The 57,671-nt window shown below is 48.4% G+C and carries 47 protein-coding genes (2 of these 47 cut by a window edge); 35 read left to right on the forward strand and 12 right to left on the reverse strand.

The features are described from left to right. From dapA to EJL91_RS10100, 12 genes are all read left to right on the forward strand, one after another. Positions 1 to 363: the 3' end of a 4-hydroxy-tetrahydrodipicolinate synthase gene (gene dapA / locus EJL91_RS10045; RefSeq protein ID WP_125141794.1), read on the forward strand. The gene continues 540 nt to the left of window position 1, outside the view; the window shows 363 of its 903 coding nt (coding positions 541-903); its start codon lies beyond the left edge, outside the window; it ends in the stop codon at positions 361 to 363. A 40-nt stretch (positions 364 to 403) separates the two neighbouring features. Continuing rightward, positions 404 to 1,453 (forward strand): 4-hydroxythreonine-4-phosphate dehydrogenase PdxA, encoded by a 1,050-nt coding sequence (gene pdxA, locus EJL91_RS10050; protein ID WP_125141795.1) that lies wholly within the window; start codon positions 404 to 406, stop codon positions 1,451 to 1,453. A gap of 13 nt (positions 1,454 to 1,466) precedes the next feature. Next, a complete protein-coding gene (locus EJL91_RS10055) occupies positions 1,467 to 2,603 on the forward strand; it encodes a TAXI family TRAP transporter solute-binding subunit (RefSeq protein WP_125141796.1) in 1,137 nt (378 codons plus the stop codon). Positions 2,604 to 2,712: 109 nt separating this feature from the next. Then, on the forward strand, positions 2,713 to 4,677 hold the full coding sequence (locus EJL91_RS10060; protein ID WP_125141797.1) for a TRAP transporter permease: 1,965 nt from the start codon (positions 2,713 to 2,715) through the stop codon (positions 4,675 to 4,677). Between the two features lie 24 nt (positions 4,678 to 4,701). Next, positions 4,702 to 5,148, forward strand: coding sequence for a NanQ anomerase/TabA/YiaL family protein (locus EJL91_RS10065; RefSeq protein ID WP_125141798.1), 447 nt, complete (start codon positions 4,702 to 4,704; stop codon positions 5,146 to 5,148). 464 nt (positions 5,149 to 5,612) lie between these two features. Continuing rightward, positions 5,613 to 6,830, forward strand: a complete 1,218-nt coding sequence (locus EJL91_RS10070) for a sodium/glutamate symporter (RefSeq protein WP_125141799.1) — start codon at positions 5,613 to 5,615, stop codon at positions 6,828 to 6,830. 594 nt (positions 6,831 to 7,424) lie between these two features. Further along, positions 7,425 to 8,429 carry a LacI family DNA-binding transcriptional regulator gene (locus EJL91_RS10075; RefSeq protein ID WP_125141800.1) on the forward strand — a complete coding sequence of 335 codons (1,005 nt, stop codon included), beginning with the start codon at positions 7,425 to 7,427 and terminating at the stop codon, positions 8,427 to 8,429. 49 nt (positions 8,430 to 8,478) lie between these two features. Continuing rightward, on the forward strand, positions 8,479 to 9,585 hold the full coding sequence (locus EJL91_RS10080; RefSeq protein ID WP_125141801.1) for a substrate-binding domain-containing protein: 1,107 nt from the start codon (positions 8,479 to 8,481) through the stop codon (positions 9,583 to 9,585). A 299-nt stretch (positions 9,586 to 9,884) separates the two neighbouring features. Continuing rightward, on the forward strand, positions 9,885 to 11,387 hold the full coding sequence (locus tag EJL91_RS10085) for a sugar ABC transporter ATP-binding protein (protein ID WP_125141802.1): 1,503 nt from the start codon (positions 9,885 to 9,887) through the stop codon (positions 11,385 to 11,387). Next, on the forward strand, positions 11,384 to 12,361 hold the full coding sequence (locus tag EJL91_RS10090) for an ABC transporter permease (RefSeq protein WP_125141803.1): 978 nt from the start codon (positions 11,384 to 11,386) through the stop codon (positions 12,359 to 12,361). Before EJL91_RS10085 ends, EJL91_RS10090 begins: the two co-directional genes overlap by 4 nt. Positions 12,362 to 12,482: 121 nt before the next feature. Beyond that, positions 12,483 to 13,520: a Gfo/Idh/MocA family protein gene (locus EJL91_RS10095; RefSeq protein WP_125141804.1), complete on the forward strand. Its 1,038-nt coding sequence runs from the start codon at positions 12,483 to 12,485 to the stop codon at positions 13,518 to 13,520. A 33-nt stretch (positions 13,521 to 13,553) separates the two neighbouring features. After that, positions 13,554 to 14,468 (forward strand): sugar phosphate isomerase/epimerase family protein, encoded by a 915-nt coding sequence (locus EJL91_RS10100; RefSeq protein WP_125142131.1) that lies wholly within the window; start codon positions 13,554 to 13,556, stop codon positions 14,466 to 14,468. A gap of 93 nt (positions 14,469 to 14,561) precedes the next feature. Here the strand turns inward: EJL91_RS10100 and EJL91_RS25125 are convergent, their stop codons facing one another. From EJL91_RS25125 to EJL91_RS10110, 3 genes are all read right to left on the reverse strand, one after another. Next, positions 14,562 to 14,684, reverse strand: coding sequence for a hypothetical protein (locus EJL91_RS25125; RefSeq protein ID WP_279230038.1), 123 nt, complete (start codon positions 14,682 to 14,684; stop codon positions 14,562 to 14,564). A gap of 174 nt (positions 14,685 to 14,858) precedes the next feature. Further along, positions 14,859 to 15,509 carry a class I SAM-dependent methyltransferase gene (locus tag EJL91_RS10105; protein ID WP_125141805.1) on the reverse strand — a complete coding sequence of 217 codons (651 nt, stop codon included), beginning with the start codon at positions 15,507 to 15,509 and terminating at the stop codon, positions 14,859 to 14,861. Next, positions 15,487 to 16,047, reverse strand: coding sequence for a PadR family transcriptional regulator (locus tag EJL91_RS10110; RefSeq protein WP_125141806.1), 561 nt, complete (start codon positions 16,045 to 16,047; stop codon positions 15,487 to 15,489). The genes EJL91_RS10105 and EJL91_RS10110 overlap by 23 nt, the downstream gene beginning before the upstream one ends. Before the next feature lie 224 nt (positions 16,048 to 16,271). On the opposite strand from EJL91_RS10110, the gene EJL91_RS10115 reads away from it, so the two are divergent. From EJL91_RS10115 to EJL91_RS10150, 8 genes are all read left to right on the forward strand, one after another. Beyond that, positions 16,272 to 17,213 (forward strand): AEC family transporter, encoded by a 942-nt coding sequence (locus tag EJL91_RS10115; protein WP_125141807.1) that lies wholly within the window; start codon positions 16,272 to 16,274, stop codon positions 17,211 to 17,213. A gap of 36 nt (positions 17,214 to 17,249) precedes the next feature. Continuing rightward, on the forward strand, positions 17,250 to 18,236 hold the full coding sequence (locus EJL91_RS10120; protein WP_125141808.1) for a winged helix-turn-helix domain-containing protein: 987 nt from the start codon (positions 17,250 to 17,252) through the stop codon (positions 18,234 to 18,236). Then, positions 18,237 to 19,217, forward strand: a complete 981-nt coding sequence (locus EJL91_RS10125; protein WP_125141809.1) for a GntR family transcriptional regulator — start codon at positions 18,237 to 18,239, stop codon at positions 19,215 to 19,217. A 155-nt stretch (positions 19,218 to 19,372) separates the two neighbouring features. Then, positions 19,373 to 20,662: an ABC transporter substrate-binding protein gene (locus EJL91_RS10130; RefSeq protein WP_243125299.1), complete on the forward strand. Its 1,290-nt coding sequence runs from the start codon at positions 19,373 to 19,375 to the stop codon at positions 20,660 to 20,662. An 11-nt stretch (positions 20,663 to 20,673) separates the two neighbouring features. Beyond that, positions 20,674 to 23,196 (forward strand): response regulator, encoded by a 2,523-nt coding sequence (locus EJL91_RS10135; protein WP_125141810.1) that lies wholly within the window; start codon positions 20,674 to 20,676, stop codon positions 23,194 to 23,196. 481 nt (positions 23,197 to 23,677) lie between these two features. After that, positions 23,678 to 25,645 carry an oxidoreductase gene (locus tag EJL91_RS10140; RefSeq protein WP_125141811.1) on the forward strand — a complete coding sequence of 656 codons (1,968 nt, stop codon included), beginning with the start codon at positions 23,678 to 23,680 and terminating at the stop codon, positions 25,643 to 25,645. 12 nt (positions 25,646 to 25,657) lie between these two features. Next, positions 25,658 to 26,824, forward strand: a complete 1,167-nt coding sequence (locus EJL91_RS10145) for a M20 metallopeptidase family protein (protein ID WP_125141812.1) — start codon at positions 25,658 to 25,660, stop codon at positions 26,822 to 26,824. Positions 26,825 to 26,840: 16 nt separating this feature from the next. After that, positions 26,841 to 28,367: an AbgT family transporter gene (locus EJL91_RS10150; protein ID WP_125141813.1), complete on the forward strand. Its 1,527-nt coding sequence runs from the start codon at positions 26,841 to 26,843 to the stop codon at positions 28,365 to 28,367. Positions 28,368 to 28,451: 84 nt separating this feature from the next. On the opposite strand, the gene EJL91_RS10155 is transcribed toward EJL91_RS10150, so the two are convergent. Continuing rightward, positions 28,452 to 29,885, reverse strand: a complete 1,434-nt coding sequence (locus tag EJL91_RS10155; protein ID WP_243125300.1) for a YfcC family protein — start codon at positions 29,883 to 29,885, stop codon at positions 28,452 to 28,454. Beyond that, positions 29,878 to 31,065: a M20 family metallopeptidase gene (locus tag EJL91_RS10160; protein WP_164516804.1), complete on the reverse strand. Its 1,188-nt coding sequence runs from the start codon at positions 31,063 to 31,065 to the stop codon at positions 29,878 to 29,880. The genes EJL91_RS10155 and EJL91_RS10160 overlap by 8 nt, the downstream gene beginning before the upstream one ends. Before the next feature lie 202 nt (positions 31,066 to 31,267). Between EJL91_RS10160 and EJL91_RS10165 the strand changes: the two genes are divergently transcribed. Then, positions 31,268 to 32,605, forward strand: coding sequence for a helix-turn-helix domain-containing protein (locus EJL91_RS10165; RefSeq protein WP_125141816.1), 1,338 nt, complete (start codon positions 31,268 to 31,270; stop codon positions 32,603 to 32,605). A gap of 55 nt (positions 32,606 to 32,660) precedes the next feature. Here EJL91_RS10165 and EJL91_RS10170 read toward each other — a convergent pair whose 3' ends face one another. After that, complete coding sequence (locus tag EJL91_RS10170) at positions 32,661 to 33,494, reverse strand: class II fructose-bisphosphate aldolase (RefSeq protein WP_164516805.1); 834 nt, start codon at positions 33,492 to 33,494, stop codon at positions 32,661 to 32,663. A gap of 65 nt (positions 33,495 to 33,559) precedes the next feature. Then, positions 33,560 to 34,453: a carbohydrate kinase family protein gene (locus EJL91_RS10175; RefSeq protein ID WP_125141818.1), complete on the reverse strand. Its 894-nt coding sequence runs from the start codon at positions 34,451 to 34,453 to the stop codon at positions 33,560 to 33,562. A 356-nt stretch (positions 34,454 to 34,809) separates the two neighbouring features. Here EJL91_RS10175 and EJL91_RS10180 point away from each other — a divergent pair, with 356 nt between their 5' ends. The 14 genes from EJL91_RS10180 to EJL91_RS10245 all read left to right on the forward strand — a co-directional run bounded on the left by EJL91_RS10180 (position 34,810) and on the right by EJL91_RS10245 (position 52,030). Next, complete coding sequence (locus EJL91_RS10180; protein ID WP_125141819.1) at positions 34,810 to 35,787, forward strand: LacI family DNA-binding transcriptional regulator; 978 nt, start codon at positions 34,810 to 34,812, stop codon at positions 35,785 to 35,787. A gap of 1 nt (position 35,788) precedes the next feature. Beyond that, positions 35,789 to 36,721, forward strand: a complete 933-nt coding sequence (locus tag EJL91_RS10185) for a PfkB family carbohydrate kinase (RefSeq protein WP_125141820.1) — start codon at positions 35,789 to 35,791, stop codon at positions 36,719 to 36,721. Between the two features lie 13 nt (positions 36,722 to 36,734). Next, the gene (locus EJL91_RS10190; RefSeq protein WP_125141821.1) at positions 36,735 to 38,078 is read left to right on the forward strand and encodes a four-carbon acid sugar kinase family protein; all 1,344 of its coding nucleotides are present in this window, start codon (positions 36,735 to 36,737) and stop codon (positions 38,076 to 38,078) included. A gap of 29 nt (positions 38,079 to 38,107) precedes the next feature. Next, positions 38,108 to 38,485, forward strand: a complete 378-nt coding sequence (locus EJL91_RS10195) for a hypothetical protein (protein ID WP_125141822.1) — start codon at positions 38,108 to 38,110, stop codon at positions 38,483 to 38,485. A gap of 672 nt (positions 38,486 to 39,157) precedes the next feature. Next, the gene (locus tag EJL91_RS10200) at positions 39,158 to 40,213 is read left to right on the forward strand and encodes a tripartite tricarboxylate transporter substrate binding protein (protein ID WP_125141823.1); all 1,056 of its coding nucleotides are present in this window, start codon (positions 39,158 to 39,160) and stop codon (positions 40,211 to 40,213) included. 197 nt (positions 40,214 to 40,410) lie between these two features. Then, positions 40,411 to 40,866 (forward strand): tripartite tricarboxylate transporter TctB family protein, encoded by a 456-nt coding sequence (locus EJL91_RS10205; RefSeq protein ID WP_125141824.1) that lies wholly within the window; start codon positions 40,411 to 40,413, stop codon positions 40,864 to 40,866. Positions 40,867 to 40,881: 15 nt separating this feature from the next. After that, on the forward strand, positions 40,882 to 42,387 hold the full coding sequence (locus EJL91_RS10210; RefSeq protein ID WP_125141825.1) for a tripartite tricarboxylate transporter permease: 1,506 nt from the start codon (positions 40,882 to 40,884) through the stop codon (positions 42,385 to 42,387). Between the two features lie 800 nt (positions 42,388 to 43,187). Further along, positions 43,188 to 44,390, forward strand: a complete 1,203-nt coding sequence (locus tag EJL91_RS10215) for a CaiB/BaiF CoA transferase family protein (protein WP_125141826.1) — start codon at positions 43,188 to 43,190, stop codon at positions 44,388 to 44,390. 147 nt (positions 44,391 to 44,537) lie between these two features. Beyond that, complete coding sequence (locus tag EJL91_RS10220; RefSeq protein ID WP_341466984.1) at positions 44,538 to 45,320, forward strand: enoyl-CoA hydratase-related protein; 783 nt, start codon at positions 44,538 to 44,540, stop codon at positions 45,318 to 45,320. A 160-nt stretch (positions 45,321 to 45,480) separates the two neighbouring features. Beyond that, positions 45,481 to 46,266 (forward strand): acyl-CoA dehydratase activase, encoded by a 786-nt coding sequence (locus tag EJL91_RS10225; RefSeq protein ID WP_125141828.1) that lies wholly within the window; start codon positions 45,481 to 45,483, stop codon positions 46,264 to 46,266. Between the two features lies 1 nt (position 46,267). Next, the gene (locus tag EJL91_RS10230; RefSeq protein ID WP_206429480.1) at positions 46,268 to 47,584 is read left to right on the forward strand and encodes a 2-hydroxyacyl-CoA dehydratase subunit D; all 1,317 of its coding nucleotides are present in this window, start codon (positions 46,268 to 46,270) and stop codon (positions 47,582 to 47,584) included. Further along, positions 47,577 to 48,704: a 2-hydroxyacyl-CoA dehydratase subunit D gene (locus EJL91_RS10235; RefSeq protein ID WP_125141829.1), complete on the forward strand. Its 1,128-nt coding sequence runs from the start codon at positions 47,577 to 47,579 to the stop codon at positions 48,702 to 48,704. Before EJL91_RS10230 ends, EJL91_RS10235 begins: the two co-directional genes overlap by 8 nt. Before the next feature lie 35 nt (positions 48,705 to 48,739). After that, positions 48,740 to 50,422, forward strand: coding sequence for a dihydroxy-acid dehydratase (gene ilvD / locus EJL91_RS10240; RefSeq protein WP_125141830.1), 1,683 nt, complete (start codon positions 48,740 to 48,742; stop codon positions 50,420 to 50,422). 159 nt (positions 50,423 to 50,581) lie between these two features. After that, positions 50,582 to 52,030 carry a sigma-54 interaction domain-containing protein gene (locus EJL91_RS10245; RefSeq protein WP_125141831.1) on the forward strand — a complete coding sequence of 483 codons (1,449 nt, stop codon included), beginning with the start codon at positions 50,582 to 50,584 and terminating at the stop codon, positions 52,028 to 52,030. Between the two features lie 88 nt (positions 52,031 to 52,118). On the opposite strand, the gene EJL91_RS10250 is transcribed toward EJL91_RS10245, so the two are convergent. The 5 genes from EJL91_RS10250 to EJL91_RS10270 all read right to left on the reverse strand — a co-directional run. Next, a complete protein-coding gene (locus EJL91_RS10250) occupies positions 52,119 to 53,327 on the reverse strand; it encodes a CaiB/BaiF CoA transferase family protein (protein WP_125141832.1) in 1,209 nt (402 codons plus the stop codon). 59 nt (positions 53,328 to 53,386) lie between these two features. Further along, positions 53,387 to 54,826, reverse strand: a complete 1,440-nt coding sequence (gene nhaC, locus EJL91_RS10255; protein ID WP_164516806.1) for a Na+/H+ antiporter NhaC — start codon at positions 54,824 to 54,826, stop codon at positions 53,387 to 53,389. 22 nt (positions 54,827 to 54,848) lie between these two features. Next, positions 54,849 to 56,045: a pyridoxal phosphate-dependent aminotransferase gene (locus tag EJL91_RS10260; protein WP_125141834.1), complete on the reverse strand. Its 1,197-nt coding sequence runs from the start codon at positions 56,043 to 56,045 to the stop codon at positions 54,849 to 54,851. A gap of 62 nt (positions 56,046 to 56,107) precedes the next feature. Then, positions 56,108 to 57,103 carry an NAD(P)-dependent oxidoreductase gene (locus EJL91_RS10265; protein WP_125141835.1) on the reverse strand — a complete coding sequence of 332 codons (996 nt, stop codon included), beginning with the start codon at positions 57,101 to 57,103 and terminating at the stop codon, positions 56,108 to 56,110. 87 nt (positions 57,104 to 57,190) lie between these two features. Continuing rightward, a protein-coding gene (locus tag EJL91_RS10270) for a 3-hydroxyacyl-CoA dehydrogenase family protein (RefSeq protein WP_125141836.1) crosses the window boundary here: on the reverse strand, positions 57,191 to 57,671 show its 3' portion. It continues 410 nt past the right edge of the window; only the last 481 of its 891 coding nucleotides appear in the window; its start codon lies beyond the right edge, outside the window; it ends in the stop codon at positions 57,191 to 57,193.

Below are 57,671 nucleotides of genomic sequence, written 5' to 3' on the forward strand. Positions count from 1 at the left end.
ACAAGGGACCGCAGCGGCTTCGCGGTGCTTTCCGGCAATGATTCCCTGATTCTGTGGAACCTCCTGGCCGGAGGAACCGGCGGTATCGCAGGCTGTGCTAACGTATTTCCGGAGGTTATGGCCTCCATCTACAATTACTTTGTGGCAGGCGACCTGGAGAATGCGAGAAAAGCGCAGGACAGCATCCGTTCTTTCCGGGGATGTTTCAAATACGGCAATCCCAACACCATCGTAAAAACGGCCGTAAACCTGCTGGGATATCCGGTAGGAAAGTGCCGCGCCCCGTTTAACCAGGTTCCGGAAGAGGGAATTGAAGCTCTTAAGAAGGTCCTGGCCGAAAACCACGAAAAAGGGATGTGCTGACAGAGTGGAAATAGGGATGACAGACCGGAAAGGGAAAGCAATGGCTGAGAGATTAATTCTTGGAATTACAATGGGAGACCCGGCCAGCATCGGACCGGAGATTACCGTTAAGGCCCTGGCAAAGAAAGAAATCTATGACGAGTGCCGCCCCCTGGTAATCGGTGACGTCTCCGTCATGGAGGAAGCCGTTAAAATTGTGGGGAGAGAAGATATCAAAATCCGCGCGGTGCAGTCGGCCGGAGAGGCACGGTATGAATTCGGAACCATAGACGTTTATGATATGAAGCTGGTGGATATGAATACCCTGGAGCGCGGCAAAGTATCCGCGGAGGCGGGGGACGCAGCGTTCCAATATGTAAAAAAGGTAATAGAGCTGGCTATGGCCGGTGAAATAGACGCAACGGTTACAAACGCATTTAACAAAGAGGCAGTGAACCTGGCGGGCCATCATTATTCCGGCCACACCGAAATCTATGCGGAATTTACCGGAACAAAAAAATATACGATGATGCTGGCCCACGAGAATTTGAGAGTAGTCCACGTATCCACCCATGTTTCACTCAGGGAAGCCTGCGACAGGGTAAAAAAAGACAGGGTGCTGGAAGTGATAAGGATCGCCCACCAGGCATGTAAAGACCTGGGGATTGAGAATCCGAAGGTAGGGGTGGCGGGCCTCAACCCGCACAGCGGCGAGAACGGTATGTTCGGCCGCGAGGAGATTGATGAAATCATACCGGCTATCGAAGAAGCAGCGAAAGAGGGAATCCGGGCAGAAGGCCCTGTGCCTCCGGACACGGTTTTTTCCAAAGCAAGAGGCGGATGGTATGATATTGTAGTGGCTATGTACCACGACCAGGGACATATCCCGTTAAAGGTTGTTGGTTTTGTTTATAACGAAAAAGAAAAAAAATGGGATGCGGTTGCAGGGGTCAACATCACTTTGGGACTTCCGATTGTGAGGTCATCCGTAGACCATGGGACTGCCTTTGACCAGGCAGGCCTCGGCATAGCAAATGAACTCAGCCTTGTAAACGCCATTGATTACGGCGTAAAACTGGCAAAGGGCAGTAAAGAAAAAAAAGGAGAATAGTGGAGGAAAAACTATGAAAAAGAGCATGAAAAAACTGTTATCCGTAGCATTAGCAGCTACAATGGTACTGGGTCTTTCAGGATGTAACGACGGCAGCAGCCAGACGGCTGGAACGACGGCCCCGGCAGCGGAAGCGGCTGGCACGGCAGCTCCGGCGGCAGACGGCGCTGAGACGGAAGCAGCGGGAGCATCGGCAAAAGCAGAACCTGCAAATGCCGGCTTAAACGCAAATATCTTATTCGCAACGCATGAAGTTGGAACCAGCAACTATAACCTGTCCGCAGAGCTTGCCAAGCTGTGGGAGGAGAATGGAATCGGGACGGTAGACGTACAGCCGATTTCTCCTGGAGGAATGGGCGCTCCTTACCTGTTTGAGCAGGGCAAGACGGATGTTTCCTTTATCAACGGCGCTCCTGCAAAGTGGGCATTTGAAGAGGGCACGCTCGGCAAACCCCCTGTAAAGGGATACAAAGCCATGATTGGCGGACTTACAAACGTATCGGCCGTAAACTTCATGACAAAAGCATTTATGGATAAATACAATGTTCAGACCGTGGAAGAAGCCATCAGACAGAAACTTCCAATCCGCATCGGCTGCAGCCCGGTAGGTTCCATGGATAACGAAGTGGTTCAGATTTTACTTCAGTACCTGGGTGTAACGGAAGACGATGTCAAATCCTGGGGCGGCGATGTAGTGCACGGCGGCGGTTCCGACCTTTCCGCAATGGTAAAAGACGGAAAGTTAGACTTTATGTTAGACCATACATCTGTTAACTCTTCCACAATGACGGAAATCGCTATGACATGTGACGTTCACTTCAACCAGTGGGAAGAAGCCACACTTGACTACTTTGTAAACGAAAAAGGATTCCAGAGGATTGAAATTCCGGCAAATTCCTGGAAAGGCCAGACAGAAGTGATTATCAATGCCGGAACACCCGACTGCTTATTTGTGAAAGAAGACCTCGACGAGGATGTTGTTTACTGGATGACAAAGACAATGTGCGAGAACAGGGATTATCTTGTATCCGTGCTGGCATCCATCGAACCATTTGACCCTGCAACATGCTGGGAATCTGAGAAGGTCGGCGGACTTGAGCTTCATCCGGGCGCTGAGAAATACTTCAAAGAAGCAGGATACATTAAGTAAACAGTGAAAAGAACGTTTAGCAGACTTTTCATTGCCAGTCAATAAAAAGCTCGGAGGGGAGCTTGCTAAAGCCGGCTCCCTTCGTTGAAAGATAGTGGAGGAATGAATTATGAGTGAAGCGAATGCCTTGAACCAGGATACAAAGCCAGTTAGCAAATTCGCAAGCCTTCCAAAGTGGAGATATGCATCTTTAGTTGTACTTTCCGTAGTATTGATTGCTTTCCAATTGTATATAGCATTGGTGAGGCCGCTTGATAAATGGATTCAGGTGCCGATTCACCTTTGCCTGGCTCTGGCAATCGCCTTTATTCACAAACCTGTTGCGGATAAGTGCAAAACTTCGGCAACGAAAGCGCTTGGATGGGCCTATGATATTTTCCTGCTTGCGGGAGTTGCGTTCTGTGCCTATTACTTTATTTCAAATTTAAGTTACCTGCAGAACCGTATTTATAACGTGGACAGCATGACTACAGCCGATTTAATCTGTGCATACTGGCTTCTGTTCATCGTCATGGAGGCGGTGAGAAGGTTTATGGGTATGAACCTGTTTATCTTCATCTGTGTATTTATTGCATATGCATTCTTAGGACAGAAAATCAGCGGTATTTTCAAATTCCGCGGTATGTCATGGCAGAGTTTCGGCGAGGTTATGGTGATGGATCCGAACGGTATCCTGGGTTCACCGCTGTCGTCATCTGTTAACACCCTGTTCTACTTCCTGCTCTTCGGCGCCTTCTTCTCGGTGTGCGGCGGCGGCCAGGTACTGATTGATTTGGGTATGAAACTCAGTGACAAGACGGCCGGAGGCCCGGCAAAGGCATCGGTAGTGTCTTCCGGACTGATGGGAATGATTTCCGGTTCGGCTGTTGCAAACGTAACAAGTACCGGTGTTATGACTATCCCGCTGATGAAGAAATCGGGCTATGAGCCTCATCAGGCAGGCGCCATCGAGGCGGTAGCCTCCACCGGCGGCCAGATTATGCCTCCTATCATGGGTGTCGGCGCCTTCATTATGGCCGAGATGATCGGTATCAGCTATACGAGAATTGCCATGGCAGCGATTATTCCCGCTCTGGCCTACTATGGTTCCGTCTTCCTGCTGGTTCATTTCCTGGCAAAGAAGAAAAAGATGAACTCCCATGACGAAGCGGTTGTCTGCAAGACAGCGCCGATTATGCCGAGAATTTATCAGCTGGCTCCGATTATTGTGCTGGTAGTTATGATTTTCATGGGAAGCTCCCTGACAAGGGCAGCCCTGGTAGGTTCGGCCCTGGCTATTATCGTAAGTTTTATTTCCAAAGATACCAGAATGAACGTAAGCCAGTTTATTGATGCCGTACTGGACGGCACCAAACAGGCATACGGAATTGCCATTCCAACCGCTGCCTGCGGTATCATGACAGGTATTGTAGTACAGTCCGGCGTGGCGAACAAGCTGACAAAGATAATTGCGGCAACGGGAAGTTCCAGCCTGGCTCTGGCGCTGATTATCACAATGCTCGGATGTATGCTTCTCGGTATGGCTCTTCCAACCGTAGCGGCTTACCTGATTGCCAACATCCTGTTCTGCTCCACACTGATTTCACTGGGAATCGATCCGCTGCCCGCCAATATGTTTATTTTCTACTTTGGCGTTATCGCACAGATTACACCGCCGGTATGTCTGGCATCCTTTACAGCTGCCGGTATCGCGGGGGCCAGCTCCTGGAAGACGGGCTGGACGGCGTTCGCTTATGCGCTTGTGTCCTTCCTGACACCTTACGTATTTGTGTTCCATCCGGCGCTCCTGCTCCAGGGAACCCTGACGGAAGTTATCGTCAATACGGCGATTATGGCATACGGCATCATCTTCCTGGCAGGCGGTATTGCAGGTTATCTCTTTGTACCGATTAAGAGTCCGGTTGTCCGTATTCTCCTTGCATGTGTTGCTATTTTCATCATCATTCCTGAAAATATCACAACACTGATCGGTATCCCGATGGGAATCGCGGTCCTGGTTTATTTCTTTATCCAGGGCAAGAAGCATAAGGAAGCAAAAGCTTCGGCCGGCGCAATGGCAAAAAGCTGCGTCTGATGGGGTAAAGGAGAAATAAAGAGTATGATTATCGATAAATTTGACAACATCCGATTTTACAGCTGCATGCTTAACAATCTGGAGAACGGACTTCAGGCCGTAGAGGCCCTGCGTAATCCCGAATCCGGTAAATACGAGTTTGACGGTGGATTCTTTATGGTTCAGAAGGGTGATACAAAGCCTATGGCCGAAGGGACGTTCGAGGCCCACAGGAAATACGTGGACGTTCAGATAGTCTTAGAGGGCAGCGAGGAGATTGCCTGGGCGGATCTGGAAGATCTAAGGGAAGAAGGGGAGTATGACAGCGATAAAGACAAAGCTGCCTATACAGGCTCCGAAGAAAATGCGATGAAAATCACCGCAGGAATGTGCTACATCGCTTTCCCGCACGACGGACATAAGGCGGTGCGCCATACGGCAGAGCAGCAGTCCTACACGAAGATTGTTATGAAACTTCCGGTGGTTAAGTAAAACAGAATAGGCGCCAAGCTGGGTGCGGTTAATATGGCCTTGGGTATCAGACAAGTGAAAGTTCTGATATCCAAGGCCATTTTTTAATGTACCGCCCGTATTATCCGCATCAAAGGACAGGTGAAAAACAGGCCGTCAAGTATAAACAGCCTGAACAATTTTCTGTCTTTATCATGGAAAGACTGGGTGGGAAATTCAATGTAAGTAAGAAATAGGTATATGTTTTAGCTACTGTTCATATAGAACAAGCTTTAGTAATTTTAGTATCTTTAGTAATATTTGTAAATACAATTAAAGATAATTCACTGTAAAAGATTTTATTATGTTTAAAATATTTCATTTCCATAACATATATTTAAATATCGTTAAAGAAGACTGAAAATGGTTGCAAAGAGCTTCACTTTTGTATATTAATATTGTAGCAGGCATGCCAAGTGAACTTTATTTAATTGGGAGGTAATATTATGGGATTTGATGCAGCAACTTCAACATTAACCATGGATCTGCTGGCTACAACGGGATTCGGATGCCTTATGGTCTTCTTAGGAAAAGCCATTGTGAGAAGAGTAAAGCCGTTTCAGGATTGGGGGATCCCGGCACCGGTGGTAGGCGGACTTCTGGTGGCCCTCATTCTGAGTTATCTAAAGATATCAGGGTTTTTTACGGTTCAGTGGACGCCGACACTGGGCAGCCATCTGATGAACCTGTTTTTTACCTGTGTGGGGTTTGGGTTTAGTAAGACACTGCTGGAGCGGGGAAAAAAATTCTGTGCCGGAATAGCGCTGTCGGTGCTGCTCCTCGTACTGCTCCAGGGATTTCTGGGGATGTTCCTGGCCCAGATGCTGGGACTTCATCCTCTTTTAGGAATCCAGATTGGCACGGGAGCATTGGCCGGCGGCGTGGGCACGACATCCGCGTTCGGTCCTGTATATGAAAAAATGGGAGCCATGGGAGCAACGGAAATCGGTGTGTCGGCGGCCACGGTCGGCATGATTCTCGGGAGCCTCACCGGAGGTCCCATCGCCGTAATGCTGATTAAGAAGCACAATCTGAAAGCCGATCCCGGGGATAATATGCTGCAGGCGGGAAATGGGGATGAAAAAGCGGTTCTGGATACGGGAAAGCTTTTAAGCACGGTGTGTATGATTACAATCATAGCAGCATGCGGGATTCCGATTTATATGCTGCTCAGCCGGATTCCGTATATTGAGATGCCCTATTTTATCGGCTGCCTTTTTGCAGGAGCCATTGCCCGTAATGTGCTGGAAGGCTGTCATGCGGAAATCCACCTTCCCGAAGTAGAAACAGTGGAGCATATCTCCCTGGACATTTTCCTGGCAATCACGATCATGACCATGGATTTGAGCCGGATCACGAATGCGGTAGGCCCGATGCTTATCATCCTTTTCATAGTTACGGTTGCAACGCTTGTATTCACTTACTTCATTGGTTTTAAAATGTATCACAGCGATTACAACGCCGCCTGTATGTGCGCCGGCCTGATCGGAATGGGAATGGGTTCGGGTTCCAATGCGGTGGCCAATGAGAGGGCTGTCATGGATAAATACGGATATTCTCATATTGCATGGATTTTGTATCCCGCTTTTTCCGTACTGTGCGTTGATATATTTAATCCGCTGTTCATGTCCCTTGTTCCGGGGTTTATGGGATTGGGAGGCTGAATGCCCATATAAGGAAAATATGGTTTGTCTGCGGACTCAGGCGCCCGGAGAAATTTCCGGGCGTCTTGAATGGCCACAACTGGGAAATCCTGTCCGGAAAGAATCTATCCGGACAACTCCTTCGTCCCTGCATCCTGGAATTTGGATACAGTATTCTCTGATTTTCGACAAAGTGCATAAAAACAGAGCTTGATTTTCAGTACTTATGTGCAAAATATCAAAAATGTCTTGACTTTTATCCCCAAACTGTTATACTGAAAATAATCCAAAACGAGAGAGGTTCCGAAATCGGAATTTCTATTTTTAAGCTGAATTGTGTAAACGATTACACACTTACAGAACCATAGGTACGAAGCGTCCGTTAAATCAGGGGGATGGCTGAGAAGCCTATGATACATAAAGATTGTTGTAAACACTGATTTCTGAAAAGTGCTTGCTTGTTTTCTCATTCCAAAGTATAATTTATGTGTAAAATGTAATCGATTACACATAATCGCCGACCAGGGAACAGACAAAAGAGAGTTGCTGTACGCAGCGCGGCTGTTACGGCCAAAGGTGAACGGCAGCGGCAGAAGGGAATGAGGAAATTAAATTATGATTACGATAGCAGATGTAGCAAGAGAAGCGGGAGTATCGGTCGCCACGGTCAGCAGAGTGCTGAATAAGAACGGCCCGGTATCGCCTGCGGCACATGAAAAGGTCAATCTGGCCATTACAAAGCTCAATTATCAGCCAAATGTGTGGGGACGCAGGCTGAGGAGAAAAGAGAGCAGGATGCTTCTGATCCTTGTGCCAACCATCAGCAACCCGTTTTATTCATCGATTGTGGCAGGAATTGAGGATGAAGCAAGGCGCTACCGATTCGGCACCATGCTCTGTATCACCAATGGCGATGAAGGGCGTGAACGGGAATTTATCGAGCTTCTGTTCGACGGCCAGGCCGACGGCGCAGTGATGCTGTGCGTAAATAAAGATGACAAAGATGTAAAGGAGATCGCGGACAAGGTCCCGATCGTCCAGTGCTGCGAATTCTGCAAGGATTCGGATATCGCGCACGTTTCCATAGATAATTTTGCAGCGGCCGCACAGGTGGTGAGATATCTTCACAGCCTGGGCCACGAAAAAATAGGTTTTGTAGGAAGTGTCAACCAGTTTGTCAGCAGTGAAGACCGCCGGAGGGGATATGAGGCGGAGATGGAAAAGCTGGGACTTCCTGTACGAAAAGAATACATGGCGTATGCAGACCGCGATTACAGTTTTCAGAGCGGTATTGCAGCGGCCCGGGAGCTCCTTCAGTGCCCCGACAGGCCGACGGCCATATTCTGCATCTCTGATGTATTGGCAATGGGGGCCATCAGAGCGGCCGGAGAACTGGGACTTACCGTTCCCGGTGAACTCTCAGTGGTGGGGTTTGACGACGTCGAGTATGCGACGATGATGAACCCGATGCTGACAACGGTGTCACAGCCGCTTTACCCACTGGGCAAGACCAGCGCCCGCATGCTCATCGAGCAGATAGAAGCCGGGGAAGGAAAGGGGAAAATCTTCCTGGAGCACAAGCTGGTAATTCGTGATTCTACGGCTCAAACAGGGCCTTAGGATAAAAAATGGAGAAGTATCCAAAAAGCAAAAACAAGGAGGAAGAAACATGAAAAAAGTTTTGGCAGTAGTACTCGCATCAGCAATGGCAATGTCCCTTACGGCGTGTTCCAGCCAGAAACCTGCGGAGACAGCAGCGGCTACAGTAGCGGAAACGCAGGCTGAGACCAAAGAGGCGGCAGAGGAGACAGCGGCTCCGGAGAGCGCAGCAGCAGAAGTAACCGATTTAAAGGGTAAGATGATGGGTGTTGTTACACCGGCAGCCGACCACGGATTTACAGCAGAATCCATCCAGCACTGCGAGGCAGAAGTTAAATTGCTGGCAGAAAAATACGGATTTGACTACAAATTCATGACGGCAGCAGAGTCAGGCGAGCAGAGCAACGCAGTAGAAACAATCTTAGGGCTTAACCCGGACGTTATGGTTCTCTGGCCTGTAACAGGCGACGAGCTCAGAAGTGCGGCACAGCAGGTACAGGACGCAGGCGTTCCGTTAATCATCTATGACCGTCTGATCGAAGGTTTTGAGCCGACAAGCTGGATCATGGGCGACAACGATGCAATCGGCGAAGGCGCAGGCGAATATTTCAGCGAATACTTCAAAGATGAACTGGCAGCAGGCGAAGTAGGAATGCTTGAATTCAAGGGTGACTCTTCTACAGTTCCGATGCAGCGTTCCAACGGTTTCTGGAAGACGGCAGACAAGAACTTCAAAAAGATTCAGGAATTCTCCACAGACTGGAGCCAGCAGAAAGCCATGGAGCAGATGGAAGACTTCTTAAACACAAAGAGTGCGGAAGAAATCGAATCCGTACAGGCTATATTCACACATGACGACGAGATCGTATTTGGTATTGTTGAAGCATTAAAGAACTACAACGGACCGGCTAAACTGAACATCAAACTTATCTCCGGCGTATCCGGTGGAGAAGGCTTCATGAAATTATATGAAGGTTCCGGACTTGAGGGCATCGACTTCATGACCTATACATTCTCCCCATCCATGGTACGTGACGCCGTTGACCTTGGACTTAATGTACTCGAAGGAAAAACTCTGGATGCAAGCTACCTGATCCCGACCGAGATGATTGACAAGAGCAATTACAAAGAATACATGGAATCTGACTTATACAAGATTCGTTACAGCTTACAGTAGTGATGAAAGCGCGCTGTTACTGTTCACAGGAAGTATTCCGCGAGGTGTTTTTTGTGAGTGGAGCGTAGCGAAAGTCACAGAAAACCCGAGGGTTGCGGCGCGAAAAGGCGTTTTTTGCCGTTTCTGTGCATCGCGCAGCGTGTTACTGGGCACGGAGTGAACAGTAACAGCGCGCTTTGCGCAGTTTTACCGTAATTAACGATGAAAAGCACGCTCCGCGGACTTTTCACCGTCATCAAGGAGTGATAAGCCGGTCGGTTACTAACCGGCCGGCTTTTCCTGTAGAGGAGGTTCCACCTATGAAATTGGAAATGCAAAAAATCAGCAAGGAATTTGGTCCCGTCCTGGCGCTTCAGGATGTGGATTTTCAGATAGGAAGCGGAGAAATCCACGGCCTGCTGGGAGAAAACGGGGCAGGCAAAACCACATTAATGAATATTTTATCCGGCAATTTTCCTCCCACCTCCGGGAAAATAATAATTGACGGCAATGAAATTACAAATATGACTCCTCAGAAGTCAATGGAAATGAAAATCCGGTTCATTCACCAGGAACTTAACCTGTGTAATGATTTGAAGGTTTATGAAAATATGTTCCTGGGCGAAGAACTTACGAATAAAGCAGGAATGGTAGAGAAGAAGACGGAGATTAAGAGGGCGCAGGAAGTGCTGGACAGCATGAATGTAAAGATTGACGCCACGGCTCTTGTAGGCGAGCTGGAGACGGCCAAAAAGCAGCTGGTCGAGATAGCCAAAGCCCTTCTGTTCCAGTCCGAGCTTATTATCATGGATGAGCCTACCACGGCCTTGAACAACCAGGAAATCGAAAATCTGTTTACGATCATGAGACGCCTTAAGGGGCAGGGAGTAAGTTTTATTTATATTTCCCACAAGATGCCGGAGATTTTTACAATCTGTGATAAATACACGGTTCTCAGGGACGGCAAGTTTATCGAAACCGGCTTTATAAAGGATATCAATGAACATCAGGCCACCGAGCTTCTGATTGGAAAAACCTTTGTCAACGCGAACCTAAAAGAGCAGCAGGAACCGTGCATGGAGGAAGAGGTCGTACTGTCGGTGAGCGGGCTGACAGGGGAGACCTTCGAGGATATTACCTTTGATCTCCACAAAGGCGAGGTAATTGCAATTACCGGCCTTCAGGGAGCCGGAAGCGGAGAGCTGGCCACGGCCCTGTTCGGAGCCACACCGTCGAAGGGCGGCACGGTTGCGACACGGAACGGCAAACTGAACACCAGGAGCATACTGGATGTAATGCGCCACCGCGTGGCAATGATTCCATGCAACAGGAAGGAGAGGGGAATTCTCCCGGACTTAAGCATCAGGGACAATAACTCAATGGCATATTTCACACTGCTTCATAAAAAGTGTGTCATCAGCAATAAAGAAGAAAACGACCGTTTTGAGAAGAACAGAAGCAAGATGGAGATCAAGGTCGGAAGCGAGAAAGATCCGATTACATCCCTTTCGGGCGGCAACCAGCAGAAGGTAATCGTAGGCAGGTGGCTGGAGACGGACGCCGACGTCATGATTATGGATAATCCGACCCAGGGTATCGACGTGGGCGCAAAATACGCCATCTACAAGCTGATACTGGAACTTGCGTCCCAGGGCAAGGGGATCCTGGTCTTCAGCACGGAATTTCCGGAGATCTATCAGATTGCCGACCGGTGTATCGTAATGTATAAAGGGAAAATAAACGGGATACTCGAGAGAGAAGAACTGAATGAGGCGGGCGTGATGGCGCTTTCGACAGGAACGAAAACGGAGGTACAGGCATGAGTACAGCAAAGACTTCAGACAAAGATTTTAAACAGATTTGGTCCAATATAACGACAAACTACAGCCATTGGCTGAGCTTTATATTACTGCTGATTGTAGCAGTGATTATCAATCCATCCTTCCTCTCAATCACAAACCTGACAAACCAGTTTGTACAGGGCGCGATTGTGGGAATCTGTGCCATGGGCATGAGCCTTGTTATCTCGGCCGGCATGATCGACCTTTCCGTCGGTTCCTCCGTAGCCCTGATATCAGGACTTGGGGTTTCCCTGTTAAACAAGACACACAGTATCACGCTGTGCCTCTTATTCTGCCTTGGATTCGGCCTTTTACTGGGACTGATCAACGGCGTGTTTATCACAAAGGGAAATATTGCCCCGTTCATCGTTACGCTGGCAACCTTTTCGGCCTATCGCTCCATTATCACACAGCTTGGACAGGGCGGACCTTTCACCGTTGACAAGAGCATGTACGATGCATTCCGTTATGTTGCGTCCGGCAAGATTTTCGGAATTCCGCATCTGATGATTATCTTTATCCTGATTACCCTGCTGACTGGCTTCATCATGGCCAAGACGAAATTCGGCCGCTATGTTTACGCGGTTGGTTCCAACCAGCAGGCGGCCAGACTGACCGGTATCAAGGTCGGCAATGTGAAAACAATGATTTACTGCTATGCAGGAATACTTTACGGCCTTGCGGCATTCCTTTTGGCAAGCCGTCTGACTTCCATCCAGGCAGCCAGCGCCGGAGACGGTTATGAGATGGATGCTATTGCCGCGGTTGCCATCGGCGGAACGGCTATGGAAGGCGGACGCGGAAAAATTATCGGAACATTTTTGGGTGTCCTGATGCTGCGGATTATCCAGACGATCCTGATAATGGCAAACGTGCCGCCATTCTTAAACGGCCTTGTAAGAGGTATCGTTATCATCGTGGCCGTGCTTGCACAGTCTAAGAAAAAGAATAAATAACGGTTCGGAAGGTACTGAATAGTTACAAGAATAAATAACGGCGGGCTGCAGTATTTGGCCGGCAGAGACAGTTAAGATACAGATGCGCAGAATACATAACATAATTTAAGGGGGATTTGTAATGTTTAAAATCGGTATTATCGGTTGCGGAAAAATTTCTCAGGTCAGGCACATCCCGGAATATGCAGATAATGCAGATGCTAAGCTGGAAGGATATTATGACTTAAACAGGGAGAGGGCTGAGGAACTGGCCGCACAGTACGGCGGAAAGGTATTTGATTCCTATGAGGAGCTTCTCGCCGATAAAGAAATCGATGCAGTCAGCGTCTGCGTCGCAAACCATGCCCATGCCAGGATCACAATCGAGGCCCTGAGGGCGGGAAAACATGTGCTCTGTGAAAAACCGATGGCAATGAGCCTGAAGGAATGTGAGGATATGGTCCGCGTGGCAAGGGAGACGGGACGTTTCCTGATGGTGGGCCACAACCAGAGACTTGCAAAGGCCCATGCCGAGGCGCGGAAGCTGATTAAAGAGGGGCTGATTGGGGATATTGTGACCTTTAAAACCAATTTTGCCCATGGCGGTCCGGAGACATGGAGTATTGATCCGGGAAGCAGTGTATGGTTCTTTGACAAGGAAAAAGCGGTAATGGGCGCTATGGCCGACCTGGGAATCCACAAGACGGATCTGATACAGTACCTGACTGGTTCCAGAGTGGCCGAGGTGATTGGTTATCTGGGCGCTCTCGACAAGAGGGATTCGTCCGGCAAATTGATTGGAGTGGACGATAATGCCATTTGTATTTACAAGATGGAGAGCGGCTGCATCGGCACGATGACGGCGAGCTGGACCTGCTACGGCGCCGAGGACAACTCCACGATTCTCTACGGAACAAAAGGAGTCATGAAGATATACAGCGATCCGGCCCATTCCATTGTCGTGGAACTCAAGGGCGGAGAAAAAATCTGCTATGATCTGGATAAAATACAGACCAACGACAACCAGACCAAGTCGGGGGTAATCGATCTGTTTATGGAATGCCTGGTGAACAATACGCCTCCTGAGATAAGCGGAGAGGAAGCGCTGGCAGCCATGAAAGCGGTGTTTGCCGCTGTGGAAAGCTCTGAGACGGGCAGAAGCGTGAAAGTAAACCAGTAAAAGACGTGATGATGTGATACGGGAGGTAGAATGATGAAACTGGGACTTGTGAGTGCAATTCTGGACTGGATGTCCTTTGAGGAAATGATCGACACAATAAGCGGGCTGGGATATGAATGTGTGGAAGTGGCCTGCTGGCCCAACGGCAAGGCAGAGCGCCGCTATGCGGGTGTCAGCCACATCGACGTGGATGAACTGGACGATGCGAGAGCGGAATATATCCTGAATTACTGTAAAGAAAAGAATGTGGAGATTTCTTCCCTGGCCTTCTATCCGAACACGATGGACGGAGATCTGGAGAAGAGGGCGGCAAACATAGAGCACCTGAAAAAAGTAATTCTGGCATCCGAGAAACTGGGAATCGGGATGGTTACCTCCTTTATCGGGCGTGATCAGAATAAAAGCGTCGAAGCAAACATGGAGCTGTTCGGTGAAATCTGGCCGGGGCTGATCCGTTTTGCCGAGGAGCACAAGGTGAAAGTGGCAATCGAGAACTGCCCGATGCTGTTCGACGAGACACAGTGGCCGGGAGGACAGAACCTGGCGACAACGCCGAAGATCTGGCGCCGGATGTTTGAGATGATTCCGAGCGATTACTTTGGCCTGAATTACGATCCCAGCCATTTTATATGGCAGATGATGGATTATATTAAACCGATGTATGAATTTAAGGATAAAATCTTCCATGTGCATTACAAAGACATTCAACTGTATAAAGATAAGCTGGATGAAGTCGGCACAATGGCATACCCGCTTCAGTACATGGCGCCGAAGCTTCCTGGACTGGGAGACGTGGACTGGGCAAAATATGTCAGCGCCCTGAACGATATCGGGTATAAGGGGTACACCTGTATTGAAGTGGAGGACAGGAGTTTTGAGGATACGCATGAAGATGTGATTAAGAGCCTGGTACTCAGTGAGAGATATATGAGGCAGTTTGTTATTTAAGGCTGAGCGGCGGATAATCATACAGAAATTGAACCGGCAGGGGGCGGGAAACCATTTTATTGGTTTTCCGCCCCCTGTACGATCCGTCTATTATTAGCGCTGTTCAATGCGGCTTACATTAACGCATTTTTCCAGTATAAAACCGTTAAAATCGGTACTGTTTCCCACCGTGAAGTGATCTTCCAGGCAGAGAATGCCGTTCTGCTTCGTAAACATGAGGACGCTGCAGGTTTTCAGTTGGCAGATATTATTCCTTCCACCGCGGCCATCGTCTGGTTCCCGCGTATGCTGAGGATAAAAGCGAGCGCCGCTATTACGGAAAAAATGCTGCCGAGGACATAGATTCTGCGGCACAGCACCTTCCCCACATATTCTTTTATGCCACTGTCTTTATCTGATGCCGGAAATGCAGATTCCGAAAAAGTCTTTCCGGACTTCTGCCTGGCTGAGTTTGGATCCGGCCAGCAGTCCCTTAAGTTCAGAAACCGTATAGGCGGCATTCAGGGAGGTTACGAGACCGGGCCGCATTTCTTTCGGGCTGGTGCCGAGGTAGATAAATGCTTTTTTCCACAGAGCGGCATCCCGGCGCAGATCGGTGATGCAGTAGCGGCCGCCCGGGCGGAGGACGCGGTGTATTTCATTGAAAATACGCACCGGATCTTCCCACTCGTGCAGGGAGCCGTTGGAAATCACGGCGTCGAAACTTCCGTCGGCAAATGGCATCTCCATCGCATTGGCCCGGACATATTTGGCGTCAATCCGGTACTCGGCGGCATTCTTCTCTGCCAGACGTATCATGGCCGGGCTGATCTCGCAGCCGGTCAGGGAGCGCGGGTTCAGCTTTTTAGCCAATTCCAGCCCTACATATCCCGGGCCGGGGCCGACTTCCAGGATATCGCCTCCCTGAATGCCGGAAGCGATCATGCCGTCGACGCCGTTCCAGCCCTTGTCGCGCATTCCGCGGGCAAATACGTCAAATACTTTTGTTGTCACTTCGTCCTGGATTCCCGAGTTGGTTTCAATGACTCTGGCTTTCGTCATGGGATATTTCCTCCTTTATATTACTGATTGCCTGTTCCGCCCAGCCGATTTCCGCCTGGTAATGCCGGATGTGATGTTCAAAGATAAGGTTGGCGGATATTCGCATATCGTGCGGCAGGAAAGGCAGTGTCTCTTTCTTGTGCTCATCGATCCGGGACAGTGATGCGTTCAGTTTTCCGATATGCTGTTCCAGTGCGGCAAGAAAATCTCCGCGGTCGATGTAGTCTGAGAAGAAGAGAGCGGAATCCACCTCAAAGGACGGACGGTAGCTGATATCCAGCGTGCGGTAGAGAAGCTGCGTAAAATGCTCTTTACCGGTTTCGCTTATGCGGTACACCATCTTTTCGGGCCGCGCCCCGTCTTTGACGCTTACCGAGCAGATATAGCCGGCGGCCTCCATCTTCTCCAGGTGGTAATAGATGGTTGGGAGTTTGATGTCTGTAAAGTCCGCCAACTGTTCACTGATCAGTTTCTTAATCTGATAACCGTGCTGCGGTCCGAAGCGCAGCAGCATTCCAAGGATGTAAAGCGGGATCATAAAATCACCTCCAGATTCATAATGCGTAATAGTCAGTACTGACTATAATTATACTCAGCGCTGACTATTTGTCAATATCAAATCCGGATTAAAATAGAAAAAGAGCTGCCGGACTGACGGTAAAAAAGTTGCGGAGTCTGCTTTTCGTTGTTGCGCCGCTCCTTTGATAACCTTATAATAGTAGAAATAAGAAAATATATTTTACAGACAGGACAGGGGAAAAGATGAGAAGTTTTATGATTGCAGTTAATGCGGTGGTGCCGTTTTTAATCTATATTGTATTTGGATACGGGGTGAGGCGGAGCGGCCTGGTCGACGAGGGCTTTATGAATAAGCTGAACAAGATGATTTTTACGGCGTTTTTTCCGCTTTTGATGTTCAACAATCTTTATAATGTAGATCACGGCCTGGTGCTGAACTGGAAACTGGTTATCACCGCTGTTGTGAGTATCCTGACGCTCCAGGCGATTCTTTTGATGACGGTTCCGCGCATTGTCGGAGAGGATTCCAGGCGGGGCGTTATTATCCAGGCGATTTACAGAAGTAATTTCGTATTGTTTGGAATCCCTCTCACCTCCAATCTCTTTGGAGCCGGAGGAGCCGTTCTGGCATCCATGATGGTAGCCATAGTTATCCCCATCTACAATGTAACGGCAGTTATTATTCTGGAAATGTTCCACGGCGGAAAGGTAAAACCGGCCGTGCTGATAAAAAATGTATGTACCAACCCGCTGATCATGGGCGCAATGACTGGTCTGGTTTTCTACCTTCTGAACATCAAACTTCCGGCCAGCGTGGAGACACCGATCAGCCAGTTCGCTGCGCTGACCACGCCGCTGGCTCTGTTCGTACTGGGAGGAACGCTGCATTTTTCGTCAATCCGGCATAATTTGAAATATGTCGTACCTTCCATGACGCTGAAACTGCTGGTACTGCCCGCGGTTATTACTGTGATTGCAACAGCGCTCGGTTTTAACAATCTGGAGCGGTTTATTCTCTTTGAGATGTATGCGACGCCGGTGGCGACGGCATCCTACTCAATGGCCCAGAACATGGGAGGCGACGGTGAACTGGCGGGCCAGTTTGTGGTGCTCAGCACGGCGGCATCGGTTGTTACTATCTTTTTATGGGTATTCCTGTTCACGGGTATTGGATTTATCGGATAAAAACAGAACAGGGCATGGGGAAGGGGGCCGGCAGCCATGGGTAATGCGGACAAACAGACCGGAATGAAGACTCTGTACGGACAGATTGCGGAGGAACTATACGAAAAAATTGAAAGTGGGGAATTCGGGCCTGGTGACAGGCTGCCGTCGGAAGCAGCCCTGGCGGAAGCGAAAGGCGTTTCCGTAGGCACCGTCAAAAAAGCGTATGATACGCTGAAAAAGCAGGGCTGTATCTATAAAGTCAGGGGCGGAGGAGCCTATGTCCAGGCGGAGGAGAACGGAGAGCTTAAGAGGACGCCGCAGGAACTGGTGGATCGGACGGTAGAAGCAGCGAAAGCTATGGGAATTCCGATGAACCGGATGTTCATTCTCCTGCGCGGTCAGCTGGAACAGGTCTTTGGCGGGGATAAGAAGATTAAGGTGGCCCTTGTAGACTGCAATGCGGAGACGCTCCATCATATCATGCTGGATTTGAAGAAAAAGACAGGGGTGGAAGTAGAACCCTACCTGCTGAACGATCTTTTTTCCGGTGAAAGCGTGATAAGCCCTCAGTGTGTCCTGACACTGGTAGCAGAAAAGCATTACAATGACTTTGTGCGGTATGCCGATTCCATGCATCTCTGGACGGACAAAGTGGCTCTCAGGGAGAGCCGCAAAACCATCTCAAGGCTCACCGTCCTGCCGGATTGGCAGGAGATCTGTATACTGTACCGGTCAAGGGAGTTTCTGGATTCTGTTAAATATACACTCAAGGTCCTTGGGAAAAAGGGCCGTCTGCTCTGTGTGAATGAACAGCAGATCGGAATGAACCAGGAGAGACTTACAAAGGAACCTGTTTCTTTTATTATCCCTCCCGATTATATGGATTACAGCAGCAATCTGGCGCTGCAAATGATAGAGAGGGCTAAGAAAATGGGGTGTGCCGTCGTTCCCTTTGAATTTGAGATCGACAGAGGCTCCCTGTTCCACTTAAAACAGGTCTTCGAGCAGATAGAGGAAAACGGCCATGAGGAGGGGATATAAATGCCGGGGATAGAATTTCGTCCGGGAACTCCGGTATACCGCCAGATCGCCGACTGGATTGCGGGGCAGATCGAAAGTGGGGCTGTCAGGGAAGGGGAACGCCTCCCGACGGAGAGAAGACTCTGCGAGGAGCTGTCGGTATCCAGGGATACGGTGAAAAGGGCGTATGGGGTCCTGGAAGGGCTGGGATTCATAAGAACGGTCCAGGGCAGCGGAAGCTATGCATGCAGATCGGACCTTTCAGAAAAACGCAAAAAGGTGGAAAAAATGCTCAGGGAGTCCGTTTATGAGCTGAACGGTTCCGGACTTACCTGGCATGAGATAGAAAATCTGTTTCTGGAGCGGATTTGGAACCGGCTTCCGGAGCGCGAGAAGGTCAGGGTGGCCTGGGTGGACTGCAGCAAGGAAATTCTTAAGTCCTGTGCTTCGGAGCTGGCCGCAGCCTGTAATGCGAAGGTAACGCCCGTGCTGCTGGATGACGTGAGGGAGGATGCCGACATTTTGATAAGGGGCGGCTTTGACATCGCGGTGACTACAATTAACCATGTCGACGATGTAAAACGCCTTGTGAAAAAGAAGAACAGAGGGAAACTGCCCTTTGAAGTGGAGATGGTGGTTATGTCCCCAAGCCGCATGTCTATCAGCCGGGTTGCCAGAATCGGAAGAGAACAGCGTGCTATCCTGGTATATGAAGACCAGTGGTATCTTTACAGCATGAAGAGGTATCTGAAAGAACTGGGATTAAAAGGCAGAGGAGAATATGTACCGATTGAGGAGGCTCTTGAGTACCTGAAAGATGCCGGTGAAAATACGGTGGTGATCCTGCCCCAGGATCCGGAGTTTAAAGAGGGTCTCCCCGGTAAATTGAGACAGTACTGTGAAGAACATAAACTGGACTGTTTCCAGTTCTGCCAGATGATAGACGAGGGTTCGCTGATGCACCTGAAGAAAAAGATCCAGGAATTCTGGATCAAAAAATAAGCTGCCGGTTTACGTCAACTCTGTTCACTTAGAGCTCTATATTCCTTGTTCTGTTAATAATACCGTGATATAATGAAAGATGGCGGTATCCGGCATTTGTGCCGGTCCGGCAGGAAATTTCAGTGATTGGATTACTGGAAATGAAGGGGAGCAGAATGAAAAAGAGTCTGATATGGAGAAGCGTTCTGGCGGCAGTGATGATAACCGCAATTTTAGCCGGTTGTTCGAATAGACAGGAAAAGAATATTGTTTTTAATTACACGCAGAAGGAAGAACAGCCACAGACGAACCTGACTTTTTTCGGCTATAAATATGAAGCGCTCAATGTCATGGCAATTGAAAACGCACTCCACGGCTTTATGGATGAGTACCCTGATATTTCCATTACTTATGACGGGATTAAAGGGGTGGAGTATTATGATGTGCTGAATAAGAGAATTGCTACCGGCAACGGAGACGATATTATCATGGTTGACCATGAACGAGTCCTGGAATTGGGAAAACAGGGGAAACTGGCGGATCTCTCCGGCATATCTACTCTCGGTAATTTCAGTGACCTGGCTTTGAGCCAGATAGATGCAGGCGGAGAAGTATACTATCTGCCTACTTCCATTTCGGCATTCGGCCTGTACTGCAACCTGGATTTATTGAAAGAACACGGGCAGGAAATCCCGGAAAATATGGCCGAATTTGAGGCGGTATGCGATTATTTTGTATCTAAGGGCATTACACCGATTGTTGCGAACAATGATATATCGCTGAAGACGGCGGCAATTGCAAAAGCGATGTTCCCTTTTTATCAGAAGGGGGATGCTGCAGCGGCTTTGGAACGCTTTAACAGCGGCGAGGCGGATTTGGCCGAGACGTTCCGGCCCGGATTTGAGCTTGTGGAGCGGATGCTGGAACACGGCTGGATTAACCGGGAGGAGGCCCTGATTACGGCAAAGACGAAAGACGATCTTGTCCTGTTTGCAAAGGGTGAGAATCCATTTATGCTTACCGGGGCCTGGGCGGTGACCAGGGTGCGTGATTTGGAACCGGATTTTGATTTTGAAGTGAGACCCTATCCTTTTATGGAGGATGGAAGCACGCTGGTGATTAATATAGATACACGTGTCAGCGTCAATGCCGACAGCCAGCATCAGGAGGAAGCGAAAAAGTTCGTGGAATATCTGACCCGGAGCGATGTTATGTGGGAATTTGTAGACAGCCAGAGCTCCTTCAGTCCCCTGGCTGAGAACAGGCTGGCAGAAGATGAGGCGATACAGTCCATCGGGCCGTATCTCACCAACGGGCGCAGTGTGATAGGAGCCGACGACAACCTGAATTATCCGATTTGGGAGATATCGCGTCAATGTGTAGTGGGGATGCTTGAGGGGGATGATGCGGACGCCGCCGTACTGCGCATGAAGAAGCTGATGGATGAGTGGGTGAACGGCCGGTAGGGGGACGGAACATGAAAATAAAGCAAAAACTGAATCTGATTTTTCTTGTAATCCTGTCGGTGGCAGTTATTCTGGTTGGCGGTGTTTATTATATCAACAGTGTACAGAATGCACTCTGGAATAAATCGGTGACCGATATACTGGAGGTGACCACTCAGGGCGGCCACGCGTTAGATACTTATATTGAGAAAGACAGGGAGATGCTTCATTGGCTGGCTACGGAACTTTCGGTGGAGGATTCCCGCGATGAGGAAACGCTGCAGGGTATTATGGGACTGTCCGGCGCCGACGGCTCGTCCTATTTCTGTGTAAACTTTGATATGGGTACAGTCTATACGGGAACTACAAAAAAAGGAGTAAAGCTGGAACCGGATCAGCTTGAAAAACTGCAGGCCCTGGAGGGAACGGGGCTCAGGGAACCGTTTTTGGAGGGACGCACCGGGATCTGGACTCTGGGATATTATGAGGAGTTCCAATGGGCCGACGGCGCCAGAGGGATGGTCCAAAATACAAAGCCGTTGACGGAGATATCGGAGCGGTTTTCTTTGTCGTTTTACGACGACACAGGATTCTCTTACGTAGTGAACCGCGACGGGGATATCCTGATCCGCTCGCGTCACCGCAACAGTAACAGAACCTTCCAGAATCTATTTGATATTATCGATTTGCAGGGCAACAATGCGCAGGAAGTAGCAGCCTTTGAAGATGCCCTGAAGCAGGGAATGAAGGGCGTTGCCCGGTTTAATTATCAGAAAGAGGATTATGTCTTCTGCTATGTACCACTGGATATAGCCCAGGACTGGTATATTGTATCAATTATACCAAACAGGGTTATTATGGAGCAGGCGGATAAAATTGTGCAGAACTCCCGGCTGTTTCTGGGACTGCTGCTGGCCAGTGCGCTGCTGCTGGGGGCATTTGCCGTTGTCCGCAGGAATTATACCAACAGAGTGCTCCAGGCGGAGGAAGAGGCACGCAAAGCGGCGGAAAGCGCCAATCAGGCGAAAAGCCGTTTCCTTTCTAATATGTCCCATGATATCCGCACGCCGATGAACGCAATTATCGGCATGACCGAAATCGCCGCCGCCCATCTGGACGACAAGGATCGTCTGAAGGACAGCCTGGAGAAAATACGTATATCGGGACGACTTCTGGTCGGGCTGATCAATGATATCCTGGACATGTCGAAAATCGAGAGCGGAAAGATGACGCTGAACAACCGGGTTTTTTCCATGGCAGAGTTTCTGACAAACATTGTTAACATCATATATCCGATGAGTTGTGATAAAGACCAGACCTTACGCTTTCGCGTATATGGGATGCGCCATGAGATGCTCTGTGCCGATTCCCTCAGGCTCAACCAGATGATGATTAATCTTCTGAGCAATGCATTAAAATTCACGCCTGAGGGCGGTGCGATAAACGTCGATGTGACGGAGCTGCCCTCCGCTAAGACAGGTTCTGCGCATTTTAGGTTCTGTGTATCGGATACCGGAATCGGAATGAAAAAAGATTTTATCGACAATCTTTTTACCGCATTCACAAGAGAACGTGATCACCGCGTGGAGAAAATAGAAGGAAGCGGCCTGGGTATGGCAATCACTAAGATGATTGTAGACATGATGGAGGGCGAGATATCGGTAGAAAGCGAATATGGGGTTGGAACAACATTTACGGTTGATTTGGAGCTCGCCCTGGCTGAAGAGAAGACGCCGGATAAAAACCTGCCTCCGGTGCGTGTGCTGATTGCAGGAAGAGACAGAGAAATCTGCAGCTCTGCAGCCGGGTTATTGAAGGATATGGGAGCGGAAACCGATATGGCGGAGAATATAGAGGCGGCGGCCAGCATGATTTACAATGCCCACAAAGAGGGTAAGGCTTATGGAATGGCGATCTTCGATTGGGATACGGAAGGAACCGCCGGAGCGGATACAGTGCGTCTGATAAGGGAGCAAATGAGGGCGGACGCCCCGGCTCTCCTTGCTGCTTCGTACGGCTGGTCCAATATAGAGGCCGGCGCCATGGCGGCAGGGGCAGACGGCTTTATCCAGAAACCGTTCTTCCGGTCAGCGCTTTACGGCAGCATCATGAAGTACGTGTTCGGGGAGCAGCCAGGAGCAGATAAACAGGCGAATTCAATGGATCTTTCGGGGAGGCGGATACTGTTAGTAGAAGATAATGAGATAAACCGGGAAATTGCCGCAGACATTCTGGGCATGTCGGGAGCTGCGGTGGATACCGCATGCAATGGCCGGGAGGGTGTGGAAGCATTCGAGGGTTCGAGCCCGGGATATTATGATTTGATTCTCATGGATATCCAGATGCCGGTGATGAACGGATATGAAGCGGTCCGGTATATCCGGAATATGGAGCGTGCCGATGCGGCAGCCATACCCATCTTTGCAATGACGGCCGATGCATTTGCCGAGGACATTGAGGAGGCGGAGCGTGCCGGTATGAACGGCCATCTGGCTAAACCGCTGGATATATCGGCTATGATGCGTGAGATTGGCCGGTATATCGGTAAAAAGTAGGTTAGAACAGTGGGAAACAGGTCAAGGAAACAGATATGGGAATCAAGAGAAATTAATATGAACTAGAGGTATGATAAGCCTTTTGGGAGGCCATGAGCAGAGATGATTATCATTTCTGGCATGGCCTCCTTTTTTGATGGCAGTAAGCAGCGGCACTGCTTTGCAAAATGAATCGTTTGCCGCTGTCAGTAGGGAAAAGGGCGGATAACTGGTGAAATGGTATGCATTAAAAAGTAAAATTGGACTGTACTAATATTGCTAATTTGGAAAAAGATATACAAAATGCATAAAAATAAAAGAGAAAAAGATAAAATACAATGAAAAATATAGTGCATATTGTAAAAAAACTTACAAAATAGTATAATTAAATTAACTCAATTCCATCAAACAGCGCGCATTTGGGATTAAGAAGTAAATTAATACATACCAATTTAGGCCCGGGCTCAGAATTGCCTGTGGTAATTCTGAAAGGAGAAGAGAAATGAACAAGTATTATCCTAATTTATGGAGTCCTGTTAAAATAGGCGGCCTGACCGTGAAAAACAGGATCGAGGCGGCCCCGGTGGGAATGTCGGATTTAACGCCGGAGGGTTACCTGACGCCGCTGAATATTGCGGCCTATGAGGTAAAAGCCAGAGGCGGAGCCGGAATCGTAACCCTGGGTGAGAGCAGTGTACATACAAAGACGGGAAAGGCCCACGGCAGAATGATTCCGCTCGATGACCAGGAGATTCTTCCCTATTTGATTCAGTGTACGGATGCAATTCACCGTCACGGAGCCTTTGCCAATATAGAACTGCTGCATCCCGGCAGAAGGGCTAATCCCCTGTATTACGATGGAATAACCTGGGGACCGTCGGACGGAGTGGGAGTGGCGGGGCAGCCGGTGAAGGCAATGTCCAGAGAGCTGATAGAAGAAGTCGTATCTGCCTATGGCGATGCGGCCGAAATGGCAAAGCTGGGCGGCTGCGATATGGTTATGGTACATATGGGGCATGGATGGCTGGTACATCAGTTTATGTCTCCGCTCAATAACCAGAGGACAGACGAGTTTGGCGGCAGCCTTGAAAACCGCTGCCGGCTGGCCATGATGATTATCGACGACATCAAGAAGAAATGCGGTGAAAACTTCCCGATTGATTTAAGGATCAGCGGTTCCGAACTGACGGAGGGAGGTTTCGATCTGGAAGATATGAAACAGTTTGTAAGATGGGTGGACGGCAAGGTGGCTCTGATCAATGTGTCGGACGGAACCTTCCACGTACCGTCCACAAACACCACGATGGTGCCGTCCATGTTTCTGCCCCACGGGTGCAACGTCTACCTGGCGGAGGCGATCAAACAGGTTGTGACAAAGACAAAGGTATCGGCACTGGGCGGAATCGGGGATCCCGATATGATGGAGGCAATTATTGCAGACGGAAAAGCCGATATGGTTACGGTAGGACGCGCCCTGATAGCAGATCCAGATCTGCCGGTTAAAGCCAGGGACGGACGAGCCTCCGATATTACCCCGTGCCAGAGATGCATTGTCTGCATGAGCGGTTCCTTCGTCCCCTATGTGAAGTATGCCACCAGAGCGGCGAAGTGCACGGTGAACCCACAGATTGGAAAAGAGCTGGAAGCGTTCAATCCTCCGGTTACGGCCGGAAGGAAAAAAGTCCTGATTGTGGGAGGCGGCCCTGCCGGAATGGAAGCGGCCATCCGGGCCTGCGACAGAGGCCACCAGGTGATTCTCTGTGAGAAGACGGACAGCCTCGGCGGAGCCATCAAGTATGCAAAGCACGTATCCTTTAAACAGGATCTTGACAAATATATGCATGTGATGGAAAAGAGGGTTCTGGACCGGAAAGAGATTACCCTTCTCTTAAATACCGAGATGACGCCTGAGAGAGCGGAGGAGATAGAACCTGACGTGCTGATTATGGCGATCGGAGCCGAGGCGGTAATCCCGCCGATTCCCGGAATCGACGGAAAAAATGTGGTTCCGGCTGTGGGAATGTATGAAAACCATGCGGTAATCGGTAAAAAAGTCGTGGTCATCGGCGGCGGCCTGATTGGCTGCGAGGAGGCATTGGAGCTTTCCAAACACGGCCATGAAGTGACGGTACTGGAAATGCGTGAAAACGTGGCGATTGACTGTGCCTACCTTCATCGGGAAGCGCTTCTTCTGGAACTGGAAAAACAGAAGGAACATGTAAAACTGATCTGTAACATCAGCTGTTCCGAGATTACCGAAGATGGAGTAAAGGCGGTGACGAAAGACGGCGGGCAGCAGTTATTTGAGGCGGATACGGTGCTGGTTGCCGCAGGCATGAGGCCTCTTTCAGCGGAAGTAGAGCGGTTCAGGTTCTGTGCTCCCGATTTTCAGATTATAGGCGACTGTTACAGGCCGAGGAGAGTGCTGGAAGCAGCCAGAATGGGGTACGACGCGGCCATGCATCTGTAGGAGGGTACGGATATGGATTTTGGAGAGGTTTGCAAGAAATATGAGGAATATGTAATTGAGATGCGGCGCGGTTTTCACCGCCATCCGGAGTTGTCCAAAAAGGAGAGCAGAACGTCGGAGACAGTCCGAAAGGAGCTGCAACGCATGGGAATTCCCTATGTGACCGTGGACGGATATAACGTGATTGGAACGGTAGGCAAAGGAACGTCGGGAAAGACGCTGGCTATCAGGGCCGATATGGACGCGCTGATGGTGACGGAAAAAACGGATCTGCCTTTTAAGTCCGAGAACGAGGGCGTGATGCATGCCTGCGGCCATGACGGACACACGGCTATGCTGCTGGGCGCCGCCGCGGTACTTAAGGAGTATGAGGGGGAGATAGACGGTTCCGTAAAACTGTGTTTTCAGACGGCCGAGGAGGAGAACAGCGGAGCACAGCAAATCGTGGCGTATCTGAAAGAGAACGGAGGAGTGGATCAGGCAATCGGCCTCCACATCTGGCCGAACGTACCGGTGGGGCAGATTGTCCTGATGCCGGACCGCTGCATGGCCGGCTGTATCGGGTATCATGTGGATCTGCTCGGCGAGGGCGGCCATGGTTCCAGGCCGGATTTGGTGAAGGATCCGGTGAAGGCGGCCTGTGATCTCGTTCTCAAATTTGCATCGATACCGGGAAATTATTATGACATTACGGATCCGTGTGTCGTATCTACCGGTTACGTGAACGCCGGAACCTACAGCAATGTATTTCCGTCATCGGCCTATATCGAAGGTTCCTGCCGTTACTTTAAGGTCGGCGGGGAAGTGCAGATTATAGAAAAAATGCAGATGATGGTGGACGGTGTGTCAAAAGCATACGGCGTGGAAGGAAACATGAGTATCTGGCCTCCCTACTCACCGGTTGTAAACACACCGGAGCTGGTCGGCAAGGCCGGAAAAACGGTGGATGAGGTGGAAGGGCTTGAGGTGAAAAAGACGGCCGATTTGATTATGGCATCGGAGAACTTCAGCGAATTTCTAAAAGAATTCCCGGGATTTTTTGCGATTCTGGGAGGGGGGAATGAGGCTGCGGGCAAGTGTTATGAGCTGCACAGCGACAAATTCGACTTCGATGAGGCTGCGCTGAGAATGGGGTATGAGTTCATGGCCCGCTACGCTTATGAGTACGTGAAGAGATAAGGATGGAGGTATTAGTATGGAAAATCAGGCGACTGAAAACAACGGCAAACTGAAGGGCGTACTGGCAAAGGTGGAGTATTGGGGAAACAAGATGCCCCATCCCCTTCTCCTGTTCACCTATCTGCTTGGAATCGTATTTGTACTGTCATTCATCATGTCCAAGATGGGTATTACGACGGTGCATCCTTCCACAGGGGAAACCATCAACGTAATCAATATGCTCAGCATCGAAGGGCTGATTGATTTCATGAAAAACTTTGTATCTAATTTCCAGGGATTCGCAGTGCTGGGAATCTGCCTGACTATCGGCGTTGTGACAGGCCTGTGCGACAATACGGGATTTTTTACAAGCGCAATCCAAATGTCGCTCGGCAATGTAAAGGGCAACATCGTAGTCTTTGTAATCGCAATCATCGCATGTATTGCAAACCAGACGAGCGAGGCGGCGTTTGTACTGATTCCGGCCATTGCGGGCGCCATATTCTACGGTATGGGAAGACATCCCCTGGCGGGAGTGTTCCTGGGTTACGCATCGGCCTGCTCCGGATTCTCAACCTCAATCCTCCCGGGTTCCGCCGAGGTGTTCCTCACACCGCTGATTAACGAATCGGCGCACATGATAGACGAGAGCTACAATATGTCCATCCTGGGAAGCTACTTCTTCCTGTTTGTCTCCGCTTTCCTGGTGGCCGGAGTGGCAACCTTCGTGACTGTAAAAATCGTGGAGCCGAGACTTGGAACTTACAGCCAGCCCGGAATGGAAGTGAAAACCTCCGATCTGACGGACGTCCAGAAATCCGCCACAAAAAAAGCGGGAATTGCCGTTCTGGTTTATCTCGTCATCCTGATTGGAATCTGCATTCCGAAGAGCAGCTTTCTGAGAGGGGCGGGCGGTTCCCTGATCGACGGCGCGCCGCTGATGGACTGCCTTGTGTTCTTCCTTCTGCTTCTGTTCTTTATCCCCGGCATTGTCTACGGAAAGGCAACCGGCCAGATTAAGAAGGCGGGCGACGCGGCCAACTTCCTCTATGACGGAGTAAAACCGTTTGCACCGTTTATTGTAAATGCAATGATTATCGCGCAGTTCCTGAAAGTATTCGACAAGAGCAACATTGGAAAAGTAATCGCCATCAACGGAGGCCAGTGGCTGAAGACGCTCCCGCTTCCATCCTGGATGATTGCAATCGCATTCCTTCTTCTGATTGCTCTTATTAACCTGATGATTGCCAGCGTTACGACGAAGTATCTGATTTTCGGGCCGATTTTCATTCCGATGCTGATGCAGATCGGCATGAACCCGGCATTCACGATTGCCGTTTACCGTCTCGGCGACTGTGTAACCAACAACCTGACTCCGATGATGCCCGCCTTTATCATTCTCCTCGGCACCTGCCAGAAGTATGATAAGAAATGCGGCATGGGGACTATATTCTCCAATATGCTGCCCTACACAATCGGACTGTTCCTCATCTTCGTGGTTCAGATCGTGCTTTGGGTCGTATTAAATCTTCCGGTCGGTGTCGGAACCGGTGTCTGGCTGTAAGTAATAATAAATAAATCAGTCCGTGAACGGCAGGGCAAGCTGAGCGTTCACGGACTGATTTTCTGATCTGCGGGCCGATTCCTTTTAGAACGGACCGAAGCCGGTAACGGTGGCGTAGGTCAGGAATACAAAGGCGGCAACCCACCAGAGGGCGAGCAGCGGGAGCATGAATTTTAACCACTTGTTATACGGAACGCCTGCAATTGCAAGGCAGGACATAGTCATGCCGCTGGCCGGGGTGATTGGGTTTGTAAAGGCGTCGCCGAACTGAAATGCCAGGACGGCCGTTTGCCTCGTAACGCCTACCAGATCCGCAAGAGGAGCCATGATTGGCATCGTGATGGCGGCCTGGCCGGAACCGGACGGAACAATGATGTTAAAGATATCCTGTACCACAAACATGCCGAAGGCGGTAAAGGTGGACGGCACCTTATTCAGTACGCTTGCAAGCGCATGGATGATGGTATCCATGATGTTGGCGTCGGTCATGATGATGGTCGTGGCTTTGCAGAGACCCACCATAAGGCAGGGGAGCAGCATATTGGAGCAGCCTTTTACAAAGCTGTCGGCAACCTGGGCCGGTTTCAATCCGCCGATGACGCCTGCGACGATTCCCATAATCAGGAAGAGCGCGGCCAGCTCGTCAATATAAAAGCCGAGTTTCGTGACGCCGATCACTAGACAGACGATGGTGAGCAGGAAGGTGAGGAGCACCAGCTTGTGGCGCCCGGTCAGACTTTCCACCGTATTCACGTCGAGATCCAGGACGCGGTGGCTGTCGTACTCATACATTGGGCTGGACTGAGGATTTTTCTTTACTTTCAGTGCATACCGCATCACATAACAGATATTGATAACCAGAAGAACTGCGAAAATCAGCAGACGGTAGCCGATGCCGGAGAAAATAGGCAGGCCCGCGATCCCCTGGGCTACGCCGACGGTAAATGCGTTGGTACATCCTGCGCCGTAACCCGCGCCGACGGAAGCAAAGATAATCGCTACGGCGGTCATGGAGTCAAATCCCATAGCAAGGCAGATGGTGAGGACCAGGGGAAGGAAAGCCAGATATTCCTCGTTGTTGGCCGCAAAAGCAGCGCCACAGCCGAAGACGATCATACAGACGGGAACCAGAAGAAGTTCCCGGCCCTGCATCTTTCTGACGAGGGCGGCCATGCCCGACTTAATCGCGCCGGTGGCTTCCATAATACCAAAGGCGCCGCCGATGATAAACAGGAAGGAGATAATGCTGCTTCCGCCCTGGATTCCCAATGTAACCGATTTGAACACGTCAAACAGGCCGATGGGACTCTGGGTTATGTAATGGAAGGTGCTTGGATCCACTACCATACGTCCGGTGCCGGGGTCTTCGATCCGGTCAAACATGCCGGCCGGTACGAAATAGCTGGCCAGGGCGCTGACAAGGATAATGCATGCAATAATAATGATTGGATTGGGAGCCTTAAAAGCTTTTTGGCCTCCGTCACTTTTTTTGGCAGTGATAGAAGTGGGTTTACTCATGTTTTTCCTCCTTTGTGAATTCATCTGTTTCCATGATAACGGCGGTAATCAGCGCGGTGCGCTCAAAGAGTGAAGCGACCTCGGCGCATTCTGATTTGGTGTGCGCCCCGGTTCCTTTGACGCCGAAGGAGCAGACCGTCGGAGCGCCCGCCAGCGCCAGATATGCCGCATCGGAATTGCCTCCTAGAAAAGCGCCCTCCATCGGAGTGATTCCAATATCCTCTGCAACCCGGTTGACGAACCCGAGCAGCGCCCGGTTGGCCGGGGTGTCTTCGAAGGCCGGGATGGAGGAGATGAACTCTGCTTCCGTCCGTGTTCCCTCTATATAAGTTTCGCTGCATATGTCGAGTATCTTCCTGCGGACCGGTTCCTGATCACTGATCCGGTTGAACCGGATATCCAATTCGGCTGTGCACCGGTCGGGAATGGCATTTGATACAACGCCGCCGTGGATGACATTGACACTGACCACAACGCCCCTGTCGTACTCGGTAAGAGCCTGAAGCCGCGGAATCTTGAGCGCCATTTCGGCAATGGCGTTGCGTCCTTTCAGGAAGTCGTTTCCGACGTGGCTGGCGACCCCGTGTACCGTGATATGGCAGTCCATGCCCCCTTTGCGTCCAACGGACAGGGTATTGTCGGGACGGCCGATTTCCAGGTTGAGGGCATAGAGGGCGCCCTTTGCTTCGTCCAGGAGAATCTGGCCGGTGACGGCTCCGGCATGGCCGATTTCTTCATCTCCGCAGAGAATGATCTTGACCGGCCGTTTTTGAAACCCCAGATGGCGCAGGGCCTTAATGACATAAAGCATAATGACAACGCCGCCCTTCATGTCGATTACGCCCGGGCCGTAGGCGGTGCCGTCCTCTATGTAGAACGGATTTTCCGGAAAACTGCCCTCCGGAAAGACGGTGTCGACATGACCGCTCATGATAATCGGAGCGCCTGCGCGTTCCGGCCCGTCTTCGGCGACAAGCACATCCGAATTGCCTTTCGTATCAATCAGACGGCACCGGAGCCCCTCGGCCTCAAAACGGTCCCGAAGGAAGTGAATCACCCGGTTTACTTTTTCCGTTTCTTTGGAATATCCCTGCATATTGACAAGTGTTTCCCACAGTTCAATCATTTCCTCCCGGCGTTCTTCTATAAATTGTTCGACGGCAGGCATATAGCTCTTCAATATAAAAACCCCCTTATAATGTCCGAAAATAAGGCCGAAAATTTCTTTTTCCAAAATCTTCTGCATCCCCGCAGTAATCTTGAAAAATCAGCTGTTCCGGATCCGATTTTTGTGATAGGCTTATTATAAAAAAAGACAAATGTCCATAAAACTTCCAAAATTTGTCTTAAATTAGAAAGTGAGCGGTGGGGAGGAAACGGGTATGAAAATTGGTTTTATCGGAACTAGCATCAGAATGGATATCGTAAGAAAAATACTGGCCGAATATTTTCCCGAGGTGGAGGCGGAGATTTACGTGGATGAGGGATATATCTTCTCCTCAAAGACGGCGGATTATCTGGTCAGAATGCGCGAGAATATAGACGGAATGGTGTTTGGCGGTGAACTTCAGTATGAAATTTATCAGGACATTTTTTCAGGGCGCGTGCCGTGCACCCATATCAGGAAAGATTCTTCTTCCCTAATCAATGCGCTGCTGTCACTGGCGCAGAAGAAGGTGGACATCACGAAAATCAGCGTGGATAATTTTTCTTATGCCACGATCAGGCAGATTATGGAGGATGCCGGAGTGGAGAAGAACGATATTATCATTCTGCGCCGCCGGGCGTTCCGCAGCAATGAAGAAAAGTATTATGAGGATTTATTCAGGCAGCATATGGAGCTTTACCGGGCGGGCAAGACAACCGGCTGTGCGACGACCCTGAGCTTTGTCTACGACAGGCTCTGCGCGGAGGGAATTCCGGCCACCTATCTGCGGCCCACGACGGACAATATTGTCAAAACCATCAACCGGATCCATGAGCTTTACCGGGAGAAGCTGCAGAAAAAGGACGGGAGGCTGGCTGTTTTGCTGCTTAGGCTGACGCCCAGGGATGAGGTGGCCTACCAGTTTCAGAGCGAATATATTGAGAGCCATGAAAAGCTGAAGGCGGCGGAGGAGATCCATTATTTTGCCAAGAGCGCAGGCGCAACGGTTATCACACAGTCGGACGATCAGTTCACAATCATCATGAACCGAAGCGCCCTGATGGAATACACCAATGAGCTGCAGGCATTTCCCCTGCTCCATTTTATCAGGGATAACAGCGAGTGCGATTTCAGCCTGGGAATCGGCTTTGGCGACACGCCGGGGGACGCCAGGATGAATGCGGTGATGGCGCTCAAAAAGGCATGTCAGGTTCCGAAGAGCGGAACCTACATTGTCTATAACAATAAATCGGTCACCGGTCCCGTGGAGTTTGTCAGCCAGTCCGGCGGCAGTTCCGTCTGGGAGCGGGAACTCTTTTCCAGCCTGTCAAAATCCACCGGGATTTCCGAGGATAAGATAAGCCGCCTCTATATGATGCTGGAACGCAAGAAAAAACCGTTCTTTACGGTAAATGAGCTGTCCGCCTACCTGAATATCTCGGTGCGGGCCGCCAACCGCATTGCAAATGCACTGGAAGAGAATGGTCTGGTGAAGGTGGTCGGCCAGACGAATAAGGGGAAAGTGGGACGGCCGGGAAATTTGTATGAGTTTTTGTTTGTGGAGAAGGAGTGAGAAGAGGGTTAGACAGGATCAGAGGGACGGAAGTCATTATCCGTCCCTCTGGATTTTATCTTCTGGAGAACAGCCGGATTTTTTCCCGGACCAGCTCTTTGACGCAGCATTTCCCGCTGTTTGTCATGGTATAGTAATCTTCACTGCGGGACTCTGCGTTCAGGCCTTTCACATAGGACAGCCGGACTTCGGTTGCCACATTAATTTTGCGGATGCCTATCTCAATGGCGGTCTTAATCATATCTGCCGGTATGCCGGAACCTCCGTGCAGCACAAGGGGGGCGGGGCATACTTCCGCCACTTCCCGGAGCCTGCCGAAATCGAGGTTTGGCCGTCCTTTATAAAGACCATGGGCATTCCCGATTCCGACCGCGAGAGCGTCTACGTCCACTGCGGAGGTAAAATCAACGACATCCTGCACTTTAACCAGAAACGGTTTTGAATCGTCGTGGGAGATATTATCCTCAGAGCCAAGTATGGCTCCCAGCTCGGCTTCTACCGAAGCGCCTACGGCATGGGCGGCCTGTAACGTCTGTTTCGTTACGGCGATATTATCCGCCAGCGACAGCGTGGAACCGTCGATCATGACGGAGGAATAACCGGCCCGCAGCGCCTTAATGACCTGTTCGAAATTCTGGCCGTGATCCAGATGCAGGACAACGGGCGTTTTCATCTTTCCAGCCAAAAGAGTGACAATAGAAGCCAGCGCTTCCAGCTTTCCGTCCTTAATAGCGGCCTGCCCGACGGCGATGATGGAAGGGGCATTTTCCTCCTCGATTGTTTCCAATACAGCCTGGGCTATTTCAAGAGTATCTACATTAAAAGCCGGTATGGCAATCTTTTTTTCTTCCGCAATCGGAAAAACTTCATTCATTGTAACGAGAGACATATGTACTTCCTTTCTACTTTTTAAATTTCCCGCAAAGAGTGGGGCGGCGTTATGGCCGCTTTGTATTACATAAACTGCATGACTTTTTCCATCGGAGGTATCGCTGCGCGCCCTCCCAGACCTTCGCAGGACAGGCTTGCAAAAATATTGGAAAATTTCATACTGCGTCCGTAGTCCCATCCCTGGTTGATGCAGTAGAGGAAAGCTCCGTGGAAATTATCACCGGCGCCGGTCGTGTCCATAACCCGGACCGGGATGGTTTCTTCCTGGTAGAAGGTCTTCCCGTCACAGGCGCAGGAACCGGATTCGGCCGATGTTACGCAGGCGAACCCGGCGCCCTTTTCCACATAGAAACAGCAGGCCTCTTTTGGAGGCAGGCCGAGAGTGGACATGGCCGTCTTGTTGTCCGGAATATAAAAATCCGCATAGGGGAGCAGTTCCAGAGCGAGATCCTTTGGAATGTTTCCCCCGTCAATGGAGATCAGGGCTTCTGTATGCTTTTTGCAATATGCGCACAGTTCCAGCATGGTTTCCGGGTTCATGACGCCGAGATGGATGATCCTGCTGGATTTTAAAATGTTTTTGTCAATCATGGGAAAAGTCAGCTTTTCAATACAGCCGCCGAAGCAAGTAAGACAGCGCCTGCCATCCTGTTCTACCTGAATCATGCTGGTAGAGGAGTAATGATCTTTTATGGCAAACAGCTTTAAATACTGAAAATTCTGTCTTTGTAAATCACTCCTGATGAAATTGCTGGTGTCATCATCGCCGACGGCGGTGATAATTCCGGTAATTCCTCCAAGACTCTGGTGTGCTGCCGCCGCGGTGCTTGATACACCGCCGCACGCGGTGGTGAAATAGCTGGCGGCAATACGCTGGTCACTTGCCGGAGGCGCATTGACAAGCATTAGGATGTCCTTGGTACTTGAACCAATGAACAGACTGTCAAGCGAATGCATAAATCCTCCTAATATAAAGTTGATTTACAAATGAAAACGAATATCGTAATAGGATGTGATAAGGTATTGATTAACTTGATTGTAAAACCGGGGATGGAAAATGTCAAACACTTTTTGCGATAATTTTAAAATAGAATGTAAACGTATAACTATAAAATGTAAAAACGCATCAATAAAAAATGAAATATGTTGCATCCCGCCATTGACTTTTTGTCCGGCTGTGCCTAAAATAGAAAATAAGTAAACGACACAGATTAAAAAGTAAACAGGCAACAAATAACCAATGCGCAAACCGTGGTTCTGCGGGCCGGGGTATTGCTCTGCGCGCATTGAAGAACAGTGTGAGGAGGAATCCCATGGTAACAATGAAAGATGTTGCAAAAGCTGCAGGCGTCAGCGTTGCAACTGTTTCCAGAGTGATAGCCGGCGCGTCTTCCGTATCTCCGGCTACTCAGAAGAAGGTAATGGACACAATAGAGGAGCTCCAATATTGCTCGAACAGTCTTGCAAGGGGACTCAGGCAGCAGCAGACGAATCTGGTGGCGGTCCTGCTCCGGGATATTTCCCATCCCCTCTACGGGGATATGCTGCGGGGGATTGAGGATGTCCTGAACACGAATGGATATATCCCGCTGTTTTTTAACTCGGACAACGACAGCTCATGCCAGGACGAGGCGTTCCAGTCGGTGCTGTCCATGGGCGTGGCGGGAGCGTTGGTAGCTCCCTGCAGCGATTATGAGGCTATTTACCAGAAGAGTTCGGCCCAGGATTTTCCTACCGTTTTTATTTCGGAGGGAAGGAATAAAGGGAAAAAGGAAAGCGCCTCCGGCAAGGTATACTGCGATACGTATAAAGCAGGCAGTATTGCGGCCGAGGCCTTTGCGGTGTCGGGCGTCAAGCGCTGTATTTACATAAGCGGAAAGAATGCTCCTGCGCTTAAGAAGGATTACCTGTACTCCGGCTTTTCCGAAAAATGCCGTGAAACCGGGATCATCTACAGCGCTACGGATGGGTTTCACAGGGAGGAAACGGCACAGCTTACCAGGCAGAACGGCAATTCCCTCGGGATACTGGCGCGCAGTAATTTCCAGGCTGTGGAAATTATTAATGCCATGAGGGAGGAAGGTTTCGGGATACCGGATGAAATTCGGGTCATAAGCTTTGAGAATACCATTTTGGCAAAAATGACTTCACCTGCCGTTTCCGTTCTCGGCGCGACAGGGTACCAGATTGGAATGTCGTCCGCCCAGCATTTGATTGGAATTATTCAGGGAAACAACAGAAAAGAGCCGGTGGTGCTGGAACCGAAATTAATACGGAGGGGGTCGTTGTAGAATGGCGTTAAAAGACAGGACAGATATCCTGGTAATCGGAAATCTGAACATGGATTTGATTTTTGAACAGCAGAACATACACCAGGATGCCAGAAAGAAAATCGGCGAATCCTTTTGCCTGGCTCCGGGAGGCAATGCCAACAACCAGACGGTGGCCGCATCCAGATGCGGGGTGACCGCGCGGCTGGCCGGGATGACGGGTGACGACTCATTCGGACAGCAGCTTCGGGAGTCCCTTGAAAAGGAGGGAATTTCCACGGAGCTTTTAAGAACCGTGGAAGGCGTAAGCACCGGCGTTTCTCTGATCATAACCTCCAGCAACCGGGAAAACCAGTACTGGGACGTGCTGGGAGCTAATGCGCAGATGGATACGGATTGTATCGAGCAGTTAAGGCCGTATATCAGTGAAGCGGGAATTCTTTTGATAGGTCTGGGAATTCCCGAAAAATCCATGATCCGCGCGATCGAGATAGCAAATGAAGCAGAAACAACGGTAATGTTTGTAGCTTACCAGTCCAAAACCTTTTCTTCTGATATTCTTGGAAGGATTGATGTGATGTTTTTAGACAGCTCGGAAGCCGGGAAACTGTCCGGCTGTGAGGTGACGAACTTAAAGAGCGCCCGGGTCGCGGCCAGCATGCTGCTGAAAGGCGGAGTAAAGCAGGCTGTGTTGATCCATATGAAATCAAAATTTCTGCTTCTTGCGGGTAATGACGGCTTCAGTCTTTTTGATGCTCCGAAGGAACCTATGGTGGATGCGTCCACGATGGACGATACCTTCTCCGGAGTGTTTGCCGCCTGCATTGTAAGAGGGATGGAGCTGGAAAAAGCGGCAGAAATTTCTTATGCGGCAGCAAATCTGTGCGGCAGCCGTTTTGGAGCGCAGACATCGATTCCGACAAAAGAGGAGATGCAAAAGATATTCGGCAGATAAAAGAGGGTATAAGATGGATGATTTTATCTGTAAAATTGTGGTTCTGGATGATGATCCGACGGGAATCCAGACGGTTAACGGGGTTTCTGTATATACAGACTGGTCGGAAAAAAGCATTAGGGAAGGATTTAGAGAAAAGAATAATCTCTTCTTTCTGCTGACCAATTCAAGGGCAATGACGGAAGAAGAGACAATCGCCACGCACCGCCTGATAGGGGAGCGTGTTGTTAAGGCATCGGAGGAATCCGGCATTCCGTTTCTCATTATCAGCAGGGGGGATTCAACCCTGAGAGGGCATTATCCTGCCGAGACAGAGACACTGCGCCGTACCATAGAGCAGGTTTCCGATATCCGCTATGACGGAGAGGTAATCTGTCCGTTTTTCCCGCAGGGAGGAAGATATACGTCCGGCAATATCCACTACGTATCAGACGGCGGCAGGCTTGTTCCGGCCGGTGAAACGGAATTTGCCCGTGATAAGACGTTTGGTTATAAAAATTCTCATCTGGGAAAATGGGTGGAGGAGAAGACAGGGGGAACGTATGCCTGGGAACGGCAATGCTACATTGAGCTTAAAACACTTCGAGACAGAGATTATAGCCGGATAGAGGAGCAGCTTTTTCAGGTGGGGGATTTTACCAAGATAATTGTTAACGCGATGAGCTATGAAGATCTGTATGTATTTAAGACTTCTCTGCTCCGCGCTATGAAGGCCGGGAAACATTTCCTGTTCAGGACTGCCGCCGCCTTTGTGCAAGTGATGGGAGGAATTGAAGAACGCAGCCTCCTGACCGCGGAAGAACTGGTGGAAGAGGGCGACCGCCGCGGAGGACTGGTTGTAATCGGTTCCCATGTAAACAGGACTACCGAACAGCTTACCGAACTGATGACCCTGGAAGAGGTGATCCCTGTGCCGTTTTATTCCGGGCTTGTCGGCCGTGCGGGTGAATTTGAGGCGGAGCAGGCCCGTGTGCAGGAGTGCATAGAGGAAGAACTGGAGGCCGGGCATACGGTTGCCGTATATACGGAGCGCCGCCTGCTTGTTCCGGATTCCGATGACCCGGAAGATGCCCTGAGACTGTCCCTTCTGATATCGGATGCAGTGACCGGATTTGTAAAAAAACTGAAGACGAGACCGCGCTTTATCATAGCCAAAGGGGGAATCACCTCGAGCGAAGTGGGCGTAAAAGGTCTAGGCGTGAAAAAGGCGTATGTGGCGGGGCAGATTCTGCCGGGCATCCCCGTGTGGAAAACCGGGGATGAGAGTAAATTCCCGGGCCTGCCCTATGTAATATTCCCCGGAAATGTGGGAGAAAAAGATTCATTGAAGAAGATAGTGTCGGATCTGATGAAGTGAGAAAGTCCGACGGAAAGTGAGGATATAAGATGGAGATTATAGAGAGAAAAAATATGCCTGTAGATGAACTGCCGGGCCGCGATATCCAGCGTGCAGTGGGGAAAAACAGCGCTTTTGAAAGCCGCGCCATGACGGTCGGATATGCCTCTTACAGCGCGAAGTGCGGCGTGATGGAACCTCACTGCCACGCGGAGGAGACGGTTGTAATTTTTGATGCTGAAAAAGGCCGCGTATGCTGGGGAGATACGAAGGATAATCTGACCCATAGCCGGGAACTGGAGCGCGGAATGATCCTCCATATTCCGGAAAATGAATGGCATGCTTTTTATTACGATGAGGGGGGCTTTGTAGATATTGTGTTTATTTACGGGACTTCCGATAATGTCAGGCCGGAAGACAATAAATAGGGGAATATTATAGAAAGATAAATACAACGATAAATAAAAAGAAAAGTAAAAAGACAGATACAAAGATAAATAAAAAGAAAAGTAAAAAGACAGATACAAAGATAAATAAAAAAATGCCTTGACCTTAAAAGGGATAAAAAGTGCGGGAATTACACCAGTGGGGTGGTTCCCGTACTTTTTTTGCGTGAATCCGGTCTGGTATGGGAATTCGGTCTGGTTTGATAGCTCGGTCCGGTTTGCAAATCCGGGCCAGTTTACGAATTCGCGATAGTTCACGGATAATGGCAGGTGGGAACCTGTTTTGAAATGTAACGGATGCAACAAATGTAATGAAAATATTATCATGAAAAAACAACAAAATGTGTAAGATAGACAAAAAACTATGTAGTATGGGAGGGTTAGTTCCATATTTTGGATAATATAACCTACTTTTTTTACAAAAATACATCTGTAAAAAGGTTTCATAGGTTTCAATATTGACTTTAAAAAGTGCGGGATATAATATAGAACTATAAATGATAAACGTTTACATTGCTCGTGATAAGGTGTTGTAAATGATGCATCAAAGACAGACAAACAGGTAGCGCTGCCGTTCTGTCTGTCCTATGTAACAACTGAAAAGAAGTGATTGTGTAACCATAATAAACAGATTGTTAGTTCAGGAGGAAACCTATGAAAAAATTAATGTCGTTAGCACTGGCAATGGCACTGACCGGAATGGCACTGGCGGGCTGTGGCAGCAAAACAACCGAACCGGCTGTGACGGGCGATGGAGTGGAAACGGAGGCTCCGAAAGCGCAGGCAGAGGAGACAAAGGAAGAAAAAGCGGCTCTGGATTATCCAAAGAATAATGTTAACGTGGTAGTTCAGTATTCAGCCGGGGGCCCTACGGATTTATCGGTGAGGAGCCTGTTGGATACCGGCGCTGAACAGCTTCCGTCGGGAGTTACCTTTGCAGTATCCAATGTGACGGGCGGCTCCGGCCTGATTGGCGTCAACCAGTTTGCCAATTCGAAAAACGACGGCTACACCCTGGGTGTCATCAATATTGACCTGGCTATTAATTATGCGCTGGGAAGAACAGAATTAAATCCGGCAGACTTTGAACCACTTTCCATGGCCCTGGCCGATCCTTATGCCTTATTAGTCGGCGCCGATGTGCCATACGATGATATAAAAGGATTTGTGGAATATGCAAAAGCGAACCCGGGAAAGGTGGTTGTGGGGGACAGCGGACTTGGTTCCGCCCCGTATCTTGCGGCAGTTGCAATCGAGAAAGAATTCGGCCTGGATGTTAAGCACGTATCTTTTGACGGTACGGCTGATATCATTACGGCAGTGGCCAACAAGACGGTGGATGTGATGTTTATCCAACCAGGTTCCGCTCTCAGCCAGATACAGGCGGGCAACATAAAAATGCTTGCAGTGCTGTCTGACGACAGAATGACAACCTACCCGGATGTACCGACGGCTAAAGAAGCTTATCCGGATCTCGATTTCCAGATTATCGGCTGGGTATGCCTTGCGGCACCAAAGGGAACACCGGCGGAAATCGTTGATTATTTAAAGGAAGTTTTAGGCGGAGCATCGGTTTCCGAACAGTATGCTGAGACACTGAACGGATTAAATATGCAGGCCATTTCCACAAAACCGGAAGAGCTTCCGGAATTCATCAAAGCCCAGGTTGCATTTTACCAGGAGATGTGCAAGGACATAGAGGTTGAATAATGATGTAAGAGGACTGTTTCGGCAGTATGGTTAAAAGATTCTTTTTCGTATTGTTTACGTTTACTTGATTTACATATCTGTTATTAATCTGTGATTTGTTTACTTGTTACTGCAGTTCATAGCTGGAACTTGCTGCCGCCGGGATGAAACGCCGGGCGGCAGCATGAATATGCCGATTGTTTTTAAGGAGGTATTTCGTGAAGAAATTCAATCTTGGTACAGCGCTGGTTATGATATTACTTTCAGTCGGCATTTTTTACCAGACAAAGGATATGCCGAAGACATTTAACCAGGCTCCGGGACCGGGATTCTGGCCCCGGCTGCTGGCTATCGCGATTTTTATTCTTTCGGCCGCCCTCGTTGTGCAGACCTATGCAGAAAAAATGGACTGGAAAGAGGCGCTTGTCGATGTAAAAACGCCGGGGGTGCAGAGAGTATTTATGCTGTTTGCCACATTCGCCGTTTTTGCTGTTTCACTTAATTATCTTGGTTTTATTATTACTTCTCTGATTTTTGTACCTGCAGTCATGCGGATACTGGGAGAAACACGGGTTAAATGGCTGTTTTTAACCAGTGTGGGGACGACGGCGTTTGTTTATGTGATTTTCGTAAAATGCCTTCGCCTTGTCCTTCCGGCTCCGTTTTTTATGTAAAGGAGGGAAAAGGGTATGGAAGCGTTAATTGGGGCGTTATCGGTCGCCTGCCAGCCTATGTATCTTCTTTATATCGCCGCGGGCACGCTGTTTGGGATTTTTGTCGGCGTCATGCCGGGGCTGTCTTCTGTTATGGGGCTGTCGATTATGCTGCCGTTTACGCTGACCTTAAAGGGAAGCGGCGGGATTCTGATGATGCTGGGGTTGTTCTGCGGAGCCATCTATGGGGGCTCCATAACGGCGATTCTGATTAATACGCCGGGCACAGCGAATTCAGCGGCGACCTGCCTGGACGGCAATCCGATGGCGATAAAGAAGGGGCAGCCGGGCCGGGCGCTGGGACTGTCTACAATGGCCTCCACCTTTGGCGGCCTGTTCAGCGCCGTGATGCTTTTGTGGACAGCGCCGCTGCTGTCGAAGTTTGCCATGAAGTTTACACCACCGGAGTATTTTGCAATGGCGGTATTTGGGTTGAGTATAGTTACCAGCGTTTCCAACAAAAACCTGCTAAAAGGGCTTTTGTCCGCGGTAATTGGACTGCTGCTCGCAACGATCGGCATTGATTCCATTGCCGGGACAACAAGGTTTACGTTCGGGACTATTTATCTGACAGGGGGAATTTCCTTTATTCCGGTGCTGATTGGGCTCTTTGCTTTTTCGCAGGGGCTGATAACGACGGAAGAGAATTTCGGGAAGCTGGTTAAAAAGGTAACGCCTAAAATCAAAAGGACGATACCGACCATGGAAGATGTAAAAAGGGTATTCCCCACCATGCTCCGCTCCTCTGTAATCGGAACGGTGATTGGTGCAATACCGGGAACGGGCGGCGATATAGCAAGCTGGGTTTCTTATAATGAGGCGAAGCGCTGGTCGAAACATCCGGAAGAATTCGGCAACGGCGCGCCGGAGGGGATAGCGGCGCCGGAAGCCGCCAATAATGCCATATCGGGAGGCGCATTGATTCCCCTGCTGACAATCGGCATCCCCGGTGACTCCGGAACGGCCGTCATGCTTGGCGCATTGATGATGCAGGGCATTATTCCCGGGCCTCTGCTGTTTACCGAACAGACCGACAAGGTGTACTTAATTATAGTGGGGCTGTTTCTGGCAAACATTTTTATGGGTCTTCTTGGGTTCGCGGGAATCAGGCTGTTTTCAAAAATCGTGGCAATACCCGACGTAATTCTGACTCCTATGATTTTTATTTTCTGTTTTGTGGGCACCTTTGCGATGAACCACAATATCAGTGATATTTTTCTGATGATCATTGCGGGTATTCTCGGATACTTTATGCTGAAAATGGATTTCTGTGTTCCGCCGCTGATTCTGGGCCTGATTTTAGGCAGGACTTTAGAAAGCAACCTGAGGAGGAGCCTGGTGCTTTCGGACGGCAGTCCTATTATCTTTTTGCAGAGGCCGATTGCGTTAGTGCTTTTGATAGCGGCGTTTCTATCGCTTATTTATCCGATTGTGCTGCCTTATATGCGGAAAAGGGGAGGGAAAGAGAGGCAGAGCCGCTAATGTTTGAAGCCTCAGAGACAGTTCCCCAAAAGCGGAAGCCCGCCAGAGGGCAGCAGCATGAATTTGAGCCAATTGGGAAGGGACGGATGGGGAATTCATATGAGTTCTTGTCTGTTAAAATGAAGTAAAGAGATTACTATAAGAGTAGAGGGACGGAATTAGTTTTCCGTCTCTTTTTTTATATTATTAGGAAAGTACACCTATGATATAAAAAAGCCCTCCGGGCAGGAACGCACTGCGGCGGAGAGAAATTATGCCGCTAAAGCGACCCGCCGCAGAATCCCGCTTGGGGGATTTTTACTTGCTGTAAATTTCTTGGCTTTGCTGTGTATGAGAACTGAGTATCGATATACAAAAATATGCACAATTTCCTAAAATGAGCCAGAATCAGTGCAACTGTGCAAAAGTGCACAATGCCATGCACATAAGAGAATGTGCAAATATCCGTTTGCACATAAAAGTGGATCCTACGGAACTGTTCACCAGGCGAATGAGAGTACTTTTTAATAAAGTTAACAAAACTGCTTTTGGTGGCATAGAACTTGCTTATATTACATATAGAAGCCTGTATTTTACAAGCATAAAAATGCAGACACATCGGAGAATAGCAGAAATTAGGCATCTCATCTGTTGCAGTGAGTATACGGTTCCGCGATAAAGAACGCCGGCAAGATTTCACGGAAATAAACGGGAGTGTGTTGAATTCAGTGCGAAATTCTCTGGAGAAAATAAAAGTAATTATAAAAAGCCAGAAGCCTGCACACGCAGTGCAGATGGTCTTTGTAAAGGAGCAATTAACTATGAAGCCAATGGAGCGTATCCGGGTAATTGAATTATCCACCATGTTAGCGGGGCCAATGACTGCACGTATTCTGGCGGAGTGGGGGGCAGATGTCATCAAGGTAGAGTCCTTTAATGGAGATGCCTGGCGCAAACAAGCCGGAACTACTATGTCGCCCTGCACAGAAACTGCAAATCCTAATTTTGACATGCAGAACTTAAATAAAAGATTTGTTTCTTTGAATATGAGAACAAAACAAGGACATGACGCTATGATGAAATTGTTGGAGGGAGCGGATGTACTAGTCACAAATTACCGTATTCAGGCCCTTAAGGCAATGGGACTTTCTTATAAACAGTTAAAAACAGAGTTTCCGCGGCTGATCCATGCTTCAGTTCTGGGATATGGAGCAGAGGGGCCGGATAAAGACCGTCCCGGTTATGATTATACGGCATTTTTCTCAAGGACGGGAATCATGGCCGATTTGCCGCCGGCCGGAGCCGGCCCATTGGTTCCTATTGGGGGAGTCGGGGATCATAGTGTGGCGGTTGCCTTGGCGGGAGGAATTGCAGCAGCACTGTACCGTCGTGAAATCACAGAAGAGGGTGATAAAGTAGAGGTGTCACTGGTACAATCGGGAGTTTTTATTGGCAGTACCGGTGTTCTCAATGGATTTAATGGCCGTAAATTGCCTAGGAACAGATATGATTGCGGCCACGCGGGCAGCAATACCTACCAAGGTTCAGATGGGGAATGGTTCTATCTGGCGGTAATTGATTACCGAAGATTTTCAGAATTTTGTGAAGTGATAGGAGTACCGGATATAGCTAAAAATCCCAAGTATGCCACAGTGGAAGAATATTACAAAAACAAGGCTGAATTAACCAAAATTTTTGACGGCGTTTTTGCCAGACATCCAGTATCATACTGGCATGATCTTCTAGAGGCCCATGATCTACCGCATGAAATTTTGCGCCATTTTAAGGATGTTCCGGAGGACCCTCAGGTTCAGGCGAACCACTATGCTTATTATTACGAATATGAAGACGGAACGAAAACAGTATTTGTAAATGGACCGGTTCATTTTGGTTCGGTGGACCCGGCAGCGATTCCCTGCCGGACGTCTGGAGGAATCGGACGCGATACAAAAAATGTGTTAAAGGAAATTGGTTATACAGAAGAGCAGATTGCGAAGATGCTGGAGGCTCAGGAAATTAAATAATAATGCTCGTTGGTACATGAAGAATACCCTGCCCATCAAGTCCTGAGGAGCAGATATACAAATATTCAAAATACTTCGAACCCCGAAAGAGAAATGTCACATCTATTGCTTTAAGTAAAGCAGAGTACATGAGAAAGGAGCATGAATATGAAGTTCGAGAACATTCTCTATGAAGTAAAAGATGGAATATTATATTTAACACTAAACCGGCCTGAGGCGAGAAACGCCTTGACACCGGGAATGTGGCGGGATATCCGGACTGCAGCAGAGACAGCCGCAGCAGATGAATCTGTAAAGGTTGTAATTGTGTCAGGCGCAGGAGATAAAGCTTTAGCAAGTGGTGCAGATATCCGTGAAATCCATGACCGGCCTACATTAAATATGTTGCAGGGGACTTCCACTGTGGCGCTGAAAGCGCTGGAGGAACTGTATAAACCGGTGATATGCGCGATAAATGGTTATGCACTTGGAGGAGGTTGTGAGTTATCCATGGCATGTGACATCAGAATTGCGACAAAGCGATCTAAATTCGGCCAGCCAGAAACAAATTTAAGCATTATTCCAGGCGCCGGCGGCACGCAGCGCCTGGCAAGGCTGATTGGAACGGGACGTGCAAAAGAACTGATTTTTACAGGAAGAATTATTACTGCGGAAGAAGCGATGTTGATGGGGCTGGTCAACCAGGTGACAGAAGACACAAGGAAAGATGTAATGGAGGCCGCCCAAAATATGGCTGTCAAAATTATGAAAAAGGGTCCTGTGTCGATTACTTTGGCAAAGATGGCAATTAATGTGGGGATGGATACGGACATCAATACCGGGCTCCTCTTTGAACGGGTGGCACAGACAGTCGCGTTCGGATGTGAAGACAGGAAAGAAGGAACCGCTGCCTTTCTTGAAAAAAGAGAGGCAAAGTTTACCGGTCGTTGAGCAGTGAACTGCAAATCAACAGTAGGAATTTAAAACAAGAACATATATTTTTGAAAAAAGACAATCAATATGAAACCAATGTATGGTGTAAGCATGTGGTATAGCGATGAAGCCATAAAAAACGTATGCGGCGAAAGAAATCCGCACCGGGAGATGACATATGTATACTTTGGGAATTGATATTGGCTCTACTTCCTCCAAAACTGTAATTATGGCGGAAGACGGTGAGCTTGCGGCACACGTTGTGGTTCCGCTGGGAACCGGGACGGTAGGGCCGCAGATGGCACTGGAAGAGATATTTGCAGAGACAGGACTTAGGCGGGAGGAGATGGCGTATACCGTTGCTACCGGCTACGGGCGCCTGTCCTGTGAACTGGCAGATACCCAAATCAGCGAATTGAGCTGCCATGCTATGGGGATCCATTATCTGCTCCCTGAAGTCAGGACGATAATTGATATTGGGGGGCAGGACGCAAAAGTAATGCGCCTGTCAGCTGATGGAGCTTTGGAGGCCTTTCAGATGAATGACAAATGTGCGGCTGGTACAGGACGCTTTATGGATGTGATGGCAAGGGTTCTCAATGTGGATATCCAGGAACTCGGAGATTATTCAGAAAAGAGTAAACAACCTGCAGGTATCAGCAACACCTGTACCGTATTTGCAGAATCGGAGGTAATCAGCCAGCTGTCCAATGGAGTTGCGCTGGAGGATATTATTGCCGGAATACATAATTCTGTTGCAAAACGTGTTGCGGGAATGGCCCTGAGGCTTGGTAAACCGGGACGAACAGCCATGAGCGGAGGAGTAGCACTTAATTCAGGAGTTGTCCATGCTATGGAGCGGGAACTTGGTGTACCGATATTAGTGGATCCGCTCTGTCAGTCGGCAGGAGCGATCGGGGCGGCTTGTCTGGCATTGGACAAATTAAGAAAGGAGAAAAAATAAAATGAGTGAAATTACATTAAAAACGGACACGGCGGCAGGCGTATTGCAGGCAGAAGCGATACCCGCACAAAAGCCGAAGAGGCCGAAACCTAAAAGCATGATTATGTTAGGCGAACAAACGGATACTCTTTTTAAAAATGCGCGTCTGGCAAAAGAGAGAGAAGAGAAAATAGGCTGGTCGGCCTCTATCTTTCCACAGGAAATTGCAGAAACACTGGGACTTAATATTCTCTATCCGGAAAACCATGCTGCAGGAATTGCCGCAAGGCACCAGGCGGATCCGTTTCTGCAGGAATGCGAAGGCCCTCTGGGATATTCCAACGATCTTTGTGCCTATGCAAAATTGAATCTGGCTTATTCTGCAGTTCTAAACGCTGAGAGCGATATAGAACTGCCGGATGGCGGGAAAATGGTAAAGCCGGACTTTTTGCTGCTCACAAATAATATCTGTAATCAACTTACCAAATGGTATGAAAATCTGGCGAGGCAGATGAATATTCCGGTTTTTTTTATTGATACCTGCTATAACGCCTATGATTATGTTACTGAAACCCGCGTCCGTTACGTGAGGGCTCAAATTGATCAGTTAATTAAAGAATTATGTGCTTTTACCGGAAAAACCTGGGATGAGGAACGATTCAAAAAAATTATGGAGATCAGCCAGAGGAACAGTTATCTCTGGGAGCGGGCTAACAATCTTCTGGACAGAAAACCGTCGCCTCTTAGTGGGTTTGAACTTTTTAATTATATGTCGGCTATGGTTTGCAACCGGGGAAAAGAATCTTCCACGGCTATCTTACAACAGCTGAATGACGAGATTGAACAGCATATTAAAGAGGGAACATCCACATTTCCGGTGGAGGAGCAGTTTCGTATCTCCTGGGATGGAATAGCATGCTGGCCATATTTAAGCCACAATCTGCGAACGCTTAAAAAGTATGGAATTAACATGGTGGCTTCCAGCTACGGAAAGGCATGGGCAATTGAATACAGTGATTTGGACGGTATGGCTCGGGCATACTGTTTTGCATCCACTAATGGCGATAATGCGACAACGATGCTGGATCGAAGGCTGGAGGCACTTAAGCGTTTCAAGTGTGATGGTACTATATACCATGTAAACCGTAGCTGCAAAGTTATGGACTGCCAGATGATGGAAATACAGAGGCAGCTGTCTGAGCAGGCTGGTGTCCCCTTTACTTCGTTTGATGGGGATCAGGCAGATTACCGAAATTACAGTGAAGCACAGTTTGAGACCCGGGTTCAGGGTCTTGTTGAAGTAATGAAACGAAGAAAGGAGGCCAGGGAAAATGGTTGATTTAATGGAAAATCTTGCACTGCTGGAGGCGGCATGTAAAAATCCCCGCGCTCAAATGGAACATTATTTGGCACAGGGTAAAAGGGTGGTTGGATGTTTTGCTCCCTATGCTCCGGAGGAACTGGTACATGCTGCTGGAATGATTCCCATGGGACTCTGGGGTGGGCAGACGGAGCTCAAGCTGGCAAAGAGCTATCTTCCGGCTTTTGCCTGTCCTATCATGCAGGCAAACATGGAATTTGGATTAAACGGAACTTATAAGGGGATGTCGGCCGTTATTATTCCGGCTATATGTGACACACTGCGCTGCATGACGCAAAACTGGCGCTTTGGTGTTCCTTCCATTCAGATGGTACCTATTGTATATCCTCAGAACAGAAAATTACCGGCCAGTCTGGATTACCTGATCAGTGAATTTGAGCAGGTGCAGGTGGTACTGGCAACAGCTACCGGCCAGATGATGAAAGAAAAGTCATTGTGTGAAACCATTAAAATTTATAATGAACATAATGCTGTGATGCGTGAATTTTCGAATGAGGCGGTGAAGCATCTTGATCTAATCACACCGCTTGTCCGCCATTATGTCATGAAGAGCGCCTGGTTTTTTGAAAAAAGCGAACACACGGCGATTGTAAAAGCGATTATAAGCGGACTTCGGGAGCTTCCGTCATATGAGTTTACCGGTAAAAAGGTAATATTAAGCGGAATTACCTGTGAACCGGATGAGCTTCTTAAAATCCTAAAGGAAAATAATATAGCCGTAGCGGCCGATGACCTGGCCCATGAAAGCCGACAGTATCGGACAGATACACCAATGAGCGGCGGCGGAGGGCTGAGACGCCTGGCAATGCAATGGATGGCCAGATATGGGTGCAGCCTGATCCATGAGGATGGAAAACCAAGGGGAGGTATCATATCCGAGCTGTGTAAAAAAACGGGGGCAGCCGGCGTAATTAACTGTTTAATGAAGTTCTGCGATCCGGAGGAGTACGATATTCCCTATGTAGAAAAGGATATAAGGGCTGCTGGTTATTCCTGTATGACGATGGAAATCGATTCACTGAATTCCAGCTATGAACAGGTTCGTACGAGAATACAGACCTTTAGTGAGATTCTCTGACAGAAGGAGTAAGATATTAGAAGCAGGAGAAGAAAATGGCAGTTAAAGTAGATAAATTAAGAAGTAATGAAATGACGGACGGTCTTTCATTTGCAGGTAACCGCACGCTGATGTATGCACTAGGGCTCGATACAGAAGATATGCAGAAACCGTTTATCGGTGTTATTAATTCCTGGAATGAGTTCCATCCGGGACATAAGAACCTGCGTGAACAGGCAGAAGCCGTAAAACAGGGAATTCTTGCAGAGGGCGGCCAGCCGTTTGAAATGAATACAATTTCGCTCTGTGACGGAATTACTCAGGGACATAAGGGAATGTGCTTTGTTCTTCCATCCAGGGATCTAATTGCCGATACGGTGGAAATTATGGCTGAAGGCCAGCGGCTGGACGGCATTGTTATGCTGGCAAGCTGCGACAAAATAGTTCCTGCAATGGCAATGGCGGGCGGCCGCCTCAACATTCCGTCTGTTATAGTGACAGGCGGCCCCATGATGCCAAGTAGGTATAAAGGCAAAGAGTTTGGAGGCGCCTGGGAAGTGAGGGAAGCGGCAGGAAAACTTTACCGAGGCGAGATTACACAGGAAGATTATGACAGTATGGAAAAGTGTGTTTGTGACGGAGTGGGTTCCTGCCCCATGATGGGAACGGCAAACACCATGTCGTGCCTGATGGAGCCTCTGGGACTTTCTCTTCCGGGCTGTGGGACAGTACATGCAACTCAGGCTGATAAACTGCGCTACGCCAGAAACAGCGGTAAACTGATTATGAAGTTAGTTGCAAATAATAGATGTCCCAGAGATTATATTACCAGGGAAAGTTTTTACAATATGATGCGCGTCAGCGCTGCAATAGGGGGTTCCACCAACACATTCCTGCACATTCCTGCAATTGCCAAGTCCTTTGGATTAAAAATAGAACCGGAAGATTTTAATATAATAGGTGACACAACGCCATATTTGGCGTGCATTAAACCTTCCGGAAAAAATACGCTTTGGGATTTGCATCAGGCGGGGGGAATCCCGGCGGTAATGAAGGAATTAGGTGAAACATATTTGGATTTAACTCAGCAAGCAGTGACAGGGGAAATATGGAGAGATACGCTGGCCCGATTCACGGGAACTCAGAATTCGGAAGTAATCCATACGCTTGAGAATCCCGTGGCTGTTGAGAGCGGCCTCGCCGTTTTAAAAGGTAACCTGGCTCCAATAGGAGCCGGTATTAAGAAGACCGCATGTGACAGGAAAATGTGGATTCACAGCGGTCCGGCAAGAGTTTTTAACAGCGAGATGGAAGCGGCGGATGCCGTTAGGGAAGGAAGAGTTCAACCGGGGGATGTAATTGTGATCTGCTATGAGGGACCAAAGGGCGGACCGGGAATGCGCGAAATGCACACCGCAACTACCGCACTGATGGGGTATGGACTGGGGGATAGCTGTGCAATCGTAACAGATGGAAGATTTTCCGGGGCAAGCCGCGGCCCGTGCATCGGCTATGTGGCTCCCGAGGCGGCGGATGGAGGTCCGATTGCGCTGATCCGGAATGGGGATATAATACATATCAATCTTTATGAAAAGAGTCTCAATGTAGATGTCAGCGAGGAGGAGTTTGAATTAAGAAGAAAAAATCAGCAGCCCCATAAGCGGAAGGCCTATGGATACTATCTGGAACGTTATCGTAAATTGGTTGGTTCTGTTTGGGATGGAGCCGTGTTGGAATAGTTTTGCATGGTATTAGAAAGGTATAGATAGAGAGAGAAAGACGGCGTCTGTGCGAAAGATACCGTCTTCTTGCTTCGGTGCTTTTCAAACTTGACGAGGTGAAGAAGAGGGTGATAAAGTATACATTATAAACTAATGAAAACATTAAGGCGGTGGCATATGAAAAATTCCGGACTGATGGAGCAAATCTCGTACTTTGATATATTAGACAATCTGGATGTGGCGGTAGCCGTTTTTGATTGCGAGGGAAATTACATTTTTGTGAATACGGCGCTGATTAACCAGAGGAATATCCCCAGAGCACAGTTCTTGAAAATGAATGTGCATGAATTTATGAAGGTATTGGATTTCTCCGTGTTTGATCTTGTCATAGAACAGAAACAGCGCGTAAGCCGGCTGCAGTACTACCGTGATATACAGAAAGTCGACAGCAAGCCGATGCGCCGTATTACGACCGGCACACCATTTTTCGATGAAAACGGGAACATTAAATATGTGATGACCATGATGCAGGATATTGATGTTTTCGAAAACCGGTGCCAGACACTTTTGAAGGAGAATAAAGTTTTCAGCTATGACACGGCTATGAGAAAACAGGAGGAAAAACAACAGAGCATCATTGCCAGAAGCCACTGTTTTCTTCAGCTTCTGGAAGTAGCGAAGAATGTGGCGCCGCTGGATTCAACAGTTCTGCTCTACGGTGAGTCGGGCTGCGGCAAGGAAGTATTAGCGGACTACATCTACCGTCACAGTAAACGAGGTGAGAAGCCGATGATTACCGTAAACTGCGCGGCCTTTCCGGAAAATCTGATCGAGGCCGAACTGTTTGGATATGAAAAGGGATCTTTTACCGGGGCAAACCGGGAGGGAAAGACTGGTCTGGTGGAGGCAGCAGATGGAGGAACCTTATTTCTTGATGAGATTAATTCCCTGTCGCTGAATATGCAGGGCAAGCTGCTGAGGACACTGGAAGATAAGAGTATTCAGAGAATCGGTTCCACAAAGGTGAGAAAAGTCGACTTCCGATTAATAGCAGCGACAAACCAGAATCTGCAGAAGCTGGTTTCGGAGGGGAATTTCCGTGAGGATTTGTATTATCGTCTGCAGGTAATACCGCTTACGATTCCCCCAATCAGGGAACGAAGAGAGGATATCGTTCCTCTATGCCTGCATTTTGTGAATTATTTCTGCAACAAATATGATATAAGAAAAAAATTATCGGATCATGTGCTGGATGAACTGGAAAAATATGATTGGCCAGGAAACGTCCGTGAAATCCGGAATTTTGCGGAGAGAATTGTGGTTATGACACCGCAGGCAACCAGAGAAATCAACAGCATTTCTTCAGGAATCCTGCTGGCCGGACATGTGACGGAAAAAGTACGGGAAGAGGTGGTTTCGGAGCAGTTGCGGGAGACGGAGAAGCCGGAAGGTCTTGGCTCCATTGTCCGGCCGGCAAAGCTTGACAGGGAACATATACTGGCGGCTTTGGAAAAATGTCAGAATCATCGGGAAAAGGCAGCAGAATATCTGGGGATATCCAGGAGACAGCTGCAGTATAAAATTAAAGAATATCATATCTCACAGAGATGCAGATATGATGATTAAACGAGGGTGTCACAAAATCATCAAAACAGATAATTGAGTGACACCCTCTCTCTAAATTTTCAGTAGGGCTTTGGGACGGCATTTTCCTTTATCGAACGACTTGGGTCTTGAACATGGTATTTATCTGTTCATTGGTATAGCCCAGGTGACTTAGAATTTCTGCTGTGTCACAGCCGACAGGGCCGGATGTATGGCAGGGGATGGAGGCAGGATCTAATGAGGAAAAATGTACTGGGCCGTTTGTGAAAACGGTTTTTGTACCGTCTTCGTATTCATGAAAATAGGTGTAGTAGTTAGCCTGAACCTGTGGGTCATGTGGAACATCTTTAAAGTGTCGTACAACTTCATGAGGTAAATCATGGGCATTTAAAAGTTCATGCCAGTATGAGACCGGCTGTTCAGCAAACTTTGTATCAAGGATTTTCGTGAGTTCCCGTTTACTATCTGACGAATAGTAGGCTTCCTGTGTGGAAAAACGTGGATCCTCCGCTACTTCAGGCAACCCTACTACCCGGCAGAATTCAGCAAAACGGCGGTAATCCACAATGGCCAGATAGATCCACTCACCATCGGCTCCCTGGTAGGTGTTACTGCCTGCATGGCTGCAATTATACCGGTCACGTGGAAACTTCCGTCCGTTAAATCCGTTCAGCAATCCTGTGGATAGGATAAAAGTGCCTGCCTGAAGAAGAGATACGTCAACTTTTTCTCCCATTCCCGTCACGGTTCTTTTGTAAAGCGCGGCTGAGATACCGGCGGACAGGGCTACTGCTACGCTATGATCCCCCAGGCCTGCCACCGTCATGATAGGAGGCCCGCCTGCCGGAGCTAAATCACCCAGCAAACCAGTCCTTGCACAAAAGGCAGTGTAATCGTAACCAGGCCTGTATTTCTCCTCGCCCTCACTGCCGTATCCCAGCACAGAAGCATGAATTAACTCAGGCAATTTTTCTTTAAGCTGTTCATAAGTGAGACCCATTTTTTCCAGTGTATGGATCCGGTAGTTTGTCAGAAAGACATCAGATTCTGAAAGAAGCTTCATGAGAGCGTCGATTCCGTCACTCGTACGCAGATTCAGCGAGATGAAGCGCTTATTAATATTTTGCATATCGAAATTAGGATTGGCATGATCGGTGCAAGGGGAGAGGGAGGTGCTGTATTGATCCCGCCAGGCATCACCATTCATGGATTCCACTTTAATAACGTCCGCCCCCCATTCAGCCAGGATTCTTGCTGTCATGGGACCAGCCAGCATTGTAGACAATTCAATTACCTTTATTCCTTCCAATGGTTTCATCCGTTTTTCCTCCTTAAGCTTATCTGGATTTTCCCGCATTGATTGCTGTTTTCTACATTTTACTTCTCGTTTATACACTGAGAAAGTGGTTCTCCTGTAACAGGATCGATCAGAGGGATTTTAAATCCAATACATGCGTATATGATAGATATAATTGGGGTTATAAAACTTAAAAATAGAAATGGTATATATTCTCCCCAGCTTACAGCTAATACGCCGCAGAAATAGACCGCATTGGTATGCCACGGAAAGAATGCTCCTCCAAGTGTTCCTGAATCTTCCATTGTACGCGACAACAGCTCAGGCGCCAGTCCACGTTCCCGATATATGGGGGCCAGGAGCTTCCCGGTGACAACATGAGCCATGGTCTGGGTGCAGCCGACTGCGCTGACGATGTATGAAATCAGCATGGTTACAGCTACCAGACTCCATGTTTTTTTAGTTAATCCGACAATCAGTTTTAAAAAGTTTTGCAGTACACCAAGCTTATCCAACATTCCGCCCATTCCTACGGCAGTCAGAATTATCCAGACCACATTCTGCATGCTGTTTACTCCGCCTCGGTTCAAAAGTTTATCAACCAGTTCAATGCCGGATTCAATTGAGAAGCCGTTGTGCATACATTTGATAATGGAGAGCAGATCATTTCCCTGTACAATTAACGATACGATTCCGCCGCTGACAGCACCAAGCAGTATAACAGGAACTGCGGGCCACTTAAGGAGCAGAAGTACGATAACTAGTACCATGGGGAGCAGAGTAATGATGCTGATGTTAAAATACTGTGCGAGACCTTCTGTAAAGGAGTTAATTGTACTGAGATCAAAATTATCAGATGCATAGCGTCCTCCTATAAGCCAGAAAATCACCATGCTGATTATCCATGCGGGTACGGTATTATACATCATCATGCGGATATGCTTAAACAAATCCCCGCCGGCCATAGCGGGAGCAATGTTCGTCGTATCGGAAAAGGGAGACATCTTATCCCCAAACAGTGCCCCGCAGATAACGGCGCCGGCTATCATGCCAGCCGGGAATCCCATGGTTAGACCTACACCCATCATAGCAATACCGGCAGTAGCGACAGAACCGTAAGAGGTCCCGGTAGCCAAAGCAAGTATTGAACAGAGGAGCATGGTACAGGGCAAAAAGGCGGAGGGAGAAATCATTTGTAATCCATATGTAATTACAGTTGGAATTGTGCCGCACTGAATCCAGGAACCAATTAATGCACCCACAGCCAGCAGAATAAATACGGAACCCAATGCGCCGTGAACGGATTGGAAAGCAGCGTTCTGGAGTGATTCCCAATCGCGACCGGTAGCGTAACAGTAGATAAAAATAATAATCCAGGTTAAAAATAATGGGATTGACAGATTGATACCCTTGAAAGCGAAGTAGGCAATCATGGCAATAATCAGGATAAGTAAAATAATGGAGTGAGAGAGGGATACAGGAGCCGTGTTTTTTTCTTTTAATCGATTTGGTTGATTCATATCTTCTCCTTTCATGCGAAACTTACAAATTTTCTGCAAATTCTTTAATCCGTTCCAACCCTTTTATAATATTTTCTTCGGAATTGGCATAAGAAATCCTGATATAATTGCCATAGTGTTCTCCAAAACAAATTGCGGGAACTGTTGCAACGTATTTTTCGTATAACAGCCTCTCTGCAAAAATTTCTCCGGTCAGTCCGGTCTTTTCAACATTTACCATGATATAAAATGCGCCATACGGCTTTATACAGCTAATGTTTGAGAGCTCAGATAAACCTTTAAGCATGAGCTCACGCCGTTTCTCCAAGGCTTTTTTCATTTTGTCCATATCTTCTAACGTGGATTCCAGATTCATTGACCTTGCGACTCCAATCTGCAGGAATGTAGGAATGCAGGTGGTTGTGTATTGATGGTTTTTCAGCAGCTTTGTCATCAGTTCTTTGGGGCCGGTCACATAGCCCATTCTCCAGCCGGTCATAGCATAAGCTTTTGAAAATCCATTAAGAATCAGGGTCCGCTCCTTCATTCCGGGAAAGGATGCCATGGAACAAAATTCTGCATTTTCATAGGTCAAATTATTATAGATTTCATCAGAAAAAACTAATAGATTATGTTCCAGTGCAAGTTCTGCCAAGCCGGCCAGCAGCTCTTTCTTAAATACGATACCGGTGGGATTATTGGGGCTGTTGATAATCATCATTTTAGTTTTTTCAGTAATCTTATTGCGAACCTCCTGAAGATCGATCTGAAAATCATTCTCCGGAGGAAGATTGATGTCGACTATTTTTGCGCCCACAGCTTTTACAAGGGCGTCGTAGTTGACGAAAGCCGGTTTGAATATTATTATTTCATCCTCCGGATCCACGGTGGAGTAGATGATATTATTGATTCCCTCACAACCGCCGCAGGTGACCAGAATTTCTGTTTCCGGATCATACGAAACTCCAGTTTCTCTGTAAGTCTTTTTGGCTATCTCTCTGCGCAGCTCATTCTCGCCCCAGTTCAGGGCATAATGAGTGTAATTTTCCCGCAGTGCCTGTATGGTTGCTTCTTTAATTGATTCAGGAGTATTAAAATCCGGCTCTCCGGCACTGAAGGAGATAACGTCCTTTCCTTCGCTTGATAATTTTTTTGCTTTTGTCATTATGGCTCTAATCCCTGATACGGGAACTTGCTCAAGTCTTTTGCTTCCGTGTAAAATATCATAATCTTTATTCATATGTAATCCTCCCTCATATAGTTGTTCGATAATGAATGTAACATTTTTCTATAAACAATATCTTAATCGTATTTATAAATTTCGTTTTTACAGGCTCCTTCTGTATAAAAAGCAAGCGCATTTTCTATGGCATGCTTAATTAGATTGTGAATTGAGGTGTCGGTATAGAAGGCAATATGAGGCGTAAGTATAACTTGATCCATTTGCAGCAATTCCTCCAGAACCGGGTCATCAAAGGTAATACCCTCACAGTTTTTTCGAAAATATACGGATTCGTTATCATACACATCGGTTGCCAGACCGGCAATTTTTCCGCTTTTTAGCCCTTCCAGTACATCTATGAAATTCATTAAACCTCCCCGGGCTGTGTTAACCAGGTAGACCCTGTCCTTCATCTGCCGGATTGTTTCCTGATTAATAAGCTGCCTCGTGTTCTCGGTTAGATTACAGTGGAAGAATATCAGATCCGAATTTCGAAAAATTTCTTCTTTTGTTGTATAGGTGACATACTGCTTAGCCTCTTCGCGCGGATAAGGGTCGCAGGCCAGGATCTTGCTTCCCATGGCGTTCAGCATTCGGATACTTTGACATCCCAACAGTCCTGTTCCAAATAGACCGAGGGTCATGGAACCGAGTTCCCTTCCCTGGATATCAGATAGCGTATAATCTCTGTTATCCAGCTTGCGTAATTCTGTTTTAAAATTCCGGATTAGATTTAATATGAGCATTACGGTATATTCTGGAACTGCATTGACACTATAGACAGGTACATTTGCAGCACGAATGCCATATTTCCTGATTGCCTGGGAATCGATATGGTCATAGCCCGTGGAACGAGTCAGTATATAACGGATGCCATATTCACTCAGCTCTTTGGCAATAGCATCAGTAATTTTACAGGCTGTGACAATAATAATTGCATCATGGCCTTTGGCTAGAGTGACTGTGGCTGAGTTCAGCATTTCCGTTGTTACGGTGATATCAACATGTTGTATAGCGGCCTCCTGAGGAAATACCTCTTTTTCATCCTCTCTTAAACCATAAACAATTACTTTCATAAACCGACTCTCCTTTCCAATGCGTTTCGTTTTAGGAAACTATTCATCCTGATTATACCTCCCGCCATCTTATTATAATTTTTCCATTTATTTCCTGCCATCAGAATAATCGTACCACCCCTTTCCTGTCTTTTTTCCAAATTCCCCTTTTCGGTATTTTTCGATTACAAGTGGATTTGGTGCATCGAAGGGATCGCCGCTTTCCGCGTATCTGTCAACGCGAACCAGATAATTGACATCTATGCCGGTTAAATCCATCAGGCGGAACGGACCCATCGGATAATTGAGACCTTTTTCACAGGCGATATCAATATCAGCGGCTGAAGCGATCCCCTGTTCTAGCAGGGAGAGGGCCTCGTGGACAACCGCGGCGTTTATTCTGTTAGCTATAAACCCAGCAATTTCTTTATTTATGACAATAGGGGTTTTTCCAGTATTAATTGCAAATTGGCGTGCTGTTTCGACAGCCTCATCGGATGTGTGCGGCCCCTTTACAAGCTCTACTAAATTCATTACCAGAGCCGGATTAAAGTAATGGACATTTAACAGCCTGTCAGGGTTAGTTGTG

Source organism: Clostridium transplantifaecale (genome assembly GCF_900626075.1).
GTDB classification, from domain to species: domain Bacteria; phylum Bacillota; class Clostridia; order Lachnospirales; family Lachnospiraceae; genus Otoolea; species Otoolea transplantifaecalis.

What these genes read in the sequence shown, in the direction of transcription:
- EJL91_RS10230 (WP_206429480.1), top strand. Translation starts at nt 46,268, where the DNA reads ATGAGTGAAATTACATTAAAAACGGACACGGCGGCAGGCGTATTGCAG.
- EJL91_RS10165 (WP_125141816.1), top strand. Translation starts at nt 31,268, where the DNA reads ATGAAAATTGGTTTTATCGGAACTAGCATCAGAATGGATATCGTAAGA.
- nhaC (WP_164516806.1), bottom strand. Translation starts at nt 54,826, where the DNA reads ATGAATCAACCAAATCGATTAAAAGAAAAAAACACGGCTCCTGTATCC.
- EJL91_RS10225 (WP_125141828.1), top strand. Translation starts at nt 45,481, where the DNA reads ATGTATACTTTGGGAATTGATATTGGCTCTACTTCCTCCAAAACTGTA.
- EJL91_RS10120 (WP_125141808.1), top strand. Translation starts at nt 17,250, where the DNA reads ATGGGTAATGCGGACAAACAGACCGGAATGAAGACTCTGTACGGACAG.
- EJL91_RS10250 (WP_125141832.1), bottom strand. Translation starts at nt 53,327, where the DNA reads ATGAAACCATTGGAAGGAATAAAGGTAATTGAATTGTCTACAATGCTG.
- EJL91_RS10075 (WP_125141800.1), top strand. Translation starts at nt 7,425, where the DNA reads ATGATTACGATAGCAGATGTAGCAAGAGAAGCGGGAGTATCGGTCGCC.
- EJL91_RS10070 (WP_125141799.1), top strand. Translation starts at nt 5,613, where the DNA reads ATGGGATTTGATGCAGCAACTTCAACATTAACCATGGATCTGCTGGCT.
- EJL91_RS10155 (WP_243125300.1), bottom strand. Translation starts at nt 29,885, where the DNA reads ATGAGTAAACCCACTTCTATCACTGCCAAAAAAAGTGACGGAGGCCAA.
- EJL91_RS10145 (WP_125141812.1), top strand. Translation starts at nt 25,658, where the DNA reads ATGGATTTTGGAGAGGTTTGCAAGAAATATGAGGAATATGTAATTGAG.
- EJL91_RS10115 (WP_125141807.1), top strand. Translation starts at nt 16,272, where the DNA reads ATGAGAAGTTTTATGATTGCAGTTAATGCGGTGGTGCCGTTTTTAATC.
- EJL91_RS10100 (WP_125142131.1), top strand. Translation starts at nt 13,554, where the DNA reads ATGAAACTGGGACTTGTGAGTGCAATTCTGGACTGGATGTCCTTTGAG.
- EJL91_RS10195 (WP_125141822.1), top strand. Translation starts at nt 38,108, where the DNA reads ATGGAGATTATAGAGAGAAAAAATATGCCTGTAGATGAACTGCCGGGC.
- EJL91_RS10190 (WP_125141821.1), top strand. Translation starts at nt 36,735, where the DNA reads ATGGATGATTTTATCTGTAAAATTGTGGTTCTGGATGATGATCCGACG.
- EJL91_RS10080 (WP_125141801.1), top strand. Translation starts at nt 8,479, where the DNA reads ATGAAAAAAGTTTTGGCAGTAGTACTCGCATCAGCAATGGCAATGTCC.
- EJL91_RS10110 (WP_125141806.1), bottom strand. Translation starts at nt 16,047, where the DNA reads ATGATCCCGCTTTACATCCTTGGAATGCTGCTGCGCTTCGGACCGCAG.
- ilvD (WP_125141830.1), top strand. Translation starts at nt 48,740, where the DNA reads ATGGCAGTTAAAGTAGATAAATTAAGAAGTAATGAAATGACGGACGGT.
- EJL91_RS10140 (WP_125141811.1), top strand. Translation starts at nt 23,678, where the DNA reads ATGAACAAGTATTATCCTAATTTATGGAGTCCTGTTAAAATAGGCGGC.
- EJL91_RS10085 (WP_125141802.1), top strand. Translation starts at nt 9,885, where the DNA reads ATGAAATTGGAAATGCAAAAAATCAGCAAGGAATTTGGTCCCGTCCTG.
- EJL91_RS10175 (WP_125141818.1), bottom strand. Translation starts at nt 34,453, where the DNA reads ATGCATTCGCTTGACAGTCTGTTCATTGGTTCAAGTACCAAGGACATC.
- EJL91_RS10105 (WP_125141805.1), bottom strand. Translation starts at nt 15,509, where the DNA reads ATGACGAAAGCCAGAGTCATTGAAACCAACTCGGGAATCCAGGACGAA.
- EJL91_RS10095 (WP_125141804.1), top strand. Translation starts at nt 12,483, where the DNA reads ATGTTTAAAATCGGTATTATCGGTTGCGGAAAAATTTCTCAGGTCAGG.
- pdxA (WP_125141795.1), top strand. Translation starts at nt 404, where the DNA reads ATGGCTGAGAGATTAATTCTTGGAATTACAATGGGAGACCCGGCCAGC.
- EJL91_RS10125 (WP_125141809.1), top strand. Translation starts at nt 18,237, where the DNA reads ATGCCGGGGATAGAATTTCGTCCGGGAACTCCGGTATACCGCCAGATC.
- EJL91_RS10065 (WP_125141798.1), top strand. Translation starts at nt 4,702, where the DNA reads ATGATTATCGATAAATTTGACAACATCCGATTTTACAGCTGCATGCTT.
- EJL91_RS10235 (WP_125141829.1), top strand. Translation starts at nt 47,577, where the DNA reads ATGGTTGATTTAATGGAAAATCTTGCACTGCTGGAGGCGGCATGTAAA.
- EJL91_RS10150 (WP_125141813.1), top strand. Translation starts at nt 26,841, where the DNA reads ATGGAAAATCAGGCGACTGAAAACAACGGCAAACTGAAGGGCGTACTG.
- EJL91_RS10130 (WP_243125299.1), top strand. Translation starts at nt 19,373, where the DNA reads ATGAAAAAGAGTCTGATATGGAGAAGCGTTCTGGCGGCAGTGATGATA.
- EJL91_RS10090 (WP_125141803.1), top strand. Translation starts at nt 11,384, where the DNA reads ATGAGTACAGCAAAGACTTCAGACAAAGATTTTAAACAGATTTGGTCC.
- EJL91_RS10245 (WP_125141831.1), top strand. Translation starts at nt 50,582, where the DNA reads ATGAAAAATTCCGGACTGATGGAGCAAATCTCGTACTTTGATATATTA.
- EJL91_RS10220 (WP_341466984.1), top strand. Translation starts at nt 44,538, where the DNA reads ATGAAGTTCGAGAACATTCTCTATGAAGTAAAAGATGGAATATTATAT.
- EJL91_RS10180 (WP_125141819.1), top strand. Translation starts at nt 34,810, where the DNA reads ATGGTAACAATGAAAGATGTTGCAAAAGCTGCAGGCGTCAGCGTTGCA.
- EJL91_RS10185 (WP_125141820.1), top strand. Translation starts at nt 35,789, where the DNA reads ATGGCGTTAAAAGACAGGACAGATATCCTGGTAATCGGAAATCTGAAC.
- EJL91_RS10135 (WP_125141810.1), top strand. Translation starts at nt 20,674, where the DNA reads ATGAAAATAAAGCAAAAACTGAATCTGATTTTTCTTGTAATCCTGTCG.
- EJL91_RS25125 (WP_279230038.1), bottom strand. Translation starts at nt 14,684, where the DNA reads ATGTTTACGAAGCAGAACGGCATTCTCTGCCTGGAAGATCACTTCACG.
- EJL91_RS10210 (WP_125141825.1), top strand. Translation starts at nt 40,882, where the DNA reads ATGGAAGCGTTAATTGGGGCGTTATCGGTCGCCTGCCAGCCTATGTAT.
- EJL91_RS10200 (WP_125141823.1), top strand. Translation starts at nt 39,158, where the DNA reads ATGAAAAAATTAATGTCGTTAGCACTGGCAATGGCACTGACCGGAATG.
- EJL91_RS10260 (WP_125141834.1), bottom strand. Translation starts at nt 56,045, where the DNA reads ATGAATAAAGATTATGATATTTTACACGGAAGCAAAAGACTTGAGCAA.
- EJL91_RS10170 (WP_164516805.1), bottom strand. Translation starts at nt 33,494, where the DNA reads ATGTCTCTCGTTACAATGAATGAAGTTTTTCCGATTGCGGAAGAAAAA.
- EJL91_RS10055 (WP_125141796.1), top strand. Translation starts at nt 1,467, where the DNA reads ATGAAAAAGAGCATGAAAAAACTGTTATCCGTAGCATTAGCAGCTACA.
- EJL91_RS10060 (WP_125141797.1), top strand. Translation starts at nt 2,713, where the DNA reads ATGAGTGAAGCGAATGCCTTGAACCAGGATACAAAGCCAGTTAGCAAA.
- EJL91_RS10215 (WP_125141826.1), top strand. Translation starts at nt 43,188, where the DNA reads ATGAAGCCAATGGAGCGTATCCGGGTAATTGAATTATCCACCATGTTA.
- EJL91_RS10265 (WP_125141835.1), bottom strand. Translation starts at nt 57,103, where the DNA reads ATGAAAGTAATTGTTTATGGTTTAAGAGAGGATGAAAAAGAGGTATTT.